Source organism: Paracidovorax wautersii (genome assembly GCF_031453675.1).
GTDB lineage: Bacteria > Pseudomonadota > Gammaproteobacteria > Burkholderiales > Burkholderiaceae_C > Paracidovorax.
Map to the genome: position 1 here is coordinate 2,954,146 of NZ_JAVIZX010000001.1, position 55,681 is coordinate 3,009,826.

Here is a 55,681-nt window from a genome sequence, read left to right on the forward strand (position 1 = left end):
GGCCGCGGCCGTGGCGGCTGGCGCCGCCTGGTGGTTCTGGTGGCGGCCGGCGCACGCGCCCGAGCCGCCCGTGGCCGCCGCCCCCGCACCCGCTGCGGCGCCGGCAGCGTCCGCGCCTGCGGCCGTGGCCTCGGGCCCGCAGAACCCCATCGCTGCGCAGGCCGATGCCGAACCGCTGCCCGCGCTGGGCGAATCGGACGCCCGGGTCGCCAAGGGCCTGAACGATCTGCTAGGCGCGCAGAAGGTGGCGTCGTTCCTGCAGATCGACGGCTTCGTGCGCCGCGCCGTCGCCACGGTGGACAACCTGCCGCGCGCCCAGGCACCGTCGCGCATGTGGCCGGTGCGCCCCGCGCCCGAGCGCTTCACCGTGGAAGGCCCGGCCGATGCGCAGACCCAGACCATCGCCCCGGCCAACGCCGCGCGCTACCACGCCTTCGTGGCCTTCGCCGAGGCCGTGCCGATGGAGGGCGCCGTCACGCTCTACACGCAGCTGTACCCGCTGTTCCAGTCCGCGTACGAAGAGCTGGGCTATCCCAAGGCGTATTTCAACGACCGCCTGGTGGCCGTGCTGGACCACCTGCGCGCTGCGCCCGAGCCCGCTGGGCCGCTGCTGGTGCAGCTGACCAAGGTGCAGGGCGAGGTGCCGTCGACCCGGCCGTGGGTGCGCTACGAATTCGCCGACCCGAAGCTGGAGTCGCTCTCTGCCGGGCAGAAGATGCTGGTGCGCATGGGGCCCGACAACGCCCGGCGCCTCAAGGCCGTGCTGGCGGATCTGCGCAAGCGCGTGGCCACGGGCGATGTGGCGCACCGGGCGGCGCAGTGAAACGGCGCGGCGGCCGTGCGCTGAGGCACGGGCGCTGCCAGGCCGCAGGGCGGCACGGGCCAGATCCCTTGCACCGCACCGCGGCTGCTTCAAAAAACATAGCTGCTTGCGCTTGCCAGTCAATGGATTCGAAGTGATATCGCTTCGAATCGACCAAAAATAAAGCGCAGTCAGCTCTCTTTTCAGGAGTGCCTGCCAGGCCGCTCAGCCCTTCGCCGGCCGCGGCCCGTGGCGCAGCGTGAGCAGCCCGCCCAGCGCCAGCGCCACGCAGGCGAACGCCGGCCCGCCCAATGCGCCGATGTGGTCCACCAGCAGCCCGCCGCCGATGGCGCCGCTGGCGATCGCGATCTGGAACGCCGCCACCAGCAGGCCGCCCGCGCCCTCGGCCTGGTCCGGCGCGGCGCGCACGATCCAGGTCTGAAAGCCCACCGGGAAGGCGCCGAACGCAAAGCCCCACAGCGTGACCGCCACCGCCGTGACCGCGGCCGATTGCCCGCCCACCAGCAGGCTGGCCGCCAGCAGCACGATCAGCAGGGCGCCGCTGGCCACGGCCAGCCGCTCGCTGCGCCCGGCCAGCCAGCCGCCCACGAAGTTGCCGACGAAGCCGCCCAGGCCATAGCCCAGCAGCACGGCCGAAATGGCGCTGACCGACAGCTGCGTGACCTGCTCCATCAGGGGCCGGATGTAGGTGAAGCCGGCGAAGTGGCCCGAGATGACCAGCAGCACCGCCAGCAGCGCCACGCGCACCGGCGGGCGCTGCAGCAGGCCGCCCAGCACCCGCAGATTGGGGTTATCGCGGGACGGCAGCGAGGGCAGGGTGGCGATCTGCACCGCCAGCGTCACCACGCTGATGGCGCCGGCCGCGATGAACGGGCTGCGCCAGCCCCACAGGCTGCCCATCCACGCACCCAGCGGTGCGGCGCACACGGTGGCAATCGACACGCCCGCCAGGATGAACGACATGGCCCGCGCGAACACGTTCACCGGCACCAACCGCATGGCCAGCGCGGCCGACATCGACCAGAAGCCGCCCAGCGCCACGCCGAGCAGCACGCGCGCCACCAGCAGCGCCGGCAGCGTGCTGGCCAGGGCCGAGAGCACGTTGGACAGCAGCAGGAGCAGCGTGAAGGCGATCATCACGTGCCGGCGGTCCAGCCGCCGGGTGAGCAGCGGCAGCGACGGCGCGGCCACGGCGGCCACCAGCGCGGTCACGGTGACGGCCTGGCCGGCGGCGCCGTCGGTCACGTGCAGGTCGCTGGCCATGGCGGTGAGCAGGCTGGCGGGCAGGAACTCGGCCGTCACCAGCCCGAAGACGCCCAGCGCCAGCGAGGCGACGGCGGCCCAGCGGGCGGAATTGGCTCCCGGATCGGCCGCTGCGGCGGGGCCGCCGTCATGGGCCGTCTCCAGCGGGGAAGGGCAGGCGGCGGTGGAGCAGGAAGAAGGAGACACGTCGGGAAGGCCTTTGAACAGGTTCTTATGGTGAGCAGAATGCAGAGCGGCGATCTTAGAAATAAGATGCCGGCGTTTCCATGCCTGGATCGCCGAAATGTATGACCTTTTGTCCAACGCTTCTGCGGCGGCCGCCCCGTCCGTGCCCGCGCCCGAGGCCACCGCGGTTGCGCCTGCGCCGGTCCAGTCACCAACGGTGCCCGGCCCGCGCGACCTGCTCACCCAGATCCTGGTCGGGTTGCGGCTGGACGGCGTCGAATACGGCCGCAGCCAGCTGCACGCGCCCTGGGCGGTGCAGTTTCCCGAGCGGCGGGCGGCGTACTTCCACTTTGCCGGCCGCGGCAGCGCCTGGCTGCGCACCGGCGCAGGCGCAGGCGACTGGATGCCGCTGCAGCCTGGCGACGCCGTGCTGCTGCCCCACGGCAGCGCCCACGTGCTGGCCAGCGCGCCCGAGGTGCCGCCGATGCAGGCCGAGGCGCTGGCGCGCGTGGCCGTGTCCGAGAACATGTATCTGCTCGACGGCCATTGTGGCGGCGGCGCGGCGAACGCGAACCCCGCGGCCGAGGAGGCCGATGCCAGCCACGTGGTGTTCAGCGGCGCGCTGCGCTTCAACCTGGACCCGCTGCACCCGCTGATGGCCATGATGCCGCCGGTGATGCTGGCAGGCGACCTGGCGCGGCGCGACGCCACCGTGCCCGCGCTGCTGGAGGCCATGGAGCGCGAGGTGGCGCTGGACCGCATCGGCGCCTGCGGCATCCTGGCGCGGCTGGCGGACGCGCTGGCCTCCAGCATCATCCGCGCGTGGGTCGAATGCGGCTGCAACCACCCCACGGGCTGGATCGCCGCCGTGCGCTGCCCACGCATCGGCAAGGTGATCGCCGCCATCCATGCCGCACCCGAGCACGACTGGACCGTGCCCCTGCTGGCCGAGGTGATGGGGGCTTCGCGCTCCAGCTTTTCGGAGGCGTTCACGCGCACCATGGGGGAGAGCCCGGCGCGCTACGTGGCCAAGGTGAAGATGTTCCAGGCCCGCAAATGGATCGCGCAGGACGGCATGCGCATCGCCGTGGCGGCGCACCGGCTGGGGTACGAATCCGAGGCCTCGTTCAGCCGTGCGTTCAAGCGCGTGATCGGCCATGCGCCCAGCGGCGCGCGTGGCTGAGCTTGACCCTGTGGCCCAGAGGCCATCGCCGGGCGTGCCGGCGTGCACCCCGCACAATGGCGCGAACTACCCAGGAGTTTCCGCATGTTCATCGCCATGAACCGTTTCCGCATCGCCCCCGGCCGCGAGGCCGAGTTCATCGAGATCTGGCGCCAGCGCGACAGCCACCTGGCGCAAGTGCCGGGGTTCCGGTCGTTCGCCCTGCTGCAGGGCGCCACCACGGCGGATCACACCCTGTTCGCATCGCACACGGTGTGGGAAAGCCGCGCCGCCTTCGAGGACTGGACCCGTTCCGACGCCTTTCGCGCGGCGCACGCCGGCGCGGGCGCCCAACGCGATATCTACCTCGGTCCGCCGCAGCTCGAACTGTTCGACGCGGTGCTGTGAGCGCTGTTCAGCGCGCCGCCGGCAAGGGCAGGGCCGTCTTGTAGCGCACCTGCTTGAGCGCGAAGCTGGAGCGGATCTTCTCGATGCCCGGGATGGGCGTGAGCTGCTCCACGATGAAGCGCTCCAGCGCGCCGATGTCGGCCAGCGCGACGCGGATGAGGTAGTCCGAGTCGCCGCTCATCAGGTAGCACTCCATCACCTCGTCGTGCTCGGCGATGCGCCGCTCGAAGTCCGCCAGCGCCTCCTTGGCCTGCGACTTGAGGCTGATGTTGATGAACACGTTCAGCCCCAAGCCCAGCGTGGCCGCGTTGGCCAGGGCCACATAGCGCGCAATCACGCCGGCCGCCTCCATCGCCTTGACCCGCGCCAGGCAGGGCGAGGGCGAAAGGTGGACCCGCCGCGCCAGCTCCACGTTGGAGAGCGAGCCGTCGGCCTGCAGTTGGGCCAGGATGCGCAGATCGATGGTGTTCAGCTTCATGTGCTTCAGTGTAGCCAGATGGCGGCATAAAGTGCTGCGAATGCGGGTTTTCCGCAGCGCTTTCCGGATGCTCATGCCGGGCGCGTGTGCCTACAGTGCATGGCATGAACGCTCCACTGCCCCTGCACGCCCTGGCCGCGCCGGCCGCCGATGCGCCTGGCGCGCCCGCCGATGCCGATCCCCAGGAAACCGCCGAATGGCGCGACGCCTTCCTGGCCCTGACCGCGACGGCCGGGCCGGAGCGTGCGCGCTTCGTGCTGGACGAGCTGGCCCGCATGGCCCGCGCCCAGCGCGTGGGCTGGCAGCCCGATCTGAATACGCCCTACGTCAACACGGTGGCGGCGCAGGCGCAGCCGGCCTTTCCGGGCGACCTCGCCATCGAGGAGCGCCTGGCATCGCTGATGCGCTGGAACGCGCTGGCCATGGTGGTGCGCGCCAACCAGGCCTATGGCGAACTGGGCGGCCACATCGCCAGCTATGCCAGCGCGGCCGATCTGTTCGAGGCCGGCTTCAACCATTTCTTCCGCGGCCGCGAGGGCCTGGGTGAGGGCCAGCACCGGGGCGATCTGGTGTTCTTCCAGCCGCACAGCGCGCCGGGCGTGTACGCGCGGGCGTACCTGGAAGGGCGTTTGACGGAGAACGACCTGCAGCACTACCGCCAGGAGATTGCCGCGCCGGCCGCCGGGGCGCAGGGGCTGTCGAGCTATCCGCACCCGTGGCTGATGCCCGACTTCTGGCAGTTCCCGACGGGCTCGATGGGCATCGGCCCCATCAGCAGCATCTACCACGCGCGGTTCATGCGCTACCTCACGCACCGCAACCTGCTCGACTGTGAGGGCCGCAAGGTCTGGGGCGTGTTCGGCGACGGCGAGATGGACGAGCCCGAGAGCATGAGCGCGCTCACGCTCGCAGCGCGCGAGGGGCTGGACAACCTCGTCTGGGTGGTCAACTGCAACCTGCAGCGGCTGGACGGCCCGGTGCGCGGCAACGGGCAGATCGTCGACGAGCTGGAGCGGCTCTTTGCCGGCGCGGGCTGGAATGTGGTCAAGCTGCTCTGGGGCAGCGACTGGGACGGGCTCTTCGCCCGCGACCTCACCGGCACGCTGGCCCGCACGCTGGGCGGCACGGTGGACGGGCAGATGCAGACCTTCGCTGCCAAGGACGGGCGCTACAACCGCGACCACTTCTTTGGCCAGAGCCCGGAGCTGGCCGCGCTGGCCCAGGGCCTGACGGACGAGCAGATCGACCGCCTCAAGCGCGGCGGGCACGACCTGGTGAAGATCCACGCGGCCTATGCGGCGGCGGCCGCCCACCAGGGCCAGCCCACGGTGATCCTGGCGCACACCAAGAAGGGCTACGGCATGGGCGCGGCGGGGCAGGGCAAGATGACCACGCACAGCCAGAAGAAGTTCGACGAGACCGACCTGATCGAATTCCGCAACCGCTTCAACCTGCCGCTCACCGACGCGCAGGCCACCGGCCTGTCGTTCTTCAAGCCGGCCGAGGACAGCCCCGAGATGCAGTACCTGCGCCAGCGCCGCGCGGCCCTGGGCGGCGCGCTGCCGCGCCGCGAGACGGTGTGCGACCCGGTGCCCGTGCCGGCCATCACCCAATACGCACAGTTCGCGCTGCAGGCCGCGGGCAAGGAGATGAGCACCACCATGGCCTTCGTGCGCATGCTGGGCACGCTGCTGAAGGACGGCCAACTGGGCCCGCGCATCGTGCCCATCGTGGCGGACGAGGCGCGCACCTTCGGCATGGCCAACCTGTTCAAGCAGGTGGGCATCTACAGCAGCCTGGGCCAGCGCTATGCGCCGGAGGACATCGGCTCGGTGCTGAGCTACCGCGAGGCGCTGGACGGCCAGATCCTGGAAGAGGGCATCAGCGAGGCCGGCGCCATCGCCAGCTGGACGGCCGCGGCCACCAGCTACAGCGTGCACGGCCTGGCCATGCTGCCGTTCTACATCTACTACTCGATGTTCGGCTTCCAGCGCGTGGGCGACGCCATCTGGGCCGCGGCGGACCAGCGGGCGCGGGGCTTTCTGCTGGGCGCCACCTCGGGCCGCACCACGTTAGGCGGCGAGGGGCTGCAGCACCAGGACGGCACCAGCCACCTGGTGGCGGCCACCATCCCCAACTGCAAGGCCTACGACCCGGCCTACGCGGGCGAGCTGGCCGTGATCGTGGATGCCGGCATGCGGGAGATGCTGGTCGAGCAGCAGGACGTTTTCTACTACGTCACGCTGATGAACGAGAACTACGCCCAGCCCGACCTGCCGGCGGATGCCGCCGAAGGCGTTTTGCGCGGTTGCTATATATTTAATAGCTACTCGCGCTTGTCAGATAAGGGTGAAGTGCCTGTTTCATCTGAAACGTCTGCCAAGGCGTCCGCGGTGACGCTGCTGGGTTCCGGCGCCATCCTGACCGAGGTGGTGCAGGCCGCGCAGGCCCTGGCCGCCGAAGGCGTGCAGGTGACGGTGGTGAGCGTGACCAGCTGGAGCGAGCTGGCGCGCGACGGCGTGGCCTGCGAGCGCCGCCTGCTGGAGGGCGACGCCCCGGCCGGCACGCCTTGGCTCGCCCAGGTGCTGCAGGGCACGCGGGGTCCGGTGATCGCCGCCACCGACTACGTGCGCGCCGTGCCGGAGACCGTGCGCGCCTTTGTGCCCGAAGGCCGCCGCTATCTCACGCTGGGCACCGACGGCTTCGGCCGCAGCGACACACGGGCCGCGCTGCGCAGCTACTTCGGCGTGGATGCGGCGAGCGTGGCGCGCGCCGCGCGCAGCCTGCTGCAACGCCCCTAGGACCCGCGGGCAAAACCTGCCTGGCGCTGGTTTGTGACCAGCCGTGCGAGCCGTGCGGCCTGGGTAGTGGAGGCGCCCATCAAGCCCATCTCACGATCGGGCAACGTGCGCGCTGGGCTCTTTTACCGGTTGCGATCGACCAGCGCCACCGCGTGCTCTAGCGCCTGCAGCGCGGCCTGCGGGTTGCCGTCGAACTGGGCGTGCACGATGGCGCCATCCACCGCCAGTGCGAGGACCTGGGCATGCGCTTCCCGCTGCGCTGAGGGGGGCAGTAATGCGGCGATGCGGTCCGCCATGTCCTGCTTGTGCTGGCGGGTGTGCGCGTCCACCGCAGGCACGGTAGCGCCCAGTTCCGCCGTGGTGTTGAGGAAGGCGCAGCCGCGGAAGTCCGCATCGCCCAGCCACTCGGCCAGCGCCGGCACCAGCGCCTGCGGGCCATTGCCATGGCGCTGCAGCGCCGCGTCGAACCATGCCATCCAGCGCACATGGCGCTCGGCCAGAAAGGCCTCGACCAGGTCGTTCTTGCTGGGAAAGTGCCGGTAGAAGGTCACCTTGGTCACCCCCGATTCGGCAATCACCCGGTCGATGCCGGTGGCGCGCACGCCGTCCCGGTAGAACAGGGCGTAGGCCGTCCACAGGATGCGCTCGCGCGCGGGCAGATCAGGGGTGGCGGCGGGGGCGGTGAGGGGTGCAAGGGGCATGGTGCGATTGTAGACAAGTCTGTCTACATCGGCTACATTGCGGATGTAGACAGACCTGTCTACATTGTTCTTCCCTGTTTTTGAAAGGCCCGCTGCCATGACCTCGACCCCTCTCGTCCCTCCCTTCACCGAAGCCACCGCCCTGCTCAAGGTCCGCATGGCCGAAGACGCCTGGAACAGCCGCGACCCCGACCGCGTGGCCCAGGTCTATACCGAGGACACGCGCTGGCGCAACCGCGTGGACTTTCCCGTGGGCCGCGATGCCGTGCGCGAGCTGCTGCGCCGCAAGTGGGGGCGCGAGCTGGACTACCGTTTGATCAAGGAACTGTGGGCTTTCGGCGGCGACCGCATCGGCGTGCGCTTCGCCTACGAATGGCACGACGATTCGGGCAACTGGTACCGCTCGTACGGCAACGAGAACTGGGAGTTCAACGCCCAGGGATTGATGCAGCGGCGCTTCGCCTGCATCAACGACCTGCCCATCCCCGAGGCCGATCGCTTGTTCCACTGGCCGCTGGGCCGCCGCCCGGACGACCACGCATCCCTCAGCGACCTGGGGCTGTGACGCTGCCCGGGGCCGGGGCGGCCGTGGCCTGCGTGATGTGGTCCACGAAGAGCCGCACGGCCTCGGACGGGTGGTCGCGGCTCCAGACCACGCCCACCGGCCCGAAGCGGATGGTGCGGTCCAGCGGCAGGATGCGCAGGCTGCCCAGGCCCGCCTGGTACTCGGCCATGGCCTCCGAGCACACGCCCACGTAGTCGCCCTGGTGCACCAGGGCCTGCAGCGTGGTGATGGCGGCCGTCTCCACCTTGGGCAGCAGCCAGGAGGCGCCGCTGTCCAGCAGGGCGGTGTCCAGCTGCGAGCGCATCAGCGTGCCCTTGGGCGGCATGATCCAGTTCTCCTGCAGCAGGTCCGCCAGGCGCACCGGGCCGGCCGTGTCCCAGAAGCGGCTGGCGCGGCCCACCACCAGGCAGACGTTGTCCTCGAACAGTTCGCGGTGCTCCAGCCGCGCCTGGTAGGCCCGCGAGTCCAGCGAGCCCACGACCACATCGAGCTGCCGGTTCTCCAGCCCCTCCAGCAGGTTGCCGAACGGGCTCTCCGACACGGTGACCGAGATGTACGGATGCAGCGCCTGGAACTGCGCCAGCGCCTGCGGCACGCCACGCGCCACGCCGGCCCAGACGCTGCCGATGTGCAGGCGCGCGCTGCGGCCCTCGGCCACCGCGCTCAGCTCGGCCTGCGTGCGCGAGATATCGCCCAGCACGCCCACGGCCAGCCGCTTCATGATGACCCCGGCGGGCGTGAGCTGGATGCGCCGCCCGCGCGTCACCAGGGGCATCCCCACCAGCTCCTCCAGGTCGGCCAGCCAGTGCGACATGGCCGACTGCGTCATGTGCATGCGCACGGCCGCTTCGGTCAGCGTGCCGGCCTCGTCCAGCACCAGGAACGACTCCAGGTGCTTCACCTTCAGCCGCCGGGCCCAGGCCACGTGTTCGTAAGACATGAGTGAATGCTAATGGATCCATCGGGCGAATTCGCTGGTGCGCGGCGGCCGGGCTCCGAATAATCGTTGCAGGAGCCGGCATCGCCCCCGGCCGTTCGTCCATCGATCCTCTGGAGACCCGCAGACTATGAACAAAACTTCTTATCTGGCCGGCTTGGCGGCCACCGCCCTGGCATGGGCCCTGGGCAGCGCGCCGGTGGCCGCGCAGGACGCTGCAGCCGGCTATCCCGGCACCCGCCCCATCCGCCTGGTGGTGTCGCAGCAGGCCGGCGGCAGCTCCGACACCGTCGCGCGGCTGTGGGCCGAGCACGCCGGCAAGGCATTGGGCGCGAACATCGTGGTGGAGAACAAGCCCGGCGCGGGCGGCATCATCGCGGCGCAGCAGGTGCTGGGCCAGCCCGCCGACGGCTACACGCTGATGTTCGGAGGGGTGTCGCAGATGGTGCTCAACAAGTTCGTCTACAAGCCGCTGCCGTACGACCCCGAGAAGGACTTCACCGGCGTGGGCATGCTCAGCACCGTGCCCTTCGTGCTGGTCGCCAACCCCGAGACAGGTTTCAAGTCGCTGGATGACCTGGTGAAGTACGCCAAGGCGCACCCGGGCGAGCTGAACTTCTCCTCGTCGGGGCTGGGCAACTCCACGCAGCTGGCGGTGGAGCTGCTGCAGAAGAAGCTGGGCATTGCCATGACGCACGTACCCTTCAAGGGCGAGCCCGACGGCCTGATGGCCACCATCGGCGGCCAGACGCAGGTGATGGCCCCGGTGGCCGGCACCGTGCTGCCGCACATCAAGAACCGCAAGGTGGTGCCGCTGGTCGTGCTGGCCCCTTCGCGCCTGGCCGAACTGCCCGACGTGCCCGCCGCCAACGAGTTGGGCGTAAAAGACTTCGACACCATGGGCTGGAGCGGCATCGTCGCCAAGGCCGGCACGCCGCCCGCGATCATCGCCAAGCTGCATGAAGGCACGCGCGCCTTCCACGCCAGCGCCGAGGTACAGGCCAAGCTGCGCTCCATGAACGCCATCCCCATGGCCGGCCCGGCCAGCCAGCTGATGGAGGTGACGCGCCGCGACACCCAGGCCTGGGGTCCGACGCTGAACACGCTGAACCTGAGCGGCAAGTGAGCGGAGGCCGGTGCGCCGGCCCCTCCTTGCCGCTCCCTTCCTGTGGCCTTGGCCCCGCCCGTGCCACCCTTGGCTGCAGCGGGGCGCTTCCCTTTCCTGAAAGAACCTTCCATGCACTCCAAAGAAGCCATGGTGTCCTGCGCGCAGCCCGAGGCGGCCGAGTCGGGCATCGAGATCCTGCGCGCCGGCGGCAATGCCGCCGATGCGGCCGTGGCCACCGCGCTGGCCCAGACCGTCGTGGACCCGCTGATGTGCGGCATTGCCGGCTTCGGCACGGCGGCCGTGTACATGCAGGGCGCCGGCGGCCCCGCAGCCCATGAGTATTTCGACTTCCATGCGCCGGCCCCGCTCGCCTGCCGCGAGGCCATGTGGGCCGACCTGCTCGAAGGCGAGACTAAGGACGGCTTCGGCTTCATCCTGAAGGGGCGCGTCAATGACATCGGCCCGCAATCCATCGCCACGCCGGCCACGCTCAAGGGCCTGGAGGCCCTGCACCGCGCGCACGGCCGCCTGCCGTGGAAGGAGGTGGTGGCCCCTGCCATCGCCTGGGCGCGGGAGGGCTTCTTCGTGCGGCCCGGCATGCACGCCTTCTGGATCGACGAGCCCAGCATGGGCCGCGTGAGCAACCTCGACCGCCTGCGCCACAGCGACGAAGGCCGTGCGCTCTACTGCCGGCCGGACGGATCGCCCAAGCCCATCGGCACGCCGCTCGCCAACCCCGGCATGGCCGCCGTGCTGGAACAGGTGGCGCAGGAAGGCATTGCCCCGTTCTATGAAGGCGAGCTGGCGCGCCGCATGGTGGCGCATGTGCAGTCGCTGGGCGGCCTGCTCTCGCTGGAGGATTTGCAGCGCTACGCGGTGCGCCGCGTGGCGCCGCTCGTGGGCAGCTACCGCGGCCGCATGGTCACCACCAACCAGCCGCCGGGGGGCGGCGCCATGCTGCTGCAGATGCTGAACATCCTGGAGCAGTTTCCACTCGCGGAGATGGAGCACAACGGGCCTGCCTACCTGCGCCTGCTCAGCGAGGCCATGAAGAAGGCCACGATCGACAAGGACCGCCACATCGGCGATCCGGCCTTCGTGCAGGTGCCGCTGGACGAACTGCTGTCCAAGGACGGCGCCGCACGCGTGGCCGCCGCCATCCGCGCCGGCGAACGCTTCCGGGTGGAGCGCGTGAACCCGGGCGCCCCGGTACCGCGCGACACCACGCACCTGAGCGTGGTGGACGGTGACGGCAACTGCGTGTCGATGACGCACTCGCTGGCCATGCCGTCGGGCGTGATCACGCCCGGCATGGGCTTCTTCTACAACGGCTGCATGGGCGTGTTCGACCCGCGTCCGGGCCGCGCGGGCAGCATCCAGCCGGGCAAGAGCCGCTTCACATCGTCGTGCCCGAGCATCGTGTTCTGCAAGGAGGGCCGGCCCGAGATCGTGCTGGGCGCGCCGGGCGGCACGCAGATCGCCATGGGCGTGCTGCAGGTGCTGCTGAACATGATCGACCACGGCATGGGCATGCAGGAGGCGGTCTCAGCGCCGCGCTTCTCGTCCACCAGCAATTCCATCGACGTGTGCAACCGCATTCCGCGCCACGTCACGCGCACGCTGCAGGCCGACGGCTACGAGGTCTTCCGCAACCCCTACAACTACACCATTGGCTGGGTGCACGGGGTGCAGATCGGTGCGGATGGGCGCTTGCACGGCGGGGCCGACCCGGGGCGGGACGGCGTGGCTTACCGGACGGCGGTGGCCTGAGATCGTAAATACGTTCTGAGGGATCGGCAGGCGCCGATGCCTGGGGCCAGCCCGCGGCGTCTGCGACTGGGCGCGACGGCCGTCCCTCTGGCGGGCGCCGGTCAGGCAGGGCGGCGGAAGAAGGCGTCCAGCAGCGGCGCCAGCGTGGGAAACTCCTGCGCAAAGCGCTCGCGGCTGACGAAGTAGGCCTCGCAGGCCACCGCGAAGAACTCGGCCGGTGCGGTGGCGCCGTAGGCATCCAGCCAGGGCCATTCGCCGCCGAAGCGCTCGGCGATGATGACGCGTTCGCGGAAGGCCTCGTAGGCGGGCTCCCAGGCGGCAGCCCACTGCGCGCGCGCGCCCCGGGCGTCTCGCGCGCCCAGGAAGCCGGCCGGCAGCGGGGGAAAGCCGTCGGCGCCGCCGTTGCGCATGTCCAGCTTGTGCACGAACTCGTGCACCACCACGCTCGTTCCGCTGCCCGTCGCCTCGTCGGCCACAGGGCGCCCGGCGCCGTCCACCGCGGGCCAGCTCAGCATGACCGGGCCGCGTTCCATGGCCTCGCCCAGCAGCACTTCGTCGTAGTCGTGCACCACGCCGGCCTCGTCCACGGCCTGCCGGCGCGCCACGGCCTCGCCGGGGTGGACGACGATGCCCACGAAGTCGTCGTACCAGGCCAGTGCCTCGGCCGGTTCGCCCCAGTGCAGCAACGGCAGGCAGGCCTGCGCGGCGATGGCCACGGCCATGGCGTCGGTCACTTCCAGCCCGTGGGCGCCGGTGAATTCCTTGCGCTGCAGGAACAATGCGCTCAGGGCCCGGAGCTTGGCCTGGTCGTGCAGCGGCAGGTCCGCGAGAAAACGGTGGCGTGACAGCGTCTGCAGCCACAGCGTGGCGGGAATGTCGGGTACGGGTGCGATCGTCGATCGCACGCGGCGGGAGAGTTTGTGCAGCAGGCGGGTGAGGGCGGAGGCAGGGGCCATGCCGCTATCTGGGGACGAGGCTGATGCGTTCCAAGCCCGCCGCGGTGAGACGCAGCGCGCCAGCCCGCGGAGGCTGTGCGGCCAAGTCCCAGTCGGTGAGTACGTGCCGGGTCAAAGCGGTGCCGCCCGCCTCGCCCAGCGTATGGTCGGCGGGCAGATGCGTGTGGCCGTGGATCAGCGCGGGGGCTTCTGCAGCCTGCAGCCACTGCAGCGCGGCGGCGGTGTCCACGTCGCCATAGAAGCCCGTGCCGGACTGTTTGCGCGCCTCGCTCTCGGCGCGCACGCTGCGGCCTTGTGCGCGGCGTTCGGCCAGCGTACGGGTGAGCAGCTGCGCCTGCCACTGCGGGTTGCGCGCCACGGCACGGAATTTCTGGTATTCCACATCGTCCAGGCACAGCGCATCGCCGTGGCTGAGCAGCCAGCGCTGGCCGGCGAACACGAGCACGGTGGGGTCGTCCAGTACCGGGATGCCGGTGGCGGCGGTGAAGCCGGCACCCACGAGGAAATCGCGGTTGCCATGCATGAAATACAAGGGGATGCGCGATGCCGCACGGCGCAGCACTGCCGTGATCGACTGCTCGAAACTGCCGGGTTCCTGGAGGGCATCGTCTCCCACCCAGACCTCGAAGAGGTCACCGAGCAGGAAGACGGCGTCCGCGGGTGTGTCGTGGAGGTAGCCGGTAAAGGCCTCCACCGTGGCGGGCTGCTCGGCTTCCAGGTGCAGATCGGAAACGAAGTCCACCGTGCGCCAGCCGGCGGGTGCGACGAACTCTCGGACGTCTGGCGCGAGCATGCTCATGACAATGCGGGAGTGGGAGTGCGTTCGCGCCCGGCCTGTGGCCTCTCACCCGCGCGGCGCTCGGATGGAAAGGCCGCGGAGCAAGCCACGCCAGCAGACGCCGCAGAACCGGCGGATGTGCCGGGCTGCGGGCGTCGTCCCCATTGGGGGAGGGCGCGAAGCGACTCAGGGGGAATCAGACCACCACGGCCTTTTCGATGATGACGTCGTCCTTGGGCACGTCGTCATGGAAGCCCTTGCGGCCGGTCTTGACGCCCTTGATGGCGTCCACGATTTCCGTGCCCTTGACCACCTTGCCGAACACGGCATAGCCCCAGCCCTGTGCGGACGGTGCGGTGTGGTTCAGGAAGCCGTTGTCGGCGACGTTGATGAAGAACTGCGCCGTGGCCGAGTGCGGGTCGCTGGTGCGGGCCATGGCCACGGTGTAGTTGGCGTTCTTCAGGCCGTTGTTGGCTTCGTTCTGGATGGGGGCGTCCGTGCCCTTCTGGTTCATGCCGGGCTCGAAGCCGCCGCCCTGGACCATGAAGCCGGGGATCACGCGGTGGAAGATGGTGTTGTCGTAGTGGCCCTTCTTCACGTAGGCGAGGAAGTTCTCGGTGGACTTCGGTGCCTTCTCGGCGTCCAGTTCCAGCGTGATGACGCCGTGGCCGGCGATGTGGAGTTCGACTTGCGGGTTGCTCATGGAGGGTCCTTTCAGAACACGTTCGGAGGAGAGATCACTTCACCAGGGTGGCCGAGGTGATGGTGACGGGAGTGGTCGGCACATTCTGGTGCGGACCCTTGTTGCCGGTGGCCACGGCCTTGATCTTGTCGACCACCTCCGTGCCGGACACGACCTTGCCGAAGACGGCATAGCCGTAGCCATCGGGGTTGGGCGCGTTGAGCATGGCGTTGTCCTTCACATTGATGAAGAACTGCGAGGTGGCCGAATTCGGGTTGGCCGTGCGCGCCATGGCGATGGTGTACTTGTCGTTCTTCAGGCCGTTGCTGGCCTCCAGCGGGATCGGCGTCTTCGTGGGCTTTTGCTGCATGTCGGCCGTGAAGCCGCCGCCCTGGATCATGAAGCCGTCGATGACGCGGTGGAACACCGTGCCGTCGTAGTGCTTGTCCTTCACATACGCCAGGAAGTTGTCCACCGTCTTGGGCGCCTTGGCCGGGTCGAGCTGCACGACGATGTCGCCGAGCGTTGTGGAGAGCCTGACCTTGGGGGTAGCCTCCTGGGCTTGCACGCCTGCTACGGAGAAGATAGCTGCAAGCCCAATGCTGGCAAGCGCCAGCGTTGTTTTTCGTTTGGAAATCATCCAATCACTCCTTCGAAGAATATCTGCCACTGCTTGCCCTTGCGGATCCAGTACTGGCGTTTGACCGGGCCGGTGCGCGCACCTTCGGCCACTTCGCCGAACGTTACCACCATGGTCTCTGCAGAGTCCGTCCAGCGCAGGTAAGACTTGTCCTTGAGGTGTAGTTCCCGGCCACCCAGCGCGCGGGTTTCGGCTTCCAGCGTCGAGGTCCACTGGGCCAGGGGCAGGCTCTTGTAGCTCTGGAAGTCGGGGGCGTAGAAGGCCAGCAGCCGCTTCATGTCGCCCTGCGACTTGGCTGCGCGCCATCCATCCAGCACCGCCTCGAAGGCCTTGCGGTCCGCCTGCACGCTCTGCGGCTGCACCCACTGCAGCTGCTTGGCGATCACCACCGGCGTGGTGCGCGGCTCGACGGTGCGCAGGATGCGCTCCAGGTCGGGGTTGGCCAGCGCCAGGCAGCCGTCGGTGGCCAGCGGCGCGCGCGAGAACTGGTCCGGGGGCGTGCCGTGCAGCCAGATGCCGCTGCCCGTCTTGCCGCGGCTTACATCCAGCGGGTTCGGGTAGTTGATGGGCAGAGCCCCGGCGCCGTAGAAATCCTTGAGCGTGGCGGGATCGAGCCGGCTGGTGATGTAGTACACGCCCAGCGGCGTGCGCTGGTCGCCTTCGACGAACTTCTCGATGCCGAGCTTGCCGACCGACGAGTAGTAGTCGGCGATCAGCTCCAGACCGTTGGCGGTGTTCTCGAACAGGTACAGGCGCGAGCGCGAGGCGTCCACGGCGATGGCATGGCGCGAGCGGGGCGACAGCTCCAGGAACTGCGCCGGAATCGCGCGGGCATGGGGCCTCACGCGCAGTGCGTCCGTACGCTGGCGCGACTCGGCCCGCAGCTCGGCCAGCACGTCGCTGGCGCCGGCCGGTGGCGGCGCATCGTTCTGCGTGGGTACATCTCCCAGCTGCTTGAGCGGGCGGACGCGGGCGGCCAGCAGGTCGCCGAGCGCCAACTGCGCCAGCTGGAAGTTGGGGTGCTCCCGCGCCAGGGACTCGGCCTTGGCCAGCGCCTCGCGGGTCTTGCCTTCGCCTGTGAGGCGGTAGACTTCCATCAGACGCTGCTCGGCCTGGCCGTCGCGCAGCGGGGCAGGGCGGGGAGGTGCCTTGGCTGGGGCCTGGCGCTTGGTCTTGGCGAGGTTGCGGGTCTTCTCGCCCTGCGCGTGCACGGCCCAGGGGGATGCCAGCAACGACAGCGCCACACCCGCCGCAACCGCGCGGCTCCAGTTGAACAATCCCACGGACATGCGCGGTCAGGAAGCCCGGTCAAGGCCCTGGCGGGCGGAGCCGGCCGGGCCATGATTGCGTACGGCGGGCACCTGCAGGCCCGCGATTCGGTGTGCCATCAACCGCCCGTGGCCTCGCGCACGATCGTCCAGCGGCCGCCGTTGTTGACGAGATCCAGCGTCTTGCGGCTGGTCACGTTGTAGCTGCCGGAGCTGTAGCCCTGGCGGAAGCGCGCCTGCGCCTTGTTCCCGTCGACGCTCACGCGCAGATCGTTGACCGTGACATTGATCTTGGCGCGGCCGACGATGCGATCGCGGCGCTCTTTCTCCCAGGCGGCGCGCGTCTGCTTGCCCCCCGGGTTGAAGCTCTTGTCGTAGGCGCCCAGGTAGCCGGACATGTCCTGGCTTTCCCAGGCCGTGGCCCAGGCGCGGACCGCTTGCTCCACGTCCTTCTCGGCAGCAGCGCTGGCGCTGGCCGCTGCAGGAGCAGGCGCGGGAGTCGGTGCGGTCGCCGGAGCGGGAGCTGGGGCGGGCGTGGGAGCAGGCGCCGGTGCCGGGGGGACTGCAGGTGCGGGGGCGGGTGCTGCGGCCGGAGCCGGAGCTGGAGCAGCCTTGGGCGCGGGAGCCGGCGCAGCAGCCGTACGCGTGGACGTTGCCGCGGCCGGTGCTGCTGCGACGTTCGTGCCGGCCGCCTTCGGGCCGGTGGAGAACAGGTCGCGGATCAGCGCAAGCTTGGGGCGCAGCGTCGTGGCATTGGAGGCGTCGAGCTGCAAGGCCTTGTTGTAGGCCTGGCTGGCGAGCTTGGCGTAGATGTCGCCCAGGTTCTCGTGCGCGGTGGAGTAGCTAGGGTTGGTGCGGATCGCCATCTCGAGCGCCGTACGCGCCTTGTCCAGCTGGTTCTGGTTGGCGTACAGCACCGCGAGGTTGTTGTAGGGCTCGGGCAGCTCCGGATACTCTTCCGTCAGCTTGGTGAAGGTGGCGATCGCGTCGGACTGCTTCCCCGAGTCGGCCTGTGCCACGCCGCGCAGGAAACGCAGCTGCGGGTCGCGCGGGTTGGCGGCCAGGCGCTGGTCCGCCTTCTGCAGCGCTTCGGCCGCCTTGCCAGACTTCAGCAACTGGGTGATGTCGGCGTAGTCGTCCGCGTGGACGAGCGGGGCGCCCAACAGGGCCGACAGTGCGAGCAGTCGCAGAAGATAGGGAAGGGTGCGGCGTGCGTGCGTCATGTGGCGTGCTGGAAGGTTGGTACGGTGTCAAGCCGTAACGGGCGCTTATACTGCGGCGATTGTAGCTGAGGGGTTTGTCATGCCGGTACGCTGTCGCCGCTCCTGAACACGCGCGGCGCCACAGGCTGCGCAAGACCCTTTCCCCCAGGCGCCGGCCCCTCCCGCGGGGCATTCCGGCCGCCGGCTGCACCCACCCGAGCCTGACTGACATTCCATGAGTTTGCGTATCTACAACACGCTGTCGCGTGCGTTGGAGGATTTTTCTCCGCTGGAGCCGGGCCATGTGCGCATGTATGTATGCGGCATGACCATCTATGACCTGTGCCACATCGGCCACGCCCGCATGATGATGGCGTTCGACGTGGTCCAGCGCTGGCTCAAGAGCAGCGGCCTGCGCGTTACGTACGTGCGCAACATCACCGACATCGACGACAAGATCATCAAGCGCGCGGTGGAGCGCGGCATCACCATCCGCCAGCTGACGGACGAGATGATCGCGGCCATGCACCAGGACATCGGCGCCCTGGGCATCGAGCCCCCCTCCGTGGAGCCGCGCGCCACCGAATACGTGCCGCAGATGCTGGCGCTGATCGGCACGCTGCAGGAGAAGGGCCTGGCCTACCAGGGCAGCAGCGGCGACATGAACTACGCGGTGCGCAAGTTCCCCGGCTACGGCAAGCTGTCGGGCAAGTCGCTGGACGAACTGCGTGCCGGCGAGCGCGTGGCCGTGCTGGAGGGCAAGGACGATCCGCTCGACTTCGTGCTGTGGAAGTCCGCCAAGCCCGAGGAGCCGCCGGAAGCCAAGTGGGAAAGTCCCTTCGGCGTGGGCCGCCCGGGCTGGCACATCGAGTGCTCGGCCATGAGCTGCGCCACGCTCGGCGAAAGCTTCGACATCCATGGCGGCGGCGCGGACCTGCAGTTCCCGCACCACGAGAACGAAATCGCCCAGAGCGAGGGTGCGCACGGCAAGCCGCTGGCCCACTTCTGGGTGCACAACGGCTTCGTGCGCGTGGACAACGAGAAGATGAGCAAGTCGCTCGGCAACTTCTTCACCATCCGCGACGTGCTGGCCAAGTACGACGCCGAAACGGTACGCTTCTTCATCGTGCGCGCCCACTACCGCAGCGCGCTCAACTACAGCGACGCCCACCTGGACGACGCGCGCGCCGCGCTCAAGCGGCTGTACACCGCGCTGAGCCTGGTCACGCCAGACAAGGTGGGCGCCATCGACTGGAGCCAGCCGCACGCCGCGCGCTTCAAGGCGGCCATGGACGAGGATTTCGGCACGCCCGAGGCGATCGCCGTGCTGTTCGAACTGGCGGGCGAGGTCAACCGCACGCGCTCGGCGCAGACGGCCGGCCTGCTGAAGGCGCTCGCCGGCTGCCTGGGCCTCCTGCAAGGCGATCCGCAGGCGTTTCTGAAGGCGGGCGCCGGGCTGGACGAGGCCGCCATCCAGGCGCAGATCGCCGCCCGTGCCGCTGCCAAGGCGGCCAAGAACTTCGCCGAGGCCGATCGCATCCGCCAGGAGCTGCTGGCGCAGGGCATCGTGCTGAAGGACTCCGCTGCCGGCACGGCCTGGGAGGCCGCGCAGTGACAGGATTTGAATCAAATCGACCTCTGGCGCAGGTGGGATAAGCGGTGGCAGCTACTAAAAAGATAGCGGACGCAGCGCCGCAGCTGACCGCGCCTGCTTACTGGGCCGAGGCCTGCAAGCACCTGGTCAAGAAGGACCGCGTCATGAAGCGGCTGATTCCCCAGCTGGGCGACGTGGCCCTGGCGCCGCGCGGCGATGCGTTCACCACCCTGGCCCGCAGCATCGTCGGCCAGCAGGTGTCGGTCGCTTCCGCGCAGAAGGTGTGGGACCAGTTCGCCGCGCTCCCCCGCAGCATGACCCCGGCCAATGTGCTCAAGCTGAAGGTGGACGACATGCGCGCCGCCGGCCTGTCGGCCCGCAAGGTGGACTACCTGGTCGACCTGGCGCTGCACTTCGACACCGGCCGGCTGCACGTCAAGGACTGGGAGTCCATGGACGACGAGGCCATTGCTGCCGAGCTGGTGGCCATCCGCGGCATCGGCCGCTGGACGGCGGACATGTTCCTCATCTTCCATCTGGCCCGCCCGAACGTGCTGCCCCTGGACGACGCCACCTTGATCAATGGCATCAGCCAGCACTACTTCTCGGGCGATCCCGTGAGCCGCAGCGACGCCCGCGAGGTCGCCGAGGCCTGGAAGCCCTGGTGCAGCGTGGCGAGTTGGTATATTTGGCGGTCCCTCGCCCCCCTGCCGGTCGATTACTGAACCCCGCGCAGGCCACACGGGCGGGCTCCCCGACCGGGGCAGCCGCCGGAACTGGGCACACACGGCCCAAGGAGAACCAAGTTGGCGAAAAAAACATTCCTCGATTTCGAGCAGCCGATTGCCGAACTCGAAACCAAGATCGAAGAGCTGCGCTATGTGCAGAACGAAAGCGCCGTGGACATCTCGGAAGAGATCGACCAGCTCAGCAAGAAGAGCCTGCAGCTCACCAAGGACATCTACAGCGAGCTGAGCCCCTGGCAGATCACCAAGATCGCCCGCCATGCGGAGCGCCCGTACACGATGGACTACGTGCGGGAGATCTTTACCGATTTCGTCGAGATGCACGGCGACCGCCATTTCGCGGACGACCTGTCCATCATTGGCGGTCTGGCGCGCTTCAATGGCCAGCCCTGCATGGTCATCGGGCACCAAAAAGGCCGTGACACCAAGGAGCGCGCCGCGCGCAACTTCGGCATGAGCCGGCCCGAGGGCTACCGCAAGGCCCTGCGCCTGATGAAGACGGCCGAGAAGTTCCAGCTTCCGGTGTTCACCTTCGTGGACACCCCTGGCGCCTACCCCGGCATCGACGCCGAGGAGCGCGGCCAGTCCGAAGCCATCGGCCGCAACATCTTCGAGATGGCGCAGCTCGAGGTGCCCATCATCACCACCGTGATCGGCGAAGGCGGCTCCGGCGGCGCGCTGGCCATCAGCGTGGCCGACCAGGTCATCATGCTGCAGTATTCCATCTACTCGGTGATCAGCCCGGAAGGCTGCGCGTCGATCCTCTGGAAGACCAGCGACAAGGCGCAGGACGCCGCCGATGCCATGGGCATCACCGCGCACCGCCTCAAGGCCCTGGGCCTGGTCGACAAGATCGTGAGCGAGCCCGTGGGCGGCGCGCACCGCGACCACAAGCAGATGGCCGCCTTCCTCAAGCGCGCGCTGGGCGATGCCTACCGCCAGCTGGCCGACCTGAAGACCAAGGAACTGCTGGACCGCCGCTACGAGCGCCTGCAAAGCTACGGCCGCTTCAACGACACGAAGGCCGCCTGAGGCTGCCCGCGTCTTGTCCGCCATCCACCACGCGCGACGGCCCTCAGGGGCCGTTTTGCTTGGAGCGGCTCGCCCATGACCCAGTCCTTCGACGCTGCCATCGCCGCCTTCGCACCGGCACTGCCGCTGGGCGTGGGCTTGAGCGGTGGGGCCGATTCCGTCGCGCTGCTGCTGGCGTGCCACCGGCGCTGGCCCGGGCAGGTGCATGCACTCCATGTGCACCACGGCCTGCAGGCGGCGGCCGATGGCTTTCTGGCGCATTGCCGGCAGCTGTGCGAAGACCTCGGCGTTCCCTTGCACGCCACGCTGGTGGATGCCCGGAACGCGCGGGGCGACAGCCCGGAAGACGCCGCGCGCCGCGCCCGGTACCGCGCGTTGCAACTTCTGGCGCTGAACGAGGGCGCTGCCCCGCTGCGGTCCATCGCGATCGCGCAGCATGCCGACGACCAGGTCGAAACCGTGCTGCTTGCGCTGTCGCGTGGCGCGGGCATGCCCGGCCTGGCGGCCATGCCGCAGCATTGGACATGGGGCGGCATCGACTGGCACCGGCCGCTGCTGCGCGTGGCGGGGGGCGACGTGCGTGTATGGCTGATGGAGCAGGGCGTGCCCTGGGTGGAAGACCCCACGAACGCGGACGAGCGCTTCACCCGCAACCGCATCCGCCGGCAACTGCTGCCCGCGCTGCAGACTGTGTTTCCGGGCTTCCGCGACACGTTTGCCCGCAGCGCCTCCCATGCCGCCCAGGCGGCCGAACTGCTGCACGACCTGGCCGTGCAGGACCTGGCCGCCGCGGGCACGCCGCCGCGCATCGCTTCGCTGCAGAGCCTGAGCCGCGCGCGCCAAGCCAACCTGCTGCGCCACTGGCTGCGCCAGCACCATGGCGCCACGCCGCAGGCCGCGCAGCTGGACGAACTGCTCGACCAGATCGCCGCGTGTCGTACGCGGGGGCATCGCATCCATATCAAGGTGGGCACAGGCTTCGCGGTGCGCGAGGGCGATGTGCTCGGTTGGTACAATTGACAGGTTTTGGTTCCAACTCCTGCACGAAGACGGCGGCGCGCCAAGACAGCGTTCCATTTCCTGCGCCGGCCCGTGGTTTCGTCATTCCAGATATCCAATGGCACTGATCGTTCATAAATACGGCGGTACGTCGATGGGCTCCACGGAGCGCATCCGCAACGTCGCCAAGCGCGTGGCCAAGTGGGCTCGGGCCGGCCACCAGTTGGTCGTGGTGCCCAGCGCCATGAGTGGCGAAACCAACCGGCTGCTCGGTTTGGCCAAGGACCTCGCGCCCTCGCGTGCCACCTCGGCCTACCACCGCGAACTGGACATGCTGGCCGCGACGGGCGAGCAGGCGTCCTCCGCATTGCTCGCCATCGCACTGCAGGCCGAAGGCATGCAGTCCGTCAGCTATGCCGGCTGGCAGGTGCCGATCCGCACCGACAGTTCCTACACCAAGGCCCGCATCGAATCCATCGACGACCAGCGTGTGCGCGCCGATCTGGCCGCTGGCAAGGTCGTCATCGTGACGGGCTTCCAGGGCATCGACGAGCAGGGCCACATCACCACCCTGGGCCGCGGCGGTTCCGATACCTCGGCCGTGGCCGTGGCCGCCGCCATGAAGGCGTCCGAATGCCTGATCTACACCGACGTGGATGGTGTCTACACGACCGACCCGCGCGTGGTGCCCGAGGCACGCCGCCTGACCACTGTGAGCTTCGAGGAAATGCTCGAGATGGCCAGCCTGGGCAGCAAGGTGCTGCAGATCCGCTCGGTCGAGTTCGCCGGCAAGTACAAGGTGCCGCTGCGCGTGCTCTCCAGCTTCACGCCCTGGGACATCGACATCAACGAAGAAGCCCGCTCCGGCACGCTGATCACTTTTGAGGAAGACGAAAAAATGGAACAAGCCGTCGTATCCGGCATCGCTTTCAACCGCGACGAGGCCAAGATCTCCGTGCTGGGCGTGCCCGACAAGCCCGGTATCGCCTACCAGATCCTGGGTGCCGTGGCCGACGCCAACATCGAAGTCGATGTGATCATCCAGAACCTGAGCAAGGACGGCAAGACCGACTTCAGCTTCACGGTGAACCGCGGCGACTACGCCCGCACCGTCGATCTGCTCAAGGAAAAGGTGCTGCCGGCCCTGGGCGCTGAGGATGTTGTGGGCGATGCCAAGATCTGCAAGGTCAGCATCGTCGGCATCGGCATGCGCAGCCATGTGGGCGTTGCGTCCAAGATGTTCCGCGTGCTGAGCGAAGAGGGCATCAACATCCAGATGATTTCGACGTCGGAAATCAAGACCTCGGTGGTCATCGACGAGAAGTATGTCGAACTGGCTGTGCGCACGCTGCACAAGGCATTCGAGCTCGACCAGCCGGCCGCCTGAGCGCTGAACAGGCCTCAAACTGAGGCATAATAGTGGGATTGGAAACGTGACCGAGTGGCCGAAGGTGCTCCCCTGCTAAGGGAGTATGGGGTGTAGAGCCTCATCGAGGGTTCGAATCCCTCCGTTTCCGCCAGGACAGACCCCCGTAAGTCTATGACTTGCGGGGGTTTTTTCTTGCCTGTGTGGTTTGCATCTGCCGCAACTGACACCCCAACTGACACTCTTAGGTGCCGGTGTCACTTTCCTGCTGCCGGGAGGCAATCGCTGCGTTGATCGCATTGCGGTTGCGTCCGCGGTCGGCGTTGGGAATCCACTTCGCGTAGTCCTTCATCATGACCTGCAGGCTGTGTCCGTGTTGTCGGGCCACGTACCAGGGATCAGCCCCTGCCATCAGCGCGAAGGTGACGGACGAGTCGCGCAGCTCCTTTGGCGGTCGGTGCCGGATCTTGCAGCGCCGCAGGGTCAGTGCCCATTCCTTGCGCTGCCCCTGCTCGTCGTGCCATGGCTTGCCTGTGGACGGGTTCCAGAACCCCTAACCACGATAGGCACCTCGCGGCAGCACATGCCCGCACAGGCTTCAGCACAAACCCACTGGTTCACGCTGAACGCACATCTTCTTTGACGAGCACTTTCGTCGGTCCGCAAACAATCTCACTGCGGATCACCTCTCCCTCGCGGGCCTCTTTGCGCTGACCTGACCTAGCTTGTTTGCTGGGCGCATGCGCATGCCATGCCGCACCAGTGCGGCCTCCAATCCCATGCAAATAGACGCAGCTCAGCAAGTGGGCGACTACCTCGTCACACCCCTGACCAAGCTGACTGAATGCGGCAACTACGTCGCCTCAGTTTCAATCCGACGTGGAATGCACGACCGCGTTTTTCGGTTGCTTCCTCATTTCGAATGCGCTACCCGCGCCGCACGATATGCGTTCACTCAGGGGCAACTCTGGGTGCAAAACAAGCATATGGGCTAGCTCCACCCACCCCCTCATCTTGGACTTAGGCGGCTGCTCGTTTACACGCCAGCAGCTGACCCAACAGACCACATCATGCGCATCAGCGCGAAGGAAGAAATCATGGAAAACAAACTGTACGTCGGCAATCTGTCATACAGCACTCGAAGCGAAGACCTTCGTTTGCATTTTTCGGCATACGGGGAAGTCACGTCTGCTAAGGTAATCATGGAGCGTGATAGTGATCGCTCGAAGGGCTTTGGCTTCGTGGAAATGTCCTCAAGCGATGAAGCGAATGCTGCAATCCAAGGTCTTCACGGCAAGGAGATCGACGGTCGAGCACTCACTGTGAACGCAGCTAAGCCCATGGAACCGCGTTTAGGCGGGCGTTCGCCGCGCTATTGACTAGCCGGCGCTAGACCAGAGTTGCGTACTCAGCGGGCTCAACTGCGCCAGATGGCGTTTCAAGTGGCCTGCAGCGCCTACTACGAAGCCCGCACTTGCGGGCTTTTTTTCTGAGCTTCCAGGATTTAATGTTGCTTCTGGCGCTTGCCCTATCACTCCCGGTCCTTAATAGCGGTAGCATTCCGCAACATTTAATAGGACACGGGGCGGGTGATGAATACATCGCGGATGGTGCGCGCGCGGCATTGGGGCGCAATCGCAGGGCTGGTTGGCTCTCTTACGTTGGCGGCGTGCGGAGGCGGCGGCGGCAGTGATCCGGCTCCCACGCCCACAGTACCCACACCCGAGGTGCCCGTCACCCCAGTGACGCCCGAGCCTCCGGTGACGCCTACGCCCGGCGTTGCCACGGTCAGCGTCAGCCATGACGGCCAAGCCAGCACGCCCCCGACGCGTGTCACGGCCACCTTCACCGCCAAGGTCACGTCCATCCTGCCGGGCCTGATCACCGTGAGCGGCAGTTGCACCAACCCGCCGGCACCGACCACGGCCCTGGACGCCACCGGCCGGGTGCTCACTGTGACGCTGGGCAACTTCCAGTGTGATTCCGGCCAGACCCTCACCGTCTCCGTGGACCCCACCAAGGTGCAACTGGAGGGAGCCACCCTCGCCGATACCTCGGTGTGGACGCGTACCTTCACCATGGCCATGCTGCCCCAGCTGATCAGCGGCAACATCAGCGGCCTGGCGGGCAGGCTCGTACTGCAGAACAACGGCGGAGAGACCCTGGCCAGCCTGGGCGATGGCAGCTTCTTTTTCCCCACAGCGGTCGCCTACGGTGCCCCCTACGCCGTGACGGTGAACACCCAGCCACAGGGCCAAACCTGCTCAGTGAGCAATGGTTCCGGCACGGTGGGTAGCGTGGCGATCCGCAATGTGGCGGTGGTGTGCGCGACCAACACCTATCAGGTGGCTGGCTCTGTCAGCGGCCTGGTGGGCAGCCTCACGCTGCAGCTCAACGGCGGCTCGTCGCGAACCCTGAGCTCCAACGGCGCCTTCAACTTCCCCGTGAACCTAGCGCAGGGTTCCGCGTATGCCGTGACCGTGCAGACCCAGCCTGCAGGCCAGACCTGCAGCGTGTCCAACGGAACGGGCACGGTGAATGGCCCGGTGAGCAATGTGCAGGTGGCGTGCTCCGCCAACACTCGCACAGTGGGCGGCACGATCTCCGGTCTGACGGGCTCTCTTGCCCTACAGAACAATGGGACCGACACCCTGACCAGGTCCAGCAGCGGCGCGTTTACCTTCGCGACTCCTGTTGCGACGGGTGCGACCTACAACGTGACGGTACAGACTCAGCCCGCCGGGCAAACCTGCACGGTGACGAATGGCAGTGCGACCATCGGAGCTACCAATGTGACCAATGTGGGGGTGGCATGCGTGACCAACGCTACGACCATCTCTGTTTCTGGATCTCCAATGATTGTGCCCGTAGGCGGTGGTTGGTCCAATCAATTGACAGTGACTAACACTGGCAGCGCTCCTGTCACAGGATGGACGGTTACATCCCTTGGTTTTGGGACTGTGATTTACAACCTCACTGGATGTTACAACCTAGCACCTGGAGCCAGTTGCAGTATCAGTGCGAGCAGCACAACTCCTTACGTTGCCAGTGATACGGTACAGATCAAGGGCACTAACACAGGCTCGGTCAACGTGACCGTTGGATTCTCACTGTCTGGCCAGTTGGTCTACGCCATCAAATCGCCGACGGTGGCGATGGTGGCGAGTGCACCTGATGCAATTCCCTACCAATGGACGAAAATGGGGTTTGAAGTGCCAACGGGTGCCACTTCTGACGTTGATGGTCGTTCAAACACTGCGGCGATTATTGCAAGCGCAAGTGGCGCCAACTCTCCTGCGGCCCAGTCTTGCAACACCCTCAACACCGCAGGTCTTCAATGGTACTTGCCAGCACGGTGCGAAATGGGATCTTTTGGATGCGCATCCCAACCTAATATCCGGGGAAACCTGATTGAGAAAGATCTTAGCTCGAACGGCGCTTTTTGGACTTCAACTGAAGTCAGTGGCTCAGGCGCGTATGTGAACTTTACAGGCGGCACTCCCTATGTGCCAAAGTACTTGAGTTACGACAGAGTGTGTGTGGCGGAGCATGCATACTAAGGCCGTTCAAATACATGGCAGAAGGCCCGCTGATGCGGGCCTTTTTCATCTGGGTGCTAAAGGTTACAGGCGGGCCAAGTGACACTTTAAAGTGACACCAGTAGGGCAATCAAGGGCAGCGGTCGGCAGCTCTGGCGCTGTAAGTCCTTGATTTATTTGGGTGCCCATTGCCCCTTGCTGCTCCCAATTACTGGCCCAAGAGGGTTCGAATCCCTCCGTTTCCGCCAAAACGAAAAGCCCCAAGTGATTGAATCGCTTGGGGCTTTTTCTTTGTGCCCTGCTGATCTTGCCCTCGCACAGGGGGACGTGCTTGGCCTCAGCCGCAGCCACTTTTCGGCGACCCCGAACGTGTTTGTTCACAGACCGGCTCAGCCAACAGGACGCGTGGCAATGGTCAGCGGATCCGCGGGGTCGCGCCAGAGATGGCCGGGATGGACATTGCCGGCCCGATCGGGATGTGGCTGCTGGTGCCTATCGCCTCCAGATCCGCGCTGGGAAAGCTGCGCCAGACCAGTTGGTCTTCCTCATCCGAAAACCAGAAGCAGACGACCGTTCCGTCTGCGTTGTCGTTCGTGACCATCATGGGTGCGCCACCGCTGCGAAGCTGCACCTGGTCACCCTGTTGGAATGAAGCCATGGGTATCTCCTGTGTGGAGTACCGATTGGACGGGGGCGCGGCTTGCCGGATTTTGCCCTGGCGCAAGCTTCCGTGGCTTGCAGGGGCTGGCGCTGCGGGTGGGGTTGCGATCCGTCACGTCGGTGGCGTCAAGTCTTACAAGCTCTTGCGCACCCACGCCCCTCTGTCAGGGGTTAACCCGCATAGGATGGATCCATGTTCAACCCGGCATGGCCGGAAGGAGAATCATCCGTGAGCAGTTGGTACAAGTTGGCGCTCGGCAATGAAAAGGACGCGTTCGAGCCCGCGCGTCAGATCCAGCAGGTCTTCATGGCCAAATTCCTGATGTCTTCGCCGGGCTCTGGCCGCGCGCTGTTCTCCAGCTACGACTCCGTGGCGGACAACCTGTGGCTGTATTTTTCGCCTGCTGCGGCAGACATCGCGATCCGTTTCCGCGCAGAGCCCTGCGAAAAGCCCATTGCGCCCTCCCGCCTGGCCTTGCTGGCGGGCGAAGGGGATGCGCTCGCGGTGCATTTCCCGGAGCCGCTCGCGGCCTGATGCGCTCACGCGACCGAGCGGTCGCCCTGACCCACACCTTGTTCGGGACCTTCGGGTCCCGTTTTTACGTTCTGGCTTCGTTCGACGCCTGCCGTATCAGTCGTCCAGCGATGCGCTCCAGCGATCGCCCCAGTCGCGGGCCTTGTCGATGCTGCGGCGATCGCGCTTGGTGGGGCGGCCTTCGCTGAGGCTGGCCGAGGGTTCCGGCGCCAGCCGGCGCTGCTCTGCCGCGTACGCGCGGGCCGCCTGGCTCTCGGCTGTTTCTTCATAGAGCTGCTGCGCCACAGGTGCCGGCCCGCGGGCCTTGCTCAGCCCGCGCACGACCACGGTGCGGGCGACGGGCCCCTGGCGAAGGGCGATGGTGTCGCCCGGGCGGACTTCGCGGGCCGCCTTGGCCGGCTGTTCGTTCACGGTGACCCGGCCCTTGCCGATTTCTTCGACCGCCAAGCCGCGGGTCTTGTAGAAGCGTGCGCACCACAGCCACTTGTCCAGGCGCATCGAGTCGGGAGGCATCGTCATGGGGAGGATTGTGCCGCGGGGCTGGGGAGTTCGGGCCGCAGCGGCAGGCGCACCACGGCGTCCAGCCCGGCGATCTGGCCGCTGGCGCGGCGGTTGGTCAACGCGATGCTGCCGCCCAGGGCCTGGACGATCTCGTGGCAGATGGCCAGCCCCAGCCCCGAGCCGGTGCGGATGTCGCCCGCCGAGAAGGGCTGGAAGAGCCGCGCAGCCAGTTCGTCGTCGATGCCGGGCCCGCTGTCCGACAGCGTGAGCGCGGCGTGGCGTGCGTCGCTGCGCAGGTCCACCGTCAGGCTGCCGCCGGGCGGCGTGTAGCGGATGGCGTTGTGCAGCAGGTTGCGTGACAGCTCCCGCAGCATCCAGTCGTGGGCCTGCACGGCGGTGGCGTCGGTATGAATGCCGAAGTCCAGGTTGGCTTGGGCGATGAGCGGCGAGAGTTCCAGCGCCACTTCGCGCAGCACCTCGTCCATGCGGGTGAGCGGCGGGGTGTGCTGCAGGCGCAGCTGCTCCACCTTGGCCAGGGCCAGCATCTGGTTGGCCAGCTGGGTGGCGCGGTCCACGGTGTCGCCGATCTCCTGCAGGGCCTGGCCGGGCGCCACATCGCCGCGCAAGGCCGACTGCACCTGCACCTTGAGCACGGCCAGCGGCGTGCGCAGCTGGTGGGCCGCGTCGCGCACGAAGCGCTTCTGGTGTTCCAGCAGGTGCGACAGGCGGTGCATGACGCCGTTGGTCGCGTCGATGAGCGGCTGCAACTCCCGCGGTGCCGCGGGCGCAGAGAGGGGGCGCAGGTCGCTCTCGGGGCGCTCCTGCACGTGCTCGCTCAACTGGCGCACCGGACGCGTGGCGCGCTGCACCACCACCACCACGATGAGTGCGATGACGGCCACCAGCAGCGCCTGCCGGGCCAGCGTGTTCCACAGGATCTGCAGCGCCAGCGTCTGGCGCAGCTCCAGCGTTTCGGCCACCTGGATCACCGCCATGCCGCGCCCGGTGGGGCTGGCCACGGGCTGCAGCAGCACCGCCACGCGCACCGGCTGCCCGCGGAACTCATCGTCGTAGAAGTCCACCAGCGCGGCGTAGGGCGGCCGCGCGGGAATGGTGCCGCGCCAGGCGGGCAGCTCCGCAAAGCCGGAGACGAGTTCGCCATGCAGGTTGGACACGCGGTAGAACATGCGGCTCTGGTTGTCCGCCTCGAAGGTCTCGAGCGCCGAGTAGGGCACGGTGGCGCGCAATTCCGCCAGGTCGTCGTAGCCGATCACGTCCAGTTGTTCGCTGATGCTCTTGGTGGAGGCCAGCAGCGTGCGGTCGTAGGCGGTGTGCAGCGACCCCAGCGTCTGCCGGTACAGGCTCAGCGTGTTGTAGGCAATGAAGACGATGACCGGCACCAGAATGCCCACCAGGAGCTGGCGGCGCAGCGAGCGCGAGCGTGGCCGCTGCGCTCGGCCTGGCGCAGCGCGGGGCCAGGCCCTCACGCGTCCGCCTTCAGCAGGTAGCCCAGGCCGCGCAGCGTCATTAGCGTGAGGCCCGTGTCGGCCAGCTTCTTGCGCAGCCGGTAGACCACCACCTCGATGGCCTCGTACTGCACGTCGAGCTGGCCCGGAAAGACCAGCTCGTACAGCCGCTCCTTGGTCACCGCATGGCCGGGCTGGGCGAGCAGGGCGTGCATCAGCGCCAGCTCGCGCGGGGTGAGTTCCATCACCTCGCCGCGCAGGTAGAGCGCGCCGCTGTCCTTGTCGTAGCGGATGGCGCCCAGCTGCAGGGTGCTGGACGATGTCCGCGGCTCGGCCGCCGTGTCGCCCAGCCGGCGCACCAGGGCGCGCAGGCGGGCTTCCAGCTCATCCAGGTCGAAGGGTTTGGGCAGGTAGTCGTCGGCGCCTGCGTTCAGGCCCAGCACCCGGTCGCCCACGGTGCCCCGTGCGGTCAGCAGCAGCACGGGCGTGCGCAGCCCCTGCGCGCGGCCCTGCTGCAGCACCTGCAGGCCGTCCAGGCCCGGCAGGCTGAGGTCGAGCACGATGGCGTCCGGCGGCTGTGCGGCCCAGTGCGCGAGCGCGGCGCGGCCATCCGTGCATGCCGTCACCCGCATGCCGCGGCGCGCCAGCGATCGCTGCAGCGTGGCCTGCATGGCGGGGTCATCTTCGACGAGAAGCAGTTGCATGGACGGGTCCTGAGAGGGGAGGCACGGGGCGCGGCGAGCGGCGCGGCGGTTCAATTTTGATAGCGCAGTGCGCTTGATTTCATTGCATTTCAATGCCAAATGGTATTTAATTCCTTGATTAACAAGCGCAAGCAGCTATTGATTCAATAGCGAGGAAGCGCGCCATCCAACTCGTGGCCTTGATTTTGAACGCCGCGAAAGCCCGCGGCGCCGGCCTTTCGCATGGGTGTTTTCCCTGAGTCTGCGGACAGCCATTTGACAGGAACGGCGCGCATCATCAGCCCGTTCGTGCAATCGATAACAGGAGACACCCTCATGCGTCGCGATACCTTCCTCAAATCCTTGGCCGCCCTGGCTGCCGCCGGCGCCCTGCCGCTGTCGGCCCACGCCGCGGCCGTCGCCGTCAAGATGATGCTGCCGGCCAACCCTGGCGGTGGCTGGGACACCACGGGCCGCGCGCTCGGCAAGGCCCTGCAGGACGCAGGCGTGGCCTCGTCGGTCACGTACGACAACAAGGGCGGCGCGGCCGGCGCCATCGGCCTGGCGCAGTTCGTCAACTCCAGCAAGGGCGACCCGAACGCGCTGATGGTGATGGGCGCCGTCATGCTGGGCGGCATCATCACCGGCAAGCCGCCGGTGAACCTGTCGCAGGCCACGCCGATCGCGCGCCTGACCAGCGAATACAACGTCTTCGTGCTGCCCGCCAACTCGCCCTTCAAGAACATGGGCGAGGTGATCGCCCAGCTGAAGAAGGACCCCGGCAGCGTGAAGTGGGGCGGCGGTTCGCGCGGCTCCACCGAGCACATCGCAGCCGCCATGATCGCCCGCGAAGTGGGCGTGGACCCGGCCAAGATCAACTACGTGGCCTTCCGTGGGGGCGGCGAGGCCATCGCTGCCATCCTGGGCGGCAACGTGACCATCGGCGGTGGCGGCTACAGCGAGATGGCCGAGTACATCAACACCAAGAAGATGGTGCCGGTCGCCGTCACCTCGGGCGAACGCCTGAAGGGCTCCTCGGTGCCCACGCTCAAGGAGCAGGGCGTGAATGTGGAGATCGGCAACTGGCGCGGCGTGTATGCCCCTCCCGGCATCACTGCGGACCAGCGCAACGCCCTGATCGACATGGTCTTGAAGGCCACGAAGAGCAAGGCCTGGGCCGAGGCGCTCGAGAAGAACGACTGGACGCCGGCCTGGATGGCGGGCGACGAGTTCGCCAAGTTCGTGGACGCCGAGTTTGCCAACCTGCGCGACACCATGACGCGCGCCGGCATGGTCTGAGCGTACGCTGCCGCCGGGCAACGCCACAGGGCGTCGCCCGTGTCTGCAGCGCCTGCGGTCTGCGCCCAGCAGCGCCGGATCGCAGGCGTCTTTTCTTGCGCCGCTGCCGGCGCCGATTGCATCGAATCGAATCGCCACGGGCCATTGCGCCGCGTGGCCAGCGAGGTCTTCCATGTCTCAACCCCAAGCACCTTCTTCCTCCGGGCCGGACGTGCACGCGCCCGGCGAGGGCACGGTTCCCAGTTCGCGCGCGCAGATCCTGGTCGGCGCGGGCGTGCTGCTCACGGCTGCGGCGCTGGCCTTCGGCGCGCTGCAGATTCCCGGTGACTCGGGCTACGGCGGCGTCGGCCCCAACTTCCTGCCCTGGCTGGTGTCGGCGGTGCTGGCGGTATGTGGCGGCTTTCTCATCTGGGAGTCGCTGTCCGGCGGCTTCCGCTCCATGGACGACCCGAGCGGCGATGCACGCGCCAACAAGCAGGCCTTCGTCTGGGTGTCGGCGGGGCTGCTGCTGAACGCGGCCCTCATCGGCACGGTGGGCTTCATCGTGAGCTGCACGCTGTGCTACCTGCTGGCCGTGCAGGGCCTGCGCCGCGCCGCTGGCCAGCCGGCGGCCAGCAGCCCGCGCACCTGGGCCGTGGACGCGCTGACCGGCGTGCTCATCTCCGCGCCCGTGTTCTGGGCTTTCACGCAATTCCTGGCGATCAATCTGCCAGGGCTGACGCAAACCGGGTGGCTATGAACCTCTTTATGGCTTTTTCACGGGGTACGTTGCCCCGAAAAGGCGGTGGATGCAAGGCGCACACCGCAGCCGGGCTGGTGGCCCGGCGAGGATTTGCAACGCCGCAGGCATCGCCTTTTCGAGGCAACCCTCTGGGCATGGCTGCAACCGGCCACGCTCGTTGTTCCCCGCCTTGCCCAGGCTGCCGCATGGGCAGCGGCGGGCGCCTAGATCGTGGCCGTTTGCAGCCATGCGTACCCCATGAAAAAGCCATGAAGAGGTTCTGAATGGAAATCTTTGACGCACTGATGGCGGGCTTTGTCACCGCCGCAACCCCCGCCAATCTGCTGTGGGCCCTGGTGGGCTGCGCGCTCGGCACGGCCGTGGGCGTGCTGCCGGGCATCGGTCCTGCCGTGGCTGTGGCCATGCTGCTGCCCATCACGGCCAAGGTGGAGGTCACGGCCTCCATGATCTTCTTTGCCGGCATCTACTACGGCGCCATGTACGGTGGTTCGACCACCTCGATCCTGCTGAACACACCGGGCGAGACGGCCAGCATGGTGACGGCCATGGAAGGCAACAAGATGGCCAAGAGCGGGCGCGCCGGCGCGGCGCTGGCCACCTCGGCCATCGGCTCGTTCGTCGCGGGCACGGTGGCCACGGTGATCGTCACGCTGTTCGCCCCCTACGTGGCGGACTTCGCCGTCAAGCTGGGCCCGCCGGAATACTTCATGCTCATGGTGCTCGCCTTCACCACGGTGAGTGCGGTGCTGGGCAAGAGCACGGTGCGCGGCATGACGGCGCTGTTCGTCGGTTTGGCGCTGGGCTGCATCGGCATGGACCAGATCTCCGGCGCGGCGCGCTACACGCTGGGCAAGCCCGAACTGCTGGACGGCATCGACATCGTGCTGGTGGCCGTGGGCCTGTTCGCCGTGGCCGAGGTGCTGTATGCCGCCATGTACGAAGGCCGCGTGGTCGACACGCAGAACAAGATGGGCCGCGTGCACATGACCGGCCGCGACTGGAAGCGTTCCATTCCGGCGTGGCTGCGCGGCACCGCCATTGGCACCCCGTTCGGCTGCATTCCTGCCGGCGGCACCGAGATCCCGACCTTCCTGAGCTATGCCACCGAGAAGAAGCTCGCCAAGGGCGAGGACCGGGAGGAGTTCGGCACCAAGGGCGCCATCGAAGGCGTGGCCGGCCCCGAGGCCGCCAACAACGCCACCGTGACGGCCGCGCTGATTCCGCTGCTGACGCTGGGCATTCCCACCAGCAACACCACTGCGGTGCTGCTGGGCGCGTTCCAGAACTACGGCATCAACCCGGGCCCGCAGTTGTTCACCACCTCGGCCACGCTGGTGTGGGCGCTGATCGCGTCGCTGTACATCGGCAACATCATGCTGCTGGTGCTGAACCTGCCCATGGTGGGCCTGTGGGTGAAGCTGCTCAAGGTGCCCAAGCCGCAGCTCTATGCCGGCATCCTGATCTTCGCCACCGTCGGTGCCTACGGCATGCGCCAGAGCGCGTTCGATCTGTTCCTGCTGTATGCCATCGGCATGCTGGGCGTGCTGATGCGCCGCTTCGACTTCCCCACGGCCCCCGTGGTGGTGGGCATGATCCTGGGCCCATTGGCCGAGGCGCAGATGCGCAACGCCATTTCCATCGGCGAGGGCAGCTGGCTGGTGTTCCTGCAGCGGCCCATGTCGGTGACGCTGGTGGTCATCGTGCTGACCGTGCTGATCCTGCCGCGCGCCCTCAAGGTGCTGTCGCGCCGCAAGATGGTGCGGCTGCAGCAACTGGACGCCTGAACTTCCGAAGAGCGCAGATAGAGAGCGCGCAAGAAAAACGCCCGGCATGCCGGGCGTTTTGCATGGGGCGGGCCAGCGGCCCGCACGGATATCAGTGCGCCGTCTTGGAGGCCTCGGGCACCAGGTGCGCGCCGCCGGCTGGCGCTGCTGCGGCATCGGCGGAGGAGGCCGCCGGCGCGGGCCGCGCCTTGTGCTGCCGCCGCGCGATCCAGAGGTACAGCCCGCTGCCCAGCACCACGATGGTGGCGATGTCGAGCAGCGCCCAGAGGATCTTCATCGGCATGCCGCCGTAGTCGCCGAAATGCAGCGGCTGCGAGACGAGCAGGGCGGTGAGGTACCACGGCAGCGCGGGCGCGGCAGTCACCTCGGCCGTCTTCGCATCCACCAGCACCGGCTGCAGCAGGCGCGACGTCAGGGGCTGGTCGCCGCGCAGGAAGAAGGTGTGGTGGTGCGGGCTGGAGAAGGCCGTGCCCGGAAAGGCGATGAACGACAGCTGGGTGCCCGGCGCGCGCGCCATGGCCGCCTCCATCGACTTCTGCACCGACGCACGCTGCGCCACCGGCACGACCGGCTGGCCCTTGTAAGGCTCCAGCAGCGCCGTGAGTTCGGAGTACTGCCAGTACTTGATGAGCAGGTCGGCCCAGGTGTTGATCATGCCGGTGCCACCCACCGCGAACGCCCAGACCAGCGTGACGATGCCCAGCAGGTTGTGCAGGTCCAGCCACTTCACCCGCGTTGACCGGTCGCGCCGCACCTCGCCGAACGCGAGCTTGCGCATGAAGGGCGCGTACAGCACCACGCCCGTCACGATGGCCACGAGCAGCAGCAGCCCCATGAAGCCCAGGAACAGCTTGCCGGCCAGGCCTGCAAACAGGTCCACGTGCAGCTTGAACATCACGTACATGAAGCCCTCGTCGAAGCGCGGCTGGGCCAGGATGCCGGCGGTGCGCGCATCGATGGCGACGGAGCGGAAGTCGTCCGTCGGATCGGGCGTGGGCGTGAGGGTGGTGAACCACAGGTCGGTGCTGTCCTCGGGGTGCGAGACGAACTGCACCACCCGGTCCGGGTGCTGTGCGCGGGCCACCTCCAGCACCTTGTCCAGGCTGGCGCGCGGTGTGCCTGCGGGCATCGGAGGTGCCTCCACCTCGGTGCCGAGCAGATGCCCGATCTCGTGGTGGAAGATCAGCGGCAGGCCGGTCAGGCACAGCAGCAGCATGAAGACCGTGCAGACCAGGCTGCTCCACTTGTGCAGCCAGGTCCAGGTCTTGAGCGCGCGGGGCGTGAGCATGGTGGCGGGGTCTCCCGGTCAGGCGCTCAGAAATCGACGCTGGCGCTGAGGGTGAAGGTGCGGGGACCGCCCAGGACCAGGTAGCCCGAGCCCGGGAAGCCTCCCACGGATGCCCAGTAGCTTCGGTCGGCCACGTTGTCGACGCGGGCGCGCAGGGTCAGTGCCCGGCCGTTCCACTCGGTCAGGTAGCGTGCGCCCAGGTCCAGGCGCGTCCAACTGGACACGCGCAGGCTGTTGGTGGCATTGGCATAGCTCGCCCCGGTGTGCACCAGGCGGCCGTCGAGCGCGAGCCCGGTCACGCCAGGAACATCCCATTCCGCGCCTGCGGTGGCCTGGAACTTCGGAACGCCGATGACGCGCTTGCCATCGGTGGTCGCGCTGCCCGTGGTGCGCTGCTTCGCGTCCAGCCAGGTGGCGCCGCCCAGCAGCCGCAGCCCGCGGGTGGCCTCGCCGTACACCGTGGCTTCCACGCCCTGGTGGCGGTCTTCGCCCTCGGAGGTGAAGCGCGTGCCCACCATCAACGACCGGGGCTTGGTGGTCGAGAAGAAGGCCACGCTGCCGCCCACGCGGCCGCCATCGAACTTCACGCCCACCTCCTTTTGCTTGGAGACGTAGGGAGACAGCTGTTCGCCCGGGTTGGACACGGCCACGCCGCCCGAAGTCGCCGGTGCCGTATCGCCCTGAACCAGCCCTTCGATGTAGTTGCCGTACACCGACACCTGCGGCGTGGCCTTGAATACCAGGCCGAACACCGGGCTGGTCCGGCTCTTCTCATAGACGGTGCTGACCCCGCCCGCGCCGGTCACGGCGCCGTTGGATACGGTGCGGTAGGTGACGGATTCCGTCTCGATGGTCTGGTGCCGGGCGCCGAGGGTGAGCAGTGCCCGGTCGTCCAGGAACGACAGCGTGTCGCCCAGGGCAAAGCTGCGCAGCTTGGTGCCGCCGTTGTAGGCCGGGTCGGCCAGGTCGTTGCCCAGGAAGGTGAGCGGCGTCTGCGCGAAGTTGCCCGGACGGTAGAGGTTGGTGTTCAGCGTGTAGCCACTGCTCATCCCATAGGCGTTGTCCTTCTTCAGATGGAACGCGGAATAGCTGGCGACCCACTCGTGGCCCACGCTGCCGGTGCGCAGCTTGCCGCGGATGCCGAGCTCGCCGGTGTTCACCTGGTCCTCGCGGGCGTTGTCGAAGCGGCTGGCAGTGGCAGCACCTGTGCCAGCGTTGGTGACGGTGATGTTGGCGAGCGAGTTGGCTTCCTTGCTGCGGCGCAGTCCGTAGGCGCCCCAGGCCGTGATGTCGTTGGTGATGTCCCATTCGCCGCGGAAGGTGCCGAAGAGGTCGCGCTCGTTGGAGTAGGACCAGGGCTGCGCCCAGTTGGACGACGCATCCGGTGCCCGCGGGGATGCCGTTGGCCGAGGTGACGTTGGTGCGCGTGCGCTTGAGCTTGTTGTCCTGCCAGCCGATGTCGCCCGACAGCCGCACATTGCGGCTGCGCCAGTCCATGCCCAGTGCCAGCAGGCCCAGCTTGGCATTCTCGTCGTCGACGGCGGTGTCGCCGCCGCGGTAGGCCGCGTTGAGGCGGATGCCGGTGCTGTCGTCAGGACCGAAGCGGCGCGCGATGTCGGTGGACACGGTGGCCTGGCCGCCGCTGGCGACGCTGGTGCTCACGCGCGTCAGCGGCTCGTTGGGCGCGCGCTTGGGCAGCAGGTTGATGTTGCCGCCGATGCCGCCGCCGCTCGGGCTGGCGCCGGTCAGGAAGGCCGAGGCACCGCGCAGCACTTCCACCCGCTCGAACAGTTCGGTGGCGATGTACTGCCGCGGCAGCAGGCTGTACAGGCCGTTGTAGGCCACATCGTCCGAACCGAGGATGAAACCGCGGATGAAGTACGACTCCTGGAAGTTGCCGAAGCCGCGCGCCACGCGCACCGTCGGGTCGTTCTGCAGCACGTCGCCCACGCTGCGCGCCTGTCGGTCTTGGATCAGTTCGTTGGTGTAGCTGGTGATGGAGAACGGCGTTTCCATGTTGTCGCGCGTGCCCAGGATGCCGGCGCGCCCGCCTCGCGCCACCTGGCCGCCGGCATACGGCTTGGACAGGCCCTGCGCCGACGCGTCTGCGCTGGCATTCACGTTGACGGTGGGCAGTTCTGTGGCCGCCGTGGGCGTTTGCGCGTGCAGCGCGAGCGAATGCATCGCCAGCACGGCGGCAATGGCGATGGGGGTGCGTGGAGTCATGGTGTGTTGGCTCAGGCAAGAGCGCGAAAGTGAAGAGGAAAGGAATCGACGGACCGCGGGGCTTGGTGGCGGCGGTGTGACGGGCGGGTCTACCGCCGCCGCGCAAACCACCCGAACCAGGCCATGACTGCGACAGGCAGTCCCAGTGCCAGCCAGGACCACGCATCGCCCCAGCCGTCGGAGACCAGCGCGCTCAGCAGACCGCTCAGCGTGAGCACGCCCAGAAGCAGCGGCCACAGCCAGAGCTGGACGAAAGGGCGCTGGTGCGCGTGCGCCGTCGAGTCGCTGTGAGACATGTGAATCCTTGGAAGGCAGCGGGCTGCAACGCAACGCAGCGCGGTGGGTGACAGGCGAAAGCAGAAAAAGCCGAGCAGGTGGCCGGCGGTCATTGCAGAGCTGTTGGCGGAAAGCGCATATTCTAGAATGTAAATGAGAATGAATAACATTCTCCTTGTTGCGCTAAGGCAACGTGCAAGCAGGCCGTTCACGGCGTCAATGTGGTGGTCCTTCAGCGGGTGAGCGCGCAGGGAGGCCAGCCGGCCAAAGCGACTGCTAGGGGCGGCTCGCGTCGCCTGGCCGGGCTCGCCCGCAGACCGGCCGTGCGGCTGACTGAGGCACTCAGTGCGCGATCGGTGGGTAGATGACGGGGCGATTCCGGGACCGCGCGACCAATCGATAAACCGTCGGCGAGCGCGGGCCCCATCCCTCTGCCTTCGCCAAGCCCTTTACGCTGCTGCGAACGTGATGCTGGCGCGCAGCCCGCCCTGGGCGTCCGCGTCGTCGAGCGACAGGTGCGCGCCCAGCAGCTCGGCATACCGGGCCACGATGGACAGGCCCAGCCCGGCGCCCCGGCCCAGGTTTTCTCCATCCAGGCCCTGTGCCCAGCGCTGCAGCATGGCGCGCCGCACGGGCTCGCCGATTCCGGGGCCATCGTCGATCACGCTGATGGTGCAGGTGTCGCTGGCGGCGTCGGCCGAGAGTTCGACGGTGAGCGTCTGGCCGCCGTAGCGCAGGGCGTTGTCGATGAGGTTGTTCAGGATGCCGTCCACCAGCGCGGCGTCGGCCCATGCCGCGGCGTCGGCGGTGCCGGGGTCGTCCAGTCCGCGGGCGCCCAGGTCGACGCCGTGCGCGTCGGCCTTGTCCAGGTGCCGCATCACGGCCTGCTGCACCAGGGGCGCCAGCAGCAGGCGTTCGCGCCGCAAAGCGGTCTCGCCTTCGTCGGCGCGCGCCAGATCGAGCAGCTGGTTGACCAGCCGGCCCGTGCGCGCGGCGCTCGCGGTGATCTGGCGCAGCTGCGCGTGCCAGATGAGCGGGTCGGGGTGGGTGATGCCGTAGTCGGCCAGCGCGCGGATGCCGGCCAGCGGCGTGCGCAGCTCGTGCGCCACGTTGCCCGCGAATTCCTGCTGCGCACGCACGCTGCGGCCCAGGCGCTCGAAGAGCTGGTTCACCGCCTGCCCGACCTCTTCGATCTCGCGCGTGGAGGGCGCCAGGGGCAGGGGCGACAGGTCCTTGGCATCGCGGTGCGTGAGCGCTGCCTGCAGCTTGCCCAGCGGAGCCAGGTCGCGTTCGATGCCGCGCCACAGCCACAGGGCCAGGCCCACCAGCAACACCAGCAGCGGCAGCGCGCCGAAGAGCAGCAGGCGCTGCACGAGCGCGCCGCGCACGCGTGTGGTGTGCGCCATCAGCACCTTGTAGTCCGCGCCGTCGATGGTGTGGCGCAGCGCCACGGCGCGCACCTGCTGGCCGCCGAACATGAATTCGTCGTATGCCCAGGGCTCGCCCGGCTTCAGGGCGATGTCGGGCAGGGCGGCGCCGGCCAGGCGCGTGCCGTCGGGCCGGCGCACGGAAAAGTGCACGGCTTCGGCCTGGTCGAACAGTGCCGCCGTCAACTCGCCGGCGGTGAGCTGGAGCGCCACTTTGCCGTCCGGGTTGGGGCGCACGTGCGAGGCGATGGAGTAGGCGTCGTCCACCAGGGCGCGGTCGAAGGCCTGCTCGGTGAAATGGCTGGCCACCCCCAGCGTGGCCGCCGTGCCCGCCAGCCAGATGATCACCAGCGGCAGCATGACGTGCCGCAGCATGCGCACGCGCAACGAGGGCGACGGCGTGGTGGAGGGGCCGGGGCCGCTGCGCACGCCTGCGTGGCGGGCCGTGCCTCGTGTCACTCCTCGGGCTCCAGCAGGTAGCCGATGCCGCGCAGCGTGCGGATGGCCGCGCCGCTGCCCGCCAGCTTCTTGCGCAGCCGCGAGATGAAGACCTCCAGCGCGTTGTCGCCCAGCGAGGAGTCGAAGCCCGACAGCTTGCCCGACAGTGTGCGTTTGCTCACCGCGTGGCCGGGCGGGCTCATGAGTTCCCACAGCACTTCGAATTCGCGTGCGGGCAGGTCCAGCGGCTCGCCGTGCAGGGTGAAGCGGCGCGCGCGCCGGTTCAGCTGCAGGTGGCCCAGGGTGGAGATGTCGTTCGTGCCCTGGGCGCGGCGGACCAGGGCCCTGAGCCGTGCCTCGACCTCGGCCAGATCGAAGGGCTTGCCCAGGTAGTCGTCGGCGCCCGCGTCCAGCCCGGCGATGCGCTCTTCGGTGCGGTCGCGTGCGGTGAGCACCAGCACGGGCGTGCGGTCTCCGCGCTGGCGCGCCTGGCGCAGCAGGGTCAGGCCGTTGCCCACCGGGCTGCCGGCGATGGCCTGGCGCGGCAGGTTCAGGTCGAGCAGCACCGCATCGAAAACCTGCACATGCCACAAGTGGGCCGCATCGTCCAAACAGGCCGCCACGTTCACGCGGTGGCCTGCGTCTTCCAGGCTGCACGACATCACCCCGCGCAGCACTGCATCGTCTTCCACCAGCAGGATTCGCATCGGGAAAAGGTTAGCAGAGCGGCTTATGCCGGCGCGTCGGCAAGGGCTTCCTGCGCTGCATCCAGCGCCTTCTTGGCGCGGATCGTCTTGCGCACGGTGGACCACACGGCCCAGGCCAGCATGGCGGCGGTCAGGGCCAGCAGCGTGGCACTGATGGGGCGCGTGACGAACACGGTCGCATCGCCGCGCGACAGCAGCATGGCACGGCGCAGATGCTCTTCCAGCATCGGGCCGAGGATGTAGCCCAGCAGCAGCGGCGCGGGCTCGAAGCGCAGCACCATCAGCGCGTAGCCCATGATGCCCAGGGCCGCCACCGAGTAGATGTCGAACACGTTGTTGTTGACGCTGTACACGCCCAACGCCACGAACACCAGGATGGCCGGGTACATCCACGCGAACGGGATGCGCAGCAGCGCTACCCACAGCCCGATGGTGGGCAGGTTCAGCACCACCAGCATGATGTTGCCGATGGCGAAGCTCACCACCAGGCCCCAGAACAGCTGCGGCTGCTCGGTGATGAGCATCGGCCCTGGCTGGATACCGTGGATGATGAGCGCGCCCAGCATCACCGCCATCACGGCGTCGCCCGGAATGCCCAGCGACAGCGAGGGCACGAAGGCGGTCTGCGCGGCGGCGTTGTTGGCCGACTCCGGCGCGGTGATGCCTTCGACCGCGCCCTTGCCGAAGCGGCTCGGGTCACGCGCCACCTTCTTTTCGATGGCGTACGACATGAAGGCCGCGATGGACGGCCCCACGCCGGGCAGCGCACCCAGGGCCGAGCCCAGCGCCGAGCCGCGCACCATCGGCTTGACGGTGGCACGCATCTCCTCGCGCGAGGGCACCATGGAGCGCAGCGTGACCTTGTCGGGCTTGCGGTTGGTGTCTTCGGAGTTGATGCAGCGCACCACCTCGGCCACGCCGAACAGGCCCATGGCGAGCGCGATGAGGTTGATGCCGTCGGTCAGCTCGGGCACGTCGAACGAGAAGCGCGCCACGCCGGAGTTGACGTCGGTGCCCACCATGCCCAGCAGCAGCCCGAACACCACCATGCACAGGCCCTTGGCGGCCGAGCCGGTGGTCATGGACGACGCGGCCACCAGGCCCAGCACCATCATCGAGAAGAATTCCGCCGGCCCGAACTGGAGCCCGATGGAGGCGATGGCCGGCGAGAACAGCACCAGCAGCACCAGCCCCGACATGGCCCCCGCGAGCGACGCGATGGTGGTCACGAACAGGGCGATGCCCGCCTTGCCCTTCTTGGCCATGGGGTAGCCGTCCAGGCAGGTGACGGCGGACGACGGCGAGCCCGGCAGGTTCAGCAGGATGGAGGCGGTGGAGCCGCCGTACTGCGCGCCGTAGTACACGCCGGCCAGCATGATGATGGCGGCCGTGGGAGGCATGTGGTAGGTGAGCGGCAGCAGCAGCGAGATGGCCGCGAGCGAGCCGATGCCGGGCAGCACGCCCACGACGGTGCCCAGCAGCACGCCGAAGAAGCAGTACGCCAGGGTGATGGGCTCGGAGGCGACTTGCAGGCCGAGCCAGAGGTTGGAGAGCAGATCCATTTAAAGCGGTCTTTCAGTGACGGGGTGCGGGCGGGGCTCAGTAGCTCCAGGGCCACAGGGGCAGCATCATCTGCAGCGCCACGGGGAAGATCAGCGTGGTGAGCAACGCCACGGCAGCGCACACCACCAGGCGCGTGCGCAGGCGCATGGCCGACGGCATCAGCGCGACGAGGGCCGTGAGGAACGACGCGATCACCACGCCCAGCGGGCGCAGCGTCCATGCGAACAGCAGCAGGCTGGCGACGCACCACAGCAGGTTGTTCCACTGCACCGTGACCTTGGTGCCCTGGCGCCACCAGGCGGGCAGGGCGACCAGCAGGCCCAGCACCACCAGCGTCCAGCCCAGCACCACGGGGAAGTAGCCCGGCCCCATGCGCCCGGCCGTGCCGAAGGTGTACTGGCTGCCGTACAGCGCGAAGAAAAGTCCGGCGGCCGCCATCAGCAGCCCTCCGATCAGGTCGTGAATGTCTCGTATGGTTTTCATGGTTTTCAGTGCGATAGGGGGTGATTGACGAACAGCGCGCAGCCGCAGCGGGCCGGGCTGGCGCGAGCTTAGACGCGGGTACCTGACCAGCACCTGAGCTCGCCCGGATTCATGCCAATGCCCGTGCGCCAGGGGGCCGTGGTGTGTGCCGAGCCTGTCCCCGTGCGTCCTTTTTTTCCGCTCGCTGGCGGCGCGCCTGTGCCGCCGTGCCGTTCCATCGCCGCCCGGCCGCCGCCGCGCAGGGGCAGCCCTTTCGGCGGGATGGACATGCGGCCGCACTACAGTGGCTGCATCCATCACTGACACCAGGAGTGCGCATGTCCGTCCGCCGCAACCGCAAAGCCGCATCCGTGATGCGCCAGACCGCCGATCTGGCCGTGGCCGCGCCGCAGGTGGTCGCGCACCGGGTCGCCCGCATGGCCGCGGCCGGTGCGGCCGGCGTGGCGCCCTCGGCGCGCGATCAGAGAGAGTTCACGAGGATGGTGCAGGAAAAGCAGGTCGCCTTCGGCCAGGCGTGGCTGGCGATGGGCATGCAGGCGATGGTGGCCGGCCCCGCCCTGGCCATGGCCGCGGCGCGCGCCTGGTACACGCCGTGGCAGCCCGGCGCCGTGTGGAACAACGCCCTGGCCACGCAGTGGCAAAGCGCGGTATGGGGCGTGTGGGCCAAAGGCCTGGCGCCCGTGCGGGCCAAGGCGGTGGCCAATGCCCGGCGCCTGGCGCGCGGGTGAGCTCACAAAGTGATAGCTGCTTGCGCTTGTCTGTAGGCCGTTTCAGCATGCTATGGCACTGAATCCGCCTGAATACCTGCGCCAGTAGCTATTCATTCAATAGCGGGAGCTGGGCCGGGCAGGGCGTGGCACCGCTCCACCCAGGCCAGTGCCAGTGCCGCGTCAGGCGGCCGCTGGCGCGGCGGGAATCGCCAGTCCGCGCACCACGGCAGGCCGCGCCACAAAGGCATCGAGCGCCCGCTGCAGGTGCCTGAAGTCCTGCATGCCGACGAGGTCGCCTGCTTCATAGAAGCCTGCCAGGTTGCGCACCCAGGGGAAGATGGCGATGTCGGCAATCGTGTACTCGTCGCCGGCGATCCAGGCATGCCGGGCCAGCTGCCCGTCGAGCACGCCCAGCAGGCGGCGCGATTCGGCCACGTAGCGGTCGCGGGGGCGCTTGTCCTCGTACTCCTTGCCGGCGAACTTGTGGAAGAAGCCCAGCTGCCCGAACATGGGGCCGACGCCGCCCATCTGGAACATCAGCCACTGCAGCACGTGGTAGCGGCCCGCCGTGTCCTGGGGCAGGAAACGGCCCGTCTTGCCGGCCAGGTAGACCAGGATGGCGCCGGACTCGAACAGCGCCAGCGGCTGGCCGTCCGGACCGTCGGGATCGAGGATGGCCGGGATCTTGTTGTTCGGGTTGAGCGACAGGAACGCGGGCGAGTTCTGGTCGTTGTTCCCGAAATCGACGTAGTGCGGCTCGTAGAGCAGGCCGGTCTCCTCCAGCAGGATCGACACCTTCACGCCGTTGGGCGTGGGCAGCGAATACAGCTGCAGCCGCTCCGGGTGCTTGGCGGGCCACTTCTTCGTGATGGGGAAGGATGCAAGATCGGTCATGCGTACGCTCCGTTGGAAAAGAAAGGACTTGCCCAAGCAGGCCCCAGGCGGCACGGGCCGCGGATTCAGCCGGTCCAGCCGCCCATGTGCTGGCGCGCGATCTGGCTCAGCGCGGTGATCCACAGCGGATGGTCGTTCAGGCAGGGGATGTAGCGGAACTCCTGTCCGCCCGCGTGCAGGAAGGCCTCGCGCGCCTCTTGGTTGATTTCTTCCAGTGTCTCCAGGCAATCGCTGGTGAAGCCGGGGCACATCACGTCCACGCGCTTCGTGCCGCGTTGCGCCAGCGCGATCAGCGTGGGCTCGGTGTACGGCTCCAGCCACTTGGCCTTGCCGAAGCGCGACTGGAAGGTGACCTGGTACTGCGACGGCTGCAGCCCCAGTGCCTGCGCCAGCAGCGCGGCCGTGGCCAGGCATTCGGCCTGGTACGGGTCGCCCAGGCGCACCGCGCGCTCGGGAATGCCGTGGAAGCTCATCACCAGCAATTCTGCCGGGCCGCCCTCGCGCTGCCAGTGGTCGCGCACGCTCTGGGCCAGCGCGTGGATGTAGGCGGGGTGGTCGTGGTAGCTGTTGACGAAGCGCAGCTCCGGCAGGCGGCGCGTGCGGCGCATCCAGGCGGCCACATCGTCCGCCACGCTGGCCGTGGTGGTGGCGGAGTACTGCGGGTACAGCGGCAGCACCAGCACACGGTCCACGCCCTCGGCCTGCAGGGCCTCCAGCTGCGCGGCGATGGCAGGCTGGCCGTAGCGCATGGCGTGGCGCACGGGCACCTGCACGCCCGCCTCGCCCAGCCAGCCGCGCAGCATCACGGCCTGCCGCTGCGTCCACACGGCCAGAGGCGACCCCTCCTGCATCCAGATGCTGGCGTACTTGGCGGCCGACTTGGCCGGCCGAACGCGCAGGATGATCCCGTGCAGGATGGGCAGCCAGACCGCGCGCGGGATCTCGACGATCCGCGGATCGCTCAGGAACTGCGCCAGGTAGCGCCGCAACGCCGGCGCCGTGGGCGCCTCGGGCGTGCCCAGGTTGCACAGCAGCACGGCTGCGTTGGCGGCGTGGTGCGTGGCGGCGGGGCGGAGGGACGAAGCGGCGGCGGGCGCGGTGCTGGAGGCAGGCTGAGCGGGCATCCCGGCATTGTGGCAAATGGCGGCGGTATGCTCGCCGCATGCTCGATATTTCCCGCATCCGCGCCATCACCATTGATCTGGACGACACCCTCTGGCCCATCTGGCCCACCATCGCCCGGGCCGAGAAGGTGCTGATCGAATGGCTGCTGGCCGTGGCGCCGGGCGCGTCGGCCCTGCTGGCCTCGCCGGACACGGCCCGCATGCTGCGCGCGCAGGTGGCCGCACAGAACACGCACCGCGCGCACGACCTGACCGTGCTGCGCCGCGAGACCATCCGCGCCGCCCTGCGCCAGGCCGGCGAGGACGAGGCGCTGACGGACCAGGGCTTCGACGTGTTCTTTGCCGAGCGCCAGCGCGTGGAGCTGTACGAGGACGCGCTCGCCACGCTGGAGTTCCTGTCGAGCCGCCACCCGGTGGTGGCGCTGTCCAATGGCAATGCCAATCTGCAGCTGATCGGCATCGACCGCTACTTCCGCGGCAGCATCAGCGCAAAGGACTTCGGCATCGCCAAGCCGGACCCGCGCATCTTCCACGAGGCCGCCCGCGTGCTGGCCGTGGACCCCGCGGCCGTGCTGCATGTGGGCGACGACGCCACGCTGGACGCCCACGGCGCGCTGGGCGCCGGCATGCAGGCCGTCTGGCTCAACCGCGGCGAGGCCGCCTGGCCGCACGAGCATCCGCCCCACGCGACTGTGCCCGACCTGGGCGCGCTGTGCCGCCTGCTGGGCTGAGCGCTGCAGGCGCAGCGGCAGGGTCCGGACGGCTTGCGGCCTGTTGTTCTTCTTCTGCTATTGAGTTGATAGCTGCATGCGCTGATAAATAAAGCGCTGCAGGCCGATGGGGCTACAAAGACACCTTGCCCCGCCAGATGTCGCGGTACATCACCCAGTCGCCCATGAAGCTGTAAAGCGGGCGCTTGAAGCTGGCGGGCCGGTTCTTCTCGAACGCGAAGTGGCCGACCCAGGCAAAGCCGTAGCCGCTGAGCACCGCTGCGGCCAGGTAGCCCGCGTGGCCGGTGATGAAGAGCAGCACCAGAAACACCAGCGTCAGCGTGGAGCCCGCGAAATGCAGGCGCCGGCAGGTGCGGTTGCTGTGCTCGGACAGGTAGAACGGATAGAACTGCGCAAAGCTCTTGAAGCTGCGCGGATCGGTGGCGGTGGTGCTCGCTGCGATGGCCATGGCGGTCTCCTGCGGCCCCGCTGGCGGGGGCCTGGGACCAGTGTAGAAGCCTTGGCGGGAGGGCGCCAGCGGGGCGCCACCAGGGCGTTACCTGGGGGCTACCCGCTGGGGTGAGGAAGAAGGCGAGAGCGACGGACGCGCCGCACGCGGCGGCGCTGATCCGCCGGCCAGCTAGGGCTGCGCCGGCTTCTGCGCAGGCGCGGCCAGGAAGTCGCGGATGGCGAACAGCGTGGCGTCCGGCGCCTCGGTCATCTGGTGGTGTCCCACGGGCAGGTGCGCCACGGCCACCGTCTTGCCTGCCGCGCGCGCGGTGCCGATCAGGCCCTGTGCCGCCTTCGGCACCGTCATCTGGTCCTGCTCGCCCAATGCGAACAGCACCGGGCAGGCGATGCGGGCGATGGCCGCTTCGCCGCCCGCATAGCGGTCGCAGGCCACGAAGCCGCGGTGGAACACATTCACCTCGCGGTTGCTGCGCAGCACACGCCGGCCCAGCGCCATGCCCGCGCCGAACACCCAGAAGCCCGCGCCCGAAGGCGGGGCGAGGGTGCTGCGCGAGAACACGTTGACCATGCGCAGCGCCTTCTCGGGCTCGTTGAGAGAGGCCTCGATGAGCGCGGGCGACACCTTCATCGGGTAGGCCGTGCCCACCAGCACCAGGTGGCTCACCCGCTCGCCCAGGCGGGCTGCGGCTTCCAGAGCGATCAGCGATCCCCAGCTGTGGCCCACCAGGGCGGCGCGCTGCACGCCGGCTGCATCGAGCAGGGCGGCGATGAAGTCGGCCGCGGCCTCCACGCTGGCGGGTGCTTCACCGCTGCTGCGGCTGTGGCCGGGCAGATCAACGGCCAGCACGTTCCAGCCGTGGTTGGCCAGGTAGCGGCTTTGCAGCGCCCAGACGCTGTGGTCGTTCAGCACGCCGTGGATCAGCACCGCCGTGGGCTTGGCGGCATCGAAGGGCTTGCCGCCCGTATAGCAGTAGGTGGCGGCGCCGTTGACGGTGAGGTACATGGTCAGGCCCCCGCTTTCTCGGCCGCCTTGAGCGCGCGCTTGAGGTCGTCGATCAGATCGTCCGGATCCTCCAGACCGATCGACAGGCGGATGGTGCCTTGCGAGATGCCGGCACCGGCCAGGGCCTCGTCGCTCATGCGGAAGTGCGTGGTGCTGGCCGGGTGGATCACCAGGCTGCGGCAGTCGCCCACGTTGGCCAGGTGGCTGAACACCTTGAGCGTCTCGATGAACTTCTTGCCCTGCGCGCGGTTGCCCTTCAGGTCGAAGCTGAAGACCGATCCGGCGCCGCGCGGCAGCAGCTTCTGCGCCAGCGCGTGGCTGGGGTGGGTGTCGAGCAGCGGGTGGCCCACGCGCGCCACGAAGGGCTGGCTGGCCAGGAACTCCACCACTTTCTGCGTGTTGCGCATGTGGCGCTCCATGCGCAGGGGCAGGGTCTCGATGCCCTGCAGGATCAGCCACGCGGTGTGCGGGCTCATGCAGGCGCCGAAGTCGCGCAGGCCCTCACGCCGCGCACGCAGCAGGAAGGCGCCCACGGTCGATTCCTCGGTGAACACCATGTTGTGGAAGCCGTCGTAGGGCTGCGTCAGCTCGGCGAAGCGGCCGGCGGCCTGCGGGCCGTCCCAGTCGAAGCTGCCGCCATCCACCACGATGCCGCCGATCACGGTGCCGTGGCCCGACAGGAACTTGGTGGCCGAGTGGTAGACCAGATCCGCGCCATGCTCGAAGGGCTTGATGAGCCAGGGCGAGGTGAGGGTGGAGTCCACCAGCAGCGGCACGCCGGCCTCGTGCGCGATGGCGCTCACCGCGGGAATGTCCAGCACGTCCAGGCCCGGATTGCCCACGGTTTCGCCGAAGAACAGCTTGGTGTTGGGGCGCACCGCGGCGCGCCAGCCGTCGATGTCGCCTGGCTTGACGAAGGTGGTCTCGATTCCGAAGCGCGCCAGCGTGTAGTGCAGCAGGTTCTGCGAGCCGCCGTACAGCGCCGTGCTGGCCACGATGTGGCTGCCTGCGCCCATCAGCGTGGCGATCGCCAGGTGCAGCGCGGCCTGGCCGCTGGCGACCGCGATGGCGCCCACACCGCCCTCCAGCGCGGCCACGCGCTGCTCCAGCACCGCATTGGTGGGGTTGCTGATGCGGCTGTACACATGGCCGGGCCGCTCCAGGTTGAAGAGGGCGGCGGCGTGGTCGCTCGACTCGAAGACGAACGAAGTGCTGAGGTGGATGGGCACGGCGCGTGCGCCGGTGGCGGGGTCGGGAACGGCGCCCGCATGCAGAGCCAGCGTATCAAAGCCAGGGTCCGAGTAACCGGGCATCTTGTCTCCTGTGTTTCGAATCAGGGGAGGATTGTGGGCTATATTTCTGCAGAACAGCCGCCATTCAGCGCGGCCACAGCATCTCCGGAGACCCCATGAAAGTCAGCGACATCCTTCGCGTCAAAGGCAACACCCTCTACACCGTGACACCGGACGAGCCCCTCGCCCAGGCTGCCGTGGTGATGGCCGAGAAGGACATCGGTTCGCTGGTGGTGATGGAGCACGGTGACCTGGTGGGCATGCTGACGTTCCGCGAAGTGATCCAGGCCATGGTCAAGAACAGCGGCAACGTGGGCAACATGCTCGTGCGCTCGGCCATGGACGATGCGCCCCTGACCTGCACGCTGGAAACCGAGATGGACGAAGTGCGCCGCATGATGCTCAACCGCCATGCGCGCTACATGCCGGTGATGGACCGCCGCATGCTCATGGGTGTGATCAGCTTCTACGACGTCGCCAAGGCCGTGGTGGACAGCCAGAACTTCGAGAACAAGATGCTCAAGGCCTATATCCGCGATTGGCCGGAGAAAGACTCCAGCCCCGCCGCCTGATCCCCGCATCAGAGCGAAAAAGGCTGCTGGCGCTTGTGCAACGGGCGCCAGCAGCTATTTTTTTATGAGCATGGGCGGCCACCGCGCTGCGCCGGTGTGCCGCCCGGGCTGCCCGCGGGCTCTGGGATAATCGCCGCCCATGAGCGGCAACACCATCGGAACCCTATTCGCAGTCACCAACTTCGGTGAATCCCACGGCCCGGCCATTGGCTGCGTGATCGATGGTTGCCCGCCCGGCATGGCGCTGACCGAGGCCGACATCCAGGCCGATCTGGACCGCCGCCGTCCCGGCACCAGCCGCCACGTGACCCAGCGCGCCGAGCCCGACGCGGTCGAGATCCTCTCGGGCGTGTACGAAGGCAAGACCACCGGCACGCCCATCGCCCTGCTGATCCGCAATACCGACCAGCGCAGCAAGGATTACTCCAACATCGCGCAGAGCTTCCGCCCGGGCCACGCCGACTACACCTACTGGCACAAGTACGGCATCCGCGACCCGCGCGGCGGCGGGCGCTCCTCCGCCCGGCTGACCGCGCCCACCGTGGCCGCAGGCGCTGTGGCCAAGAAGTGGCTGGCCGAGAAGTACGGCACGCGCTTTCGGGCCTGCATGACGCAGATCGGCGAACTGGCCATCCCCTTCGAGAGCTGGGAGCATGTGCCGAACAATCCGTTCTTCGCGCCGGTGGCCGATGTGTCTGCCTACGAAGACTATATGGATGCGCTGCGCAAGTCGGGCGATTCGTGCGGCGCGCGCATCCGCGTCCAGGCCACGGGCGTTCCCGTCGGTTTGGGGGAGCCGCTCTATGACAAGCTCGACGCCGACATCGCCCATGCGCTCATGGGGCTGAATGCGGTCAAGGCGGTGGAGATCGGCGCTGGTTTCGACAGCGTGGCCCACCGCGGAACGCACCATGGCGATTCACTCACGCCCGGCGGCTTCGCCAGCAACAATGCCGGCGGCATCCTGGGCGGTATCAGCAGCGGTCAAGACATCGAGGCGTCCATCGCCATCAAGCCCACCAGTTCGATCATCAGCCCGCGCGAATCCATCGACGTGCACGGCCAGAGCACCGAAGTCATCACCAAGGGCCGCCATGACCCCTGCGTGGGCATCCGCGCCGCGCCGATCGCGGAGGCGCTGCTGGCACTGGTGCTGATGGACCACGCCCTGCGCCACCGCGCGCAGTGCGGCGACGTGACCCAGGCCGTGCCCCCCATCAAGGCCTCGCTGCTCTGATTCTGGCGGGCCGGGGCCGCCATCGGGCGGCCGAGGTGGAAGCGCTTGTACGAGGCGCTCGCTCTGCATCTGCGTGGCGTGGGCGAAGGGTTGGGCCGTGGGCGTTGGCGCACGTCCTCGAGGACATTCAGCGCAGGGCGTCCGGCCGGGAAGCACGCCTGGCAAGCGCCGCCGTGCGGGCTGCTTGTTGGTGCCAAATACAGGGTTTGCGCCCGCCAATCAAGCGCATGCAGCTATATTTTCAATAGCAACGTGTGGGCGCCTGCAAAGCGCGGCCCTGGGTGCTACTTGCGCACTTCATCCACCAGTGCGCGGAACTCGTCGATGTCCTCGAAGCTGCGGTACACGCTGGCGAAGCGGATATAGGCCACCTTGTCGAGCTTCTTGAGCTCGCGCATGACGAGTTCGCCGATGCGGTGGGACATCACTTCCCGCTGGCCGAGGTTGAGCAGCTTTTCCTCGATGCGCTCCATGGCGGAGTCGATCTGCGTCGTGCTCACGGGGCGCTTGCGCAGCGCCAGCTTGAACGAGCCGAGCAGCTTGTTGCGGTCGTAGTCGATGCGCCGCCCGTCCTTCTTCACCACGGCGGGGAAGTTCACCTCCGGCCGCTCGTAGGTGGTGAAACGCTTCTCGCACGCGCCGCACTGGCGGCGGCGGCGGATGAAGTCCCCTTCCTCCGAGACACGGGTCTCGACGACCTGGGTCTCGGCATGGCTGCAGAAGGGACACTTCATGGGGCAGGGCGCGGGCGGGCGGGGCGCCGGATCAGCGGTAGACCGGGAAACGGCTGGTCAGCGCGTGGACCTTGGCACGCACGGCGGCCAGGTTGGCCTCGTCCTGTGGGTTGTCCAGCACATCGGCCAGCAGGTTGGCCGTGATGCGCGTTTCTTCTTCCTTGAAGCCACGCGTGGTGATGGCCGGCGTACCCACGCGGATGCCGCTGGTGACCATCGGCTTCTCGGGGTCGTTCGGGATCGAGTTCTTGTTGATGGTGATGTGCGCCTGGCCCAGAGCGGCTTCGGCCACCTTGCCGGTGATGCCCTTGGAGCGCAGATCCACCAGCATGACATGGCTTTCGGTCCGGCCGCTCACGATGCGCAGGCCGCGGGCGATCAGCGTCTCGGCGAACACCTTGGCGTTCTTCACCACCTGTTGCTGGTAGGCCTTGAACTCGGGCGTCAGCGCTTCCTTGAAGGCCACGGCCTTGGCGGCGATCACGTGCTCCAGCGGGCCGCCTTGCAGGCCGGGGAAGATGGCGGAGTTGATCGCCTTCTCGTGCTCGGCCTTCATCAGGATGATGCCGCCGCGCGGGCCACGCAGGCTCTTGTGCGTGGTGGAGGTGACCACGTCGGCGAAAGGCACCGGGTTGGGGTACTCGCCTGCAACCACGAGGCCGGCATAGTGGGCGATATCCACCCAGAAAATGGCGCCGACTTCCTTGGCGATCTTGGCGAAGCGCTCGAAATCGATGCGCAGGGCGTACGCCGACGCGCCGGCGATGATCAGCTTGGGCTTGGACTCGCGCGCCTTGGCTTCCAGCGCGTCGTAATCGATCTCTTCCTTGTCGTTCAGGCCGTACGAGACGATGTTGAACCACTTGCCGCTCATGTTCAGGGGCATGCCGTGCGTCAGGTGACCACCTTCGGCCAGGCTCATGCCGAGGATGGTGTCGCCGGGCTTCAGGAAGGCCAGCAGCACGGCCTGGTTGGCCTGCGAGCCCGAGTTAGGCTGCACGTTGGCGGCGTCGGCGCCGAAGAGCTTCTTCACGCGGTCGATGGCCAGTTGCTCGACCACGTCCACGTTCTCGCAACCGCCGTAGTAGCGCTTGCCGGGATAGCCTTCTGCATACTTGTTGGTGAGCTGCGAGCCCTGGGCCGCCATGACGGCGGGCGAGGCGTAGTTCTCGCTCGCGATCAGCTCGATGTGCTCTTCCTGGCGGACGTTTTCCGCCTGGATGGCCGCCCAGATTTCGGGATCGGCTTGTTCGACAAGAATATTGCGTTGGTACATGGCGTGGCAGTCCTATGAACTTGTGTCCCTTGAAACAAGGGCTGCCCAGGCGAACGGCGGAACGCAGGGAAGAGAAGCAGGGCCCTGCGGTACGCTTCCCAGTGGTTCACAGGAGAAAGGCCCCCTGCCGGATTCCACGTCAGCGGCAGTGACTGCAGGTCACCGCGCCTATCGCCAGTCGCGTACCCCGGTAGTGTAGCCGAGGGGCGTGGCGTTTCAGGGCGTGGCCGTGGCGCCGTGCTCGGACAGCAGTGCCACCTTGTCGCCCACAGCGCCTGCGGCGGGCACGGTGGCTGCAGCGGCGGCTGCATCAGCCGCGGCAGGGGCCGGCACGCTTTGGGCCGGCGCCTTGGTGGAGAGCATGGGTGGCGTGGCGGGCGCTGCGGGCTGCAGGGGCACGGCACGTCCGCTGGCGACTTGGCGCAGACGGAAATGCTCCGCCAGCACCTTGGCCGCGTAACCACCGTCGTCAGGCAGATTGGCCGCACCCACGTAGAAACGCAGACCGCCTTCGAGCGAGCCGGCGCGGGTGATGCATTCCTGCAGCACCTTCACGCCCACGCGCAGGTTGCTCACCGGATCGAAGGCCGCAAAGTGGCCGCCGAAATTCTGGTACTTGTCGGTGTGCACGCGGGTCATCACCTGCATCAGGCCCTGCGCACCTACCGAACTCTGAGCGAACGGATTGAAGCTGGATTCCACAGCCATGATGGCCAGGATCAACGTGGGATCGAGCTTGGTACGGGTACCGATGTCATAGGCTTCGGATACCAGCACCGCCAGGGGCTCGGGCGCGACGCGGTATTTCTTGCTCAGCCAGTACGCCACTGCGGCCTGCTCCTTGGGCAGGTCCTTGGGGTTGCCGGCCGTGGCGCGATCGATCGCGCCCAGCTCGATGGGCGTGCCCAGCAATGCCTCTTGGCGGGCCTGGAGCCAGCCCATCAGGCGTTCTTCGCCAGCCTGGCGCAGATCGGGCCGCGCCGTAAGGGTGATGGCCGCGAAAGCCACGGCCAATCCGAGAAGGGCGAAGCCGCTGTGTGTGATTTCAAGAAAGCCGTCGACGATGTCGGAGGCGAATGTACGCACTCCGGCAACCACTTTTCCTGACGCTGTCATAGCTCTTCCTTTCTGAGTCGAGTCCTGTGCAGGCAGACCGTGGAAGGTCCACCTCGCCAGGCATCTCGCCTGGATTGGTACGCCATCAAGTTCGTGCCCTGTGCATGGCGCCAAGGGAAACAGCAAACTGACTTAGCCGGGTTCGGCAGCGGGTGAAGGTGTTTTGCAAACCCCGTTTTTAGGGCTGGCGGATTCTAGGAGGTCTCTAAATGTCAGGTCAATACTAACAAATTCAATCTTTAGAATTAAAAATTCTGAAAAGACTGTAGAAAAGCACAGTTTTTCGAGGGAAAGCAGTCGTAGGGCCGTCTTTTTTGGTTACGACTGAAATGACCATCAAAACGGTGGCTATGGGGCAGCATAAATCGATTGAAGAAACCATTTTGAAAGCCTCGCCAAGCTTTGCTAAGGTGCAACTGCCTGAGTCATTCAGGCATTGCCGGCGAGACGAAAGCGTTGTGTCGACAGGCATTCAGTGCCGCGATGCGAGAGCCCAGTTTCCATGGCACACCCTTGGAGGCAATACGTTGCCTCCTGCACCCCGGACCTCAATCTCCGAAGGTGCACAACCGATGGCAAAGACCGTTGTGTCAGCCGTCAAGCCCGGCGGTGGGAAACTTTCCCTCCCCGGGCTTTCTTGTTTCTGCCCGATACAAGAAAACCGGGTGAATTTCTGGTGCAATCACCGCTACCGCCTGCTTCGGTTTCGCATGTGACGCGCCCCCTCCACCTTTCCTTGTTCCGCCAGCGATGGATGCGTCTTGCCGCCTGGTGCGTGGTGGGGCTGCTGGCCGTCTGGGCCTTGGCTTGGCTGGCTGTTCCTCCGTGGCTGCGTGGCCAACTCGAACGTGTGGGGGCTGAGCAGTTGGGCCGCAGCGTGACCGTGGGCGAAATCGCCTTTCGACCCTGGTCTCTCCAACTGCACGTGCGGGACGTGGCCGTAGGGCGAGCAGACGCACCCGGCGCAGATCCGAAGGCGCTGCCGCAGATGGAGCTGCGCCATCTCTATATAGATATGCAGTGGCAGTCCTTGTGGCACCTGGCGCCCGTGGTGGATGCCGTTGAGGTGGAGGGGTTGCGCCTGCGCCTTGCCCAGATCAGCCCTGGGCACTATGACATCGACGACATCGTCAACCGCTGGGCTGCGCGTCCCCCAGCGGCGGAGCCTTCGGAGCCGCCACGCTTCGCGCTTTACAACATCGCTCTGAGGGACGGTGCGGTCGAGCTCGACGACCGGGTGGCGGGACAGCGCCATTCGCTGCGCAACGCGGAGTTGGCCATTCCCTTCCTGAGCAACCTGCCTGCGTACCGCGAGGTCAAGGTCGCGCCGCGCCTGTCGTTCGAACTCAACGGCAGTCCCTTCGATTCTGACGCCGTGGCCACGCCGTTCATGGATGACCAGCACGCACAGGTGCTTTTGCAGGTGGCGGGCTTCGACCTCGCGCCCTTTGCCGGCTACCTGCCCGCCGGCCTGCCCGTGC

The 55,681-nt window shown here is 67.7% G+C and carries 53 protein-coding genes, 1 tRNA gene, 1 pseudogene and 1 riboswitch (2 of these 56 running past the window's edge); of the genes and pseudogenes, 25 read left to right on the top strand and 30 right to left on the bottom strand.

Annotation, left to right across the window (positions count from 1 at the left end):
- Positions 1-823, top strand: partial view of a DUF3014 domain-containing protein gene (locus QE399_RS13370; protein ID WP_309829270.1) — the 3' portion only. 77 nt of this gene lie to the left of the window's left edge; the window shows 823 of its 900 coding nt (coding positions 78-900); its start codon lies off the left edge, out of view; it ends in the stop codon at positions 821-823.
- Between the two features lie 204 nt (positions 824-1,027).
- Here QE399_RS13370 and QE399_RS13375 read toward each other — a convergent pair whose 3' ends face one another.
- On the bottom strand, positions 1,028-2,230 hold the full coding sequence (locus QE399_RS13375) for an MFS transporter (protein WP_309832103.1): 1,203 nt from the start codon (positions 2,228-2,230) through the stop codon (positions 1,028-1,030).
- A gap of 139 nt (positions 2,231-2,369) precedes the next feature.
- Between QE399_RS13375 and QE399_RS13380 the strand changes: the two genes are divergently transcribed.
- A complete protein-coding gene (locus tag QE399_RS13380) occupies positions 2,370-3,434 on the top strand; it encodes an AraC family transcriptional regulator (RefSeq protein ID WP_309829271.1) in 1,065 nt (354 codons plus the stop codon).
- An 84-nt stretch (positions 3,435-3,518) separates the two neighbouring features.
- Positions 3,519-3,821, top strand: coding sequence for a heme-degrading protein HmuQ (gene hmuQ / locus QE399_RS13385; protein WP_309829272.1), 303 nt, complete (start codon positions 3,519-3,521; stop codon positions 3,819-3,821).
- A 7-nt stretch (positions 3,822-3,828) separates the two neighbouring features.
- On the opposite strand, the gene QE399_RS13390 is transcribed toward hmuQ, so the two are convergent.
- A complete protein-coding gene (locus QE399_RS13390) occupies positions 3,829-4,299 on the bottom strand; it encodes an Lrp/AsnC family transcriptional regulator (RefSeq protein WP_309829273.1) in 471 nt (156 codons plus the stop codon).
- 104 nt (positions 4,300-4,403) lie between these two features.
- Between QE399_RS13390 and mdeB the strand changes: the two genes are divergently transcribed.
- Entirely contained in the window at positions 4,404-7,100 is a 2,697-nt protein-coding gene (gene mdeB / locus QE399_RS13395) for an alpha-ketoglutarate dehydrogenase (RefSeq protein WP_309829274.1), read from the top strand.
- Between the two features lie 122 nt (positions 7,101-7,222).
- Here the strand turns inward: mdeB and QE399_RS13400 are convergent, their stop codons facing one another.
- A complete protein-coding gene (locus QE399_RS13400) occupies positions 7,223-7,801 on the bottom strand; it encodes a TetR/AcrR family transcriptional regulator (protein ID WP_309829275.1) in 579 nt (192 codons plus the stop codon).
- Positions 7,802-7,898: 97 nt separating this feature from the next.
- Here QE399_RS13400 and QE399_RS13405 point away from each other — a divergent pair, with 97 nt between their 5' ends.
- On the top strand, positions 7,899-8,366 hold the full coding sequence (locus tag QE399_RS13405) for a nuclear transport factor 2 family protein (protein ID WP_309829276.1): 468 nt from the start codon (positions 7,899-7,901) through the stop codon (positions 8,364-8,366).
- Here QE399_RS13405 and QE399_RS13410 read toward each other — a convergent pair.
- Entirely contained in the window at positions 8,347-9,306 is a 960-nt protein-coding gene (locus QE399_RS13410) for a LysR family transcriptional regulator (protein WP_309829277.1), read from the bottom strand. The two genes, QE399_RS13405 and QE399_RS13410, sit on opposite strands and share 20 nt — an antisense overlap.
- 127 nt (positions 9,307-9,433) lie before the next feature.
- Here QE399_RS13410 and QE399_RS13415 point away from each other — a divergent pair, with 127 nt between their 5' ends.
- Both QE399_RS13415 and ggt read left to right on the top strand, forming a co-directional pair.
- A complete protein-coding gene (locus QE399_RS13415; protein ID WP_309829278.1) occupies positions 9,434-10,429 on the top strand; it encodes a Bug family tripartite tricarboxylate transporter substrate binding protein in 996 nt (331 codons plus the stop codon).
- Between the two features lie 111 nt (positions 10,430-10,540).
- Positions 10,541-12,181 (top strand): gamma-glutamyltransferase, encoded by a 1,641-nt coding sequence (gene ggt / locus QE399_RS13420; protein WP_309829279.1) that lies wholly within the window; start codon positions 10,541-10,543, stop codon positions 12,179-12,181.
- Between the two features lie 101 nt (positions 12,182-12,282).
- Here the strand turns inward: ggt and QE399_RS13425 are convergent, their stop codons facing one another.
- The 6 genes from QE399_RS13425 to QE399_RS13450 all read right to left on the bottom strand — a co-directional run bounded on the left by QE399_RS13425 (position 12,283) and on the right by QE399_RS13450 (position 17,728).
- Entirely contained in the window at positions 12,283-13,137 is an 855-nt protein-coding gene (locus tag QE399_RS13425; RefSeq protein ID WP_309829280.1) for a M90 family metallopeptidase, read from the bottom strand.
- Between the two features lie 4 nt (positions 13,138-13,141).
- Complete coding sequence (locus tag QE399_RS13430; protein WP_309829281.1) at positions 13,142-13,936, bottom strand: UDP-2,3-diacylglucosamine diphosphatase; 795 nt, start codon at positions 13,934-13,936, stop codon at positions 13,142-13,144.
- Positions 13,937-14,111: 175 nt separating this feature from the next.
- Complete coding sequence (locus QE399_RS13435; protein ID WP_309829282.1) at positions 14,112-14,618, bottom strand: peptidylprolyl isomerase; 507 nt, start codon at positions 14,616-14,618, stop codon at positions 14,112-14,114.
- Between the two features lie 34 nt (positions 14,619-14,652).
- Entirely contained in the window at positions 14,653-15,237 is a 585-nt protein-coding gene (locus tag QE399_RS13440; protein WP_309829283.1) for a peptidylprolyl isomerase, read from the bottom strand.
- Positions 15,234-16,526 (bottom strand): L,D-transpeptidase family protein, encoded by a 1,293-nt coding sequence (locus QE399_RS13445; protein ID WP_309829284.1) that lies wholly within the window; start codon positions 16,524-16,526, stop codon positions 15,234-15,236. Before QE399_RS13445 ends, QE399_RS13440 begins: the two co-directional genes overlap by 4 nt.
- Before the next feature lie 98 nt (positions 16,527-16,624).
- Positions 16,625-17,728, bottom strand: a complete 1,104-nt coding sequence (locus tag QE399_RS13450) for a YybH family protein (RefSeq protein WP_309829285.1) — start codon at positions 17,726-17,728, stop codon at positions 16,625-16,627.
- A gap of 214 nt (positions 17,729-17,942) precedes the next feature.
- Between QE399_RS13450 and cysS the strand changes: the two genes are divergently transcribed.
- The 6 genes from cysS (at position 17,943) to QE399_RS13480 (ending at position 23,598) form a co-directional block, all read left to right on the top strand.
- The gene (gene cysS, locus QE399_RS13455) at positions 17,943-19,322 is read left to right on the top strand and encodes a cysteine--tRNA ligase (RefSeq protein ID WP_309829286.1); all 1,380 of its coding nucleotides are present in this window, start codon (positions 17,943-17,945) and stop codon (positions 19,320-19,322) included.
- Positions 19,323-19,366: 44 nt separating this feature from the next.
- A complete protein-coding gene (locus QE399_RS13460) occupies positions 19,367-20,026 on the top strand; it encodes a DNA-3-methyladenine glycosylase family protein (RefSeq protein ID WP_309829287.1) in 660 nt (219 codons plus the stop codon).
- An 81-nt stretch (positions 20,027-20,107) separates the two neighbouring features.
- Entirely contained in the window at positions 20,108-21,079 is a 972-nt protein-coding gene (locus QE399_RS13465; RefSeq protein WP_309829288.1) for an acetyl-CoA carboxylase carboxyltransferase subunit alpha, read from the top strand.
- Between the two features lie 75 nt (positions 21,080-21,154).
- On the top strand, positions 21,155-22,099 hold the full coding sequence (gene tilS, locus QE399_RS13470) for a tRNA lysidine(34) synthetase TilS (RefSeq protein WP_309829289.1): 945 nt from the start codon (positions 21,155-21,157) through the stop codon (positions 22,097-22,099).
- A 97-nt stretch (positions 22,100-22,196) separates the two neighbouring features.
- On the top strand, positions 22,197-23,465 hold the full coding sequence (locus tag QE399_RS13475) for an aspartate kinase (protein WP_309829290.1): 1,269 nt from the start codon (positions 22,197-22,199) through the stop codon (positions 23,463-23,465).
- 40 nt (positions 23,466-23,505) lie between these two features.
- A tRNA-Ser gene (locus tag QE399_RS13480) sits at positions 23,506-23,598 on the top strand.
- A 90-nt stretch (positions 23,599-23,688) separates the two neighbouring features.
- Here the strand turns inward: QE399_RS13480 and QE399_RS13485 are convergent.
- Complete coding sequence (locus QE399_RS13485; protein ID WP_309829291.1) at positions 23,689-23,856, bottom strand: hypothetical protein; 168 nt, start codon at positions 23,854-23,856, stop codon at positions 23,689-23,691.
- 685 nt (positions 23,857-24,541) lie between these two features.
- Between QE399_RS13485 and QE399_RS13490 the strand changes: the two genes are divergently transcribed.
- A complete protein-coding gene (locus QE399_RS13490) occupies positions 24,542-24,823 on the top strand; it encodes an RNA recognition motif domain-containing protein (protein WP_309829292.1) in 282 nt (93 codons plus the stop codon).
- Between the two features lie 381 nt (positions 24,824-25,204).
- Positions 25,205-27,004 (top strand): autotransporter outer membrane beta-barrel domain-containing protein, encoded by a 1,800-nt coding sequence (locus tag QE399_RS13495; protein WP_309829293.1) that lies wholly within the window; start codon positions 25,205-25,207, stop codon positions 27,002-27,004.
- A gap of 394 nt (positions 27,005-27,398) precedes the next feature.
- On the opposite strand, the gene QE399_RS13500 is transcribed toward QE399_RS13495, so the two are convergent.
- A complete protein-coding gene (locus QE399_RS13500) occupies positions 27,399-27,641 on the bottom strand; it encodes a DUF2158 domain-containing protein (RefSeq protein WP_309829294.1) in 243 nt (80 codons plus the stop codon).
- A 195-nt stretch (positions 27,642-27,836) separates the two neighbouring features.
- Between QE399_RS13500 and QE399_RS13505 the strand changes: the two genes are divergently transcribed.
- Positions 27,837-28,178, top strand: a complete 342-nt coding sequence (locus QE399_RS13505; protein ID WP_309829295.1) for a hypothetical protein — start codon at positions 27,837-27,839, stop codon at positions 28,176-28,178.
- A gap of 96 nt (positions 28,179-28,274) precedes the next feature.
- Here the strand turns inward: QE399_RS13505 and QE399_RS13510 are convergent, their stop codons facing one another.
- From QE399_RS13510 to QE399_RS13520, 3 genes are read right to left on the bottom strand one after another with little or no spacing between them, the layout of a single operon-like run.
- Positions 28,275-28,697, bottom strand: a complete 423-nt coding sequence (locus tag QE399_RS13510; RefSeq protein WP_309829296.1) for an RNA-binding S4 domain-containing protein — start codon at positions 28,695-28,697, stop codon at positions 28,275-28,277.
- On the bottom strand, positions 28,694-30,166 hold the full coding sequence (locus QE399_RS13515) for a sensor histidine kinase (RefSeq protein ID WP_309829297.1): 1,473 nt from the start codon (positions 30,164-30,166) through the stop codon (positions 28,694-28,696). Before QE399_RS13515 ends, QE399_RS13510 begins: the two co-directional genes overlap by 4 nt.
- Entirely contained in the window at positions 30,163-30,849 is a 687-nt protein-coding gene (locus QE399_RS13520; protein WP_309829298.1) for a response regulator transcription factor, read from the bottom strand. Before QE399_RS13520 ends, QE399_RS13515 begins: the two co-directional genes overlap by 4 nt.
- Positions 30,850-31,164: 315 nt before the next feature.
- On the opposite strand from QE399_RS13520, the gene QE399_RS13525 reads away from it, so the two are divergent.
- The 3 genes from QE399_RS13525 to QE399_RS13535 all read left to right on the top strand — a co-directional run bounded on the left by QE399_RS13525 (position 31,165) and on the right by QE399_RS13535 (position 34,653).
- Complete coding sequence (locus QE399_RS13525; protein WP_309829299.1) at positions 31,165-32,127, top strand: Bug family tripartite tricarboxylate transporter substrate binding protein; 963 nt, start codon at positions 31,165-31,167, stop codon at positions 32,125-32,127.
- Between the two features lie 172 nt (positions 32,128-32,299).
- Positions 32,300-32,866, top strand: coding sequence for a tripartite tricarboxylate transporter TctB family protein (locus tag QE399_RS13530; RefSeq protein ID WP_309829300.1), 567 nt, complete (start codon positions 32,300-32,302; stop codon positions 32,864-32,866).
- Between the two features lie 266 nt (positions 32,867-33,132).
- On the top strand, positions 33,133-34,653 hold the full coding sequence (locus QE399_RS13535; RefSeq protein WP_309829301.1) for a tripartite tricarboxylate transporter permease: 1,521 nt from the start codon (positions 33,133-33,135) through the stop codon (positions 34,651-34,653).
- Between the two features lie 91 nt (positions 34,654-34,744).
- Here the strand turns inward: QE399_RS13535 and QE399_RS13540 are convergent, their stop codons facing one another.
- From QE399_RS13540 to QE399_RS13570, 7 genes and pseudogenes are all read right to left on the bottom strand, one after another.
- Positions 34,745-35,941 (bottom strand): PepSY-associated TM helix domain-containing protein, encoded by a 1,197-nt coding sequence (locus QE399_RS13540; RefSeq protein ID WP_309829302.1) that lies wholly within the window; start codon positions 35,939-35,941, stop codon positions 34,745-34,747.
- 26 nt (positions 35,942-35,967) lie between these two features.
- Positions 35,968-38,167 (bottom strand): annotated as a pseudogene (locus QE399_RS13545) (TonB-dependent receptor).
- An 89-nt stretch (positions 38,168-38,256) separates the two neighbouring features.
- Complete coding sequence (locus QE399_RS13550; protein ID WP_309829303.1) at positions 38,257-38,613, bottom strand: hypothetical protein; 357 nt, start codon at positions 38,611-38,613, stop codon at positions 38,257-38,259.
- Positions 38,614-38,892: 279 nt separating this feature from the next.
- Positions 38,893-40,329, bottom strand: a complete 1,437-nt coding sequence (locus tag QE399_RS13555; RefSeq protein ID WP_309829304.1) for a sensor histidine kinase — start codon at positions 40,327-40,329, stop codon at positions 38,893-38,895.
- A complete protein-coding gene (locus QE399_RS13560) occupies positions 40,326-41,015 on the bottom strand; it encodes a response regulator transcription factor (protein ID WP_309829305.1) in 690 nt (229 codons plus the stop codon). Before QE399_RS13560 ends, QE399_RS13555 begins: the two co-directional genes overlap by 4 nt.
- 23 nt (positions 41,016-41,038) lie before the next feature.
- A complete protein-coding gene (locus QE399_RS13565; protein ID WP_309829306.1) occupies positions 41,039-42,577 on the bottom strand; it encodes a tripartite tricarboxylate transporter permease in 1,539 nt (512 codons plus the stop codon).
- A 37-nt stretch (positions 42,578-42,614) separates the two neighbouring features.
- A complete protein-coding gene (locus QE399_RS13570; RefSeq protein WP_309829307.1) occupies positions 42,615-43,061 on the bottom strand; it encodes a tripartite tricarboxylate transporter TctB family protein in 447 nt (148 codons plus the stop codon).
- Positions 43,062-43,378: 317 nt separating this feature from the next.
- Between QE399_RS13570 and QE399_RS13575 the strand changes: the two genes are divergently transcribed.
- Positions 43,379-43,789: a polyhydroxyalkanoate granule-associated phasin gene (locus tag QE399_RS13575; protein ID WP_309829308.1), complete on the top strand. Its 411-nt coding sequence runs from the start codon at positions 43,379-43,381 to the stop codon at positions 43,787-43,789.
- 162 nt (positions 43,790-43,951) lie between these two features.
- Here QE399_RS13575 and QE399_RS13580 read toward each other — a convergent pair whose 3' ends face one another.
- Both QE399_RS13580 and hemH read right to left on the bottom strand, forming a co-directional pair.
- The gene (locus tag QE399_RS13580) at positions 43,952-44,665 is read right to left on the bottom strand and encodes a glutathione binding-like protein (protein ID WP_309829309.1); all 714 of its coding nucleotides are present in this window, start codon (positions 44,663-44,665) and stop codon (positions 43,952-43,954) included.
- A gap of 65 nt (positions 44,666-44,730) precedes the next feature.
- Positions 44,731-45,789, bottom strand: coding sequence for a ferrochelatase (gene hemH / locus QE399_RS13585; RefSeq protein WP_309829310.1), 1,059 nt, complete (start codon positions 45,787-45,789; stop codon positions 44,731-44,733).
- A 38-nt stretch (positions 45,790-45,827) separates the two neighbouring features.
- On the opposite strand from hemH, the gene QE399_RS13590 reads away from it, so the two are divergent.
- Positions 45,828-46,520, top strand: coding sequence for an HAD family hydrolase (locus tag QE399_RS13590; protein WP_309829311.1), 693 nt, complete (start codon positions 45,828-45,830; stop codon positions 46,518-46,520).
- Between the two features lie 112 nt (positions 46,521-46,632).
- On the opposite strand, the gene QE399_RS13595 is transcribed toward QE399_RS13590, so the two are convergent.
- From QE399_RS13595 to QE399_RS13605, 3 genes are all read right to left on the bottom strand, one after another.
- On the bottom strand, positions 46,633-46,968 hold the full coding sequence (locus QE399_RS13595; RefSeq protein ID WP_309829312.1) for an Mpo1-like protein: 336 nt from the start codon (positions 46,966-46,968) through the stop codon (positions 46,633-46,635).
- Between the two features lie 171 nt (positions 46,969-47,139).
- Positions 47,140-47,973, bottom strand: coding sequence for an alpha/beta fold hydrolase (locus QE399_RS13600; RefSeq protein ID WP_309829313.1), 834 nt, complete (start codon positions 47,971-47,973; stop codon positions 47,140-47,142).
- Between the two features lie 2 nt (positions 47,974-47,975).
- Entirely contained in the window at positions 47,976-49,286 is a 1,311-nt protein-coding gene (locus tag QE399_RS13605; RefSeq protein WP_309829314.1) for an O-acetylhomoserine aminocarboxypropyltransferase, read from the bottom strand.
- 95 nt (positions 49,287-49,381) lie between these two features.
- Between QE399_RS13605 and QE399_RS13610 the strand changes: the two genes are divergently transcribed.
- On the top strand, positions 49,382-49,837 hold the full coding sequence (locus QE399_RS13610) for a CBS domain-containing protein (protein ID WP_309829315.1): 456 nt from the start codon (positions 49,382-49,384) through the stop codon (positions 49,835-49,837).
- 139 nt (positions 49,838-49,976) lie between these two features.
- Positions 49,977-51,074, top strand: coding sequence for a chorismate synthase (gene aroC, locus QE399_RS13615; RefSeq protein WP_309829316.1), 1,098 nt, complete (start codon positions 49,977-49,979; stop codon positions 51,072-51,074).
- Positions 51,075-51,358: 284 nt separating this feature from the next.
- On the opposite strand, the gene nrdR is transcribed toward aroC, so the two are convergent.
- The 3 genes from nrdR to QE399_RS13630 form a co-directional block, all read right to left on the bottom strand.
- Entirely contained in the window at positions 51,359-51,808 is a 450-nt protein-coding gene (gene nrdR, locus QE399_RS13620; protein ID WP_309829317.1) for a transcriptional regulator NrdR, read from the bottom strand.
- A 31-nt stretch (positions 51,809-51,839) separates the two neighbouring features.
- Positions 51,840-53,084 carry a serine hydroxymethyltransferase gene (gene glyA, locus QE399_RS13625; protein ID WP_309829318.1) on the bottom strand — a complete coding sequence of 415 codons (1,245 nt, stop codon included), beginning with the start codon at positions 53,082-53,084 and terminating at the stop codon, positions 51,840-51,842.
- Between the two features lie 36 nt (positions 53,085-53,120).
- Positions 53,121-53,276: riboswitch (ZMP/ZTP riboswitch) on the bottom strand.
- Between the two features lie 24 nt (positions 53,277-53,300).
- Complete coding sequence (locus tag QE399_RS13630) at positions 53,301-54,200, bottom strand: lytic transglycosylase domain-containing protein (RefSeq protein WP_309829319.1); 900 nt, start codon at positions 54,198-54,200, stop codon at positions 53,301-53,303.
- 329 nt (positions 54,201-54,529) lie between these two features.
- Here QE399_RS13630 and QE399_RS13635 point away from each other — a divergent pair, with 329 nt between their 5' ends.
- Complete coding sequence (locus tag QE399_RS13635; RefSeq protein ID WP_309829320.1) at positions 54,530-54,916, top strand: hypothetical protein; 387 nt, start codon at positions 54,530-54,532, stop codon at positions 54,914-54,916.
- Positions 54,917-54,936: 20 nt separating this feature from the next.
- Positions 54,937-55,681, top strand: partial view of a DUF748 domain-containing protein gene (locus QE399_RS13640; protein ID WP_309829321.1) — the start only. Its footprint extends 2,990 nt past the window's final position; 745 of the gene's 3,735 nt are visible here — the first part of the coding sequence; its start codon is at positions 54,937-54,939; the stop codon falls past the right edge of the window.

What these genes read in the sequence shown, in the direction of transcription:
- nrdR (WP_309829317.1), bottom strand. Translation starts at nt 51,808, where the DNA reads ATGAAGTGTCCCTTCTGCAGCCATGCCGAGACCCAGGTCGTCGAGACC.
- QE399_RS13475 (WP_309829290.1), top strand. Translation starts at nt 22,197, where the DNA reads ATGGCACTGATCGTTCATAAATACGGCGGTACGTCGATGGGCTCCACG.
- QE399_RS13535 (WP_309829301.1), top strand. Translation starts at nt 33,133, where the DNA reads ATGGAAATCTTTGACGCACTGATGGCGGGCTTTGTCACCGCCGCAACC.
- tilS (WP_309829289.1), top strand. Translation starts at nt 21,155, where the DNA reads ATGACCCAGTCCTTCGACGCTGCCATCGCCGCCTTCGCACCGGCACTG.
- QE399_RS13595 (WP_309829312.1), bottom strand. Translation starts at nt 46,968, where the DNA reads ATGGCCATCGCAGCGAGCACCACCGCCACCGATCCGCGCAGCTTCAAG.
- QE399_RS13500 (WP_309829294.1), bottom strand. Translation starts at nt 27,641, where the DNA reads ATGGCTTCATTCCAACAGGGTGACCAGGTGCAGCTTCGCAGCGGTGGC.
- QE399_RS13540 (WP_309829302.1), bottom strand. Translation starts at nt 35,941, where the DNA reads ATGCTCACGCCCCGCGCGCTCAAGACCTGGACCTGGCTGCACAAGTGG.
- QE399_RS13560 (WP_309829305.1), bottom strand. Translation starts at nt 41,015, where the DNA reads ATGCGAATCCTGCTGGTGGAAGACGATGCAGTGCTGCGCGGGGTGATG.
- QE399_RS13435 (WP_309829282.1), bottom strand. Translation starts at nt 14,618, where the DNA reads ATGAGCAACCCGCAAGTCGAACTCCACATCGCCGGCCACGGCGTCATC.
- QE399_RS13440 (WP_309829283.1), bottom strand. Translation starts at nt 15,237, where the DNA reads ATGATTTCCAAACGAAAAACAACGCTGGCGCTTGCCAGCATTGGGCTT.
- QE399_RS13485 (WP_309829291.1), bottom strand. Translation starts at nt 23,856, where the DNA reads ATGGCAGGGGCTGATCCCTGGTACGTGGCCCGACAACACGGACACAGC.
- glyA (WP_309829318.1), bottom strand. Translation starts at nt 53,084, where the DNA reads ATGTACCAACGCAATATTCTTGTCGAACAAGCCGATCCCGAAATCTGG.
- QE399_RS13525 (WP_309829299.1), top strand. Translation starts at nt 31,165, where the DNA reads ATGCGTCGCGATACCTTCCTCAAATCCTTGGCCGCCCTGGCTGCCGCC.
- QE399_RS13450 (WP_309829285.1), bottom strand. Translation starts at nt 17,728, where the DNA reads ATGACGCACGCACGCCGCACCCTTCCCTATCTTCTGCGACTGCTCGCA.
- hmuQ (WP_309829272.1), top strand. Translation starts at nt 3,519, where the DNA reads ATGTTCATCGCCATGAACCGTTTCCGCATCGCCCCCGGCCGCGAGGCC.
- QE399_RS13530 (WP_309829300.1), top strand. Translation starts at nt 32,300, where the DNA reads ATGTCTCAACCCCAAGCACCTTCTTCCTCCGGGCCGGACGTGCACGCG.
- QE399_RS13390 (WP_309829273.1), bottom strand. Translation starts at nt 4,299, where the DNA reads ATGAAGCTGAACACCATCGATCTGCGCATCCTGGCCCAACTGCAGGCC.
- aroC (WP_309829316.1), top strand. Translation starts at nt 49,977, where the DNA reads ATGAGCGGCAACACCATCGGAACCCTATTCGCAGTCACCAACTTCGGT.
- QE399_RS13600 (WP_309829313.1), bottom strand. Translation starts at nt 47,973, where the DNA reads ATGTACCTCACCGTCAACGGCGCCGCCACCTACTGCTATACGGGCGGC.
- QE399_RS13635 (WP_309829320.1), top strand. Translation starts at nt 54,530, where the DNA reads ATGACCATCAAAACGGTGGCTATGGGGCAGCATAAATCGATTGAAGAA.
- QE399_RS13425 (WP_309829280.1), bottom strand. Translation starts at nt 13,137, where the DNA reads ATGGCCCCTGCCTCCGCCCTCACCCGCCTGCTGCACAAACTCTCCCGC.
- QE399_RS13405 (WP_309829276.1), top strand. Translation starts at nt 7,899, where the DNA reads ATGACCTCGACCCCTCTCGTCCCTCCCTTCACCGAAGCCACCGCCCTG.
- QE399_RS13610 (WP_309829315.1), top strand. Translation starts at nt 49,382, where the DNA reads ATGAAAGTCAGCGACATCCTTCGCGTCAAAGGCAACACCCTCTACACC.
- QE399_RS13575 (WP_309829308.1), top strand. Translation starts at nt 43,379, where the DNA reads ATGTCCGTCCGCCGCAACCGCAAAGCCGCATCCGTGATGCGCCAGACC.
- QE399_RS13410 (WP_309829277.1), bottom strand. Translation starts at nt 9,306, where the DNA reads ATGTCTTACGAACACGTGGCCTGGGCCCGGCGGCTGAAGGTGAAGCAC.
- QE399_RS13510 (WP_309829296.1), bottom strand. Translation starts at nt 28,697, where the DNA reads ATGACGATGCCTCCCGACTCGATGCGCCTGGACAAGTGGCTGTGGTGC.
- QE399_RS13605 (WP_309829314.1), bottom strand. Translation starts at nt 49,286, where the DNA reads ATGCCCGGTTACTCGGACCCTGGCTTTGATACGCTGGCTCTGCATGCG.
- QE399_RS13445 (WP_309829284.1), bottom strand. Translation starts at nt 16,526, where the DNA reads ATGTCCGTGGGATTGTTCAACTGGAGCCGCGCGGTTGCGGCGGGTGTG.
- QE399_RS13490 (WP_309829292.1), top strand. Translation starts at nt 24,542, where the DNA reads ATGGAAAACAAACTGTACGTCGGCAATCTGTCATACAGCACTCGAAGC.
- QE399_RS13400 (WP_309829275.1), bottom strand. Translation starts at nt 7,801, where the DNA reads ATGCCCCTTGCACCCCTCACCGCCCCCGCCGCCACCCCTGATCTGCCC.
- mdeB (WP_309829274.1), top strand. Translation starts at nt 4,404, where the DNA reads ATGAACGCTCCACTGCCCCTGCACGCCCTGGCCGCGCCGGCCGCCGAT.
- cysS (WP_309829286.1), top strand. Translation starts at nt 17,943, where the DNA reads ATGAGTTTGCGTATCTACAACACGCTGTCGCGTGCGTTGGAGGATTTT.
- QE399_RS13590 (WP_309829311.1), top strand. Translation starts at nt 45,828, where the DNA reads ATGCTCGATATTTCCCGCATCCGCGCCATCACCATTGATCTGGACGAC.
- QE399_RS13565 (WP_309829306.1), bottom strand. Translation starts at nt 42,577, where the DNA reads ATGGATCTGCTCTCCAACCTCTGGCTCGGCCTGCAAGTCGCCTCCGAG.
- ggt (WP_309829279.1), top strand. Translation starts at nt 10,541, where the DNA reads ATGCACTCCAAAGAAGCCATGGTGTCCTGCGCGCAGCCCGAGGCGGCC.
- QE399_RS13580 (WP_309829309.1), bottom strand. Translation starts at nt 44,665, where the DNA reads ATGACCGATCTTGCATCCTTCCCCATCACGAAGAAGTGGCCCGCCAAG.
- QE399_RS13430 (WP_309829281.1), bottom strand. Translation starts at nt 13,936, where the DNA reads ATGAGCATGCTCGCGCCAGACGTCCGAGAGTTCGTCGCACCCGCCGGC.
- QE399_RS13550 (WP_309829303.1), bottom strand. Translation starts at nt 38,613, where the DNA reads ATGTTATTCATTCTCATTTACATTCTAGAATATGCGCTTTCCGCCAAC.
- QE399_RS13520 (WP_309829298.1), bottom strand. Translation starts at nt 30,849, where the DNA reads ATGCAACTGCTTCTCGTCGAAGATGACCCCGCCATGCAGGCCACGCTG.
- hemH (WP_309829310.1), bottom strand. Translation starts at nt 45,789, where the DNA reads ATGCCCGCTCAGCCTGCCTCCAGCACCGCGCCCGCCGCCGCTTCGTCC.
- QE399_RS13570 (WP_309829307.1), bottom strand. Translation starts at nt 43,061, where the DNA reads ATGAAAACCATACGAGACATTCACGACCTGATCGGAGGGCTGCTGATG.
- QE399_RS13415 (WP_309829278.1), top strand. Translation starts at nt 9,434, where the DNA reads ATGAACAAAACTTCTTATCTGGCCGGCTTGGCGGCCACCGCCCTGGCA.
- QE399_RS13630 (WP_309829319.1), bottom strand. Translation starts at nt 54,200, where the DNA reads ATGACAGCGTCAGGAAAAGTGGTTGCCGGAGTGCGTACATTCGCCTCC.
- QE399_RS13380 (WP_309829271.1), top strand. Translation starts at nt 2,370, where the DNA reads ATGTATGACCTTTTGTCCAACGCTTCTGCGGCGGCCGCCCCGTCCGTG.
- QE399_RS13505 (WP_309829295.1), top strand. Translation starts at nt 27,837, where the DNA reads ATGTTCAACCCGGCATGGCCGGAAGGAGAATCATCCGTGAGCAGTTGG.